This window comes from Streptomyces sp. NPDC004031 (assembly GCF_053604375.1).
Genome location: NZ_JBSGHL010000008.1, coordinates 30,883 through 87,990, shown reverse-complemented (window position 1 = coordinate 87,990; position 57,108 = coordinate 30,883). Strand labels below are relative to the sequence as shown.

The following is a 57,108-nucleotide window of genomic DNA, read 5'->3' as shown; positions in this document are numbered from 1 at the left end:
ACGCGCAGGTTGCCAGGACGCACCCCGGCTTCGTCGCCCACGCGGGCGCCCACCTCGAGGAGGCCGGACTCGGGAGGCTCCGCTGCCCGGACATCATGGTCTTCCCCGAAGTGGCCCTTGAGGAAACGGGATCGGCTCTGCACCCCCGCGAGGTGATGCTGGTCGTCGAGATCGTCTCGCGCTCGAACCCGCTGAACGACTACCGCGACAAGGTCGCCGACTACGCCGCCATGGGAATCCCGCACTATGTGCTCGTCGATCCTCGGGACGGCACGGGCATCGTCCACTCCCTGCCCGGCTATCCGCAGCGCACCCCGTTCGTCTTCGGGGACACCGTCGCGGTCGGCCCGTGGAAGCTCGATACGAAGGTGCTGCTTCCCTACGGCTCCGGTGTGGTCATCGACGAGGAAGAGGCGGACACGCCCGGCGCGGCGAGCGCCTAGTTCTCCGCGAAAACCGCTCGCCCGGGGGTGGGGCGGGCTGGTTGGGTGCGGGGATGGGAAAAGGTGAGCTTCCGGGCGGGTACGAGATATCCGCCGACCCCGCGCGGATCGATGTCGCGCGGGTGCACGCGTGGCTGTCGCAGGACGCGTACTGGGCGCGCGGGCGGGCCCGCGAGAAGCAGGACGCGGCCATCGCGGGGTCGTTGAACTTCGGGGTGTACGACAGCGCGTCCGGCGAGCAGTGCGCGTACGCGCGGGTCATCACGGACATGGTCACCTTCGCGTGGCTCTGCGACGTCTACGTGGACCCCGCCGCCCGCGGCAAGGGCCTCGGCACCGCCCTGGTCGCCGCGATCCGCGACCACCTCGCCCCGCACGGCCTGCGCCGCATCCTGCTGGCCACGGCGGACGCGCAGGGCGTCTACGCGCAGGTCGGCTTCACGCCGATCGAGAACCCGGAGCAGTGGATGGTGCTGGGCCTCCAGATGTAGCGGCCCGCCGTCACTCCTCCTCGGTGGCCCAGCTCAGCAGTTGCTGGGTGTCCAGCTCGAAGCCGACGGGCTCGGGGAGGGGAACCGTCTTGCCGAAGGGGACGGTCAACCGCAGTGCGTACGCGCCCTGTTCGGGCCGGCTGTGGACGGTGACCTCGCGCGTGTCGCGGTCGACGAGCAGGTACACGGGGATCCCGGACTCCGCGTACGCGCGCGGTTTCTCGACGCGGTCGCGCTGCGTGGTGTCGCGGTCGAAGGACGTGACCTCGACGACCATCAGCACGCCGTCCGGATCCGCCCACTCCCCGGACCGGACGAAGTGGCCGATCGGGGCGAGGGTGCCGTCGGGCCGTGCCCGGCCGCTGCGGTAGTTCTCGACCGCGAGGCCCCGGTCCCCGTAGAGGCCCATCCCGGGTCGCGACTGCATGCAGATCTGCTGGAGCCACAGGATGATCTCGCTGTGCAGTCCGTCCGGCACGGCTTTGACCACCGCCTTTCCGCCGAGGAATTCCATGCGGAGGCCCTCGGACCGGTGCGCCGCGTCGGACGCCAGGTTCTCGAACTCCTCCGTCGCCATCTGCGCGTGATCCCGTGTCTGCGGCCGGTCGTCCACAGCTGTCACCCTGTACCTCCCTGTGCCCGGTACTTCACGCTTCGCGCTCACTCTAGTGGATCAATGAGGCGGAACGTGACCGGATGATCACACTCGGCGGTTGTCTGGTCCCTGCGTCTCAGGAACGAGCGTAGCCGCGGGGCCCGGCAGCCGCCGGGAAGCGGCGGGCGGCCTCAGCGGGCGGCCTCAGCGCGCGGCCCGCGCGGTTTCGTGGGACCAGGTTGCGAGCAGGCGCAGGGCTGTCGCGGAGGGGGAGTCGGGTTCGACCGTGTGGATGACGAGGGCCTGGTCGGGGGTGTCGGGGAGGCGGAAGGTCTCGAAGGCGAGGTCGAGGGGGCCGACCACGGGGTGGTGGTAGCGGTAGCCGCCGTGGGTCTTGTCGCGGAGGCGGTGTTCGGACCAGACCTCGCGGAAGAGGGGGCTGGACGCGTCGAGTTCGGCGAGGAGGGCGGCGAGGGCGGGGTCGTCGGGGTGGCGGGCCGCGTCGAGGCGGAGGTAGGCGGCGACGTCCTGGGCCTTCGCGCGCCGGTCGGCGTACAGGCTGCGCGTCGCCTCGTCGAGGAAGACCAGGCGGGCCATGTTGCGTTCGCGGGGCGGCAGCGCGCCGAAGTCGGTGAGCAGGGCGGCGGCGAGCGTGTTCCAGGCCAGGACGTGGGTGCCGCGGCCGATGACGTACGCGGGGACGTCGGCGGCGGAGTCGAGCAGGCGGCGCAGCCCGGGGCGTACGCCGTCGGGGTACGGGTGCGGGTGCGGGTTCGGGCCGCCGGGCGCGGTGGGGCGGGCCAGCCGGTAGAGGTGCTCGCGTTCGACCGCGTCGAGCCGCAGCGCGCGGGCGACCGCGTCGAGGACGGCCTCCGAGAAGTGCAGAGTGCGGCCCTGCTCCAGCCGGACGTAGTGGTCGACGCTCACCCCGGCGAGCTGGGCCAGCTCCTCCCGGCGCAGGCCGGGGACGCGGCGCAGGCCGCCGTGCCGGGGCAGTCCCAGGTCTTCGGGGCGCAGCCGGGCGCGGCGCGAGCGCAGGAAGTCGCCCAGTTCGGTCCGTCGGTCCATCGCCATGCCCCAAGTATCGCGGGAGAGGGGGACGGTGGGCGCGCGGTGCCTGGTCACGCCGTGCCCAGGCACGGGAGGGCCGTGGCTGCGCGGCGCGAACCCGGCGAGAGTGGGAGGACCGGAAGCGTTCCGGGGCCCGGCGCCGACCGGGCCGCGTACACGGGGAGTTCACCGTCATGAGCAGCATGGACACCGTCCCGCTCGGCCGCAGCGGCCTGCACATCTCCCGCCTGGGCTTCGGTTCCTGGGCGGTCTCCGGCTCCAACTGGTCCTACGGGTGGGGTGACACGGACGACACCGAGTCGATCGAGGCGATACGGCACGCGGTGCGCTCGGGCGTCAACTGGATCGACACCGCCGCGGTGTACGGCCACGGCCACTCCGAGGAGCTGGTCGGCAAGGCGGTCGCGGGGCTCGCCCCGGCCGAACGCCCCTACCTCTTCACGAAGGTGGGCCTGGTGTGGGACCCGGCGGACCCCTCGGCCGCGCCCCTGCGGACGATGCGGCCGGACAGCGTACGGCGCGAGGTCGAGGACTCGCTGCGGCGGCTCGGCGCCGAGCACATCGACCTCTACCAGGTGCACTGGCCCGACACGGGTGAGGTGCTGGGCGAGGGCGGCTCCCTCGCGCCCGTGGACCCGACACCGCTGGAGGTCTACTGGCAGGTCATGGCCGACCTCAAGGCCGAGGGCAAGGTCCGTGCGATCGGCCTGTCCAACCACGCGCCCGCGCTGCTGGACGCGGCCGAGCGCATCGCGCACGTGGACGTCGTCCAGCCGCCCTTCTCCGCGATCAACCGCTCCGCGGCGGACGAGATCGCCTGGGCGCACGCCCACGGCACGGGCGTGATCGCCTACTCGCCCCTCCAGTCCGGCCTGCTGACCGGCACGTTCTCCGCCGAGCGGGTCGCGGGTCTGCCCGCGGACGACTGGCGCCGCGGCCACCCGGACTTCACCACCGCCCTCCCCGCCAACCTCGCCCTCGCCGACGCGCTGCGCCCGATCGCCGCCCGCCACGCGGTGAGCGTCACCGAGGTCGCCCTCGCCTGGGCCCTGGCGTGGCCCGGTCTGACCGGCGCGATCGTCGGTGCCCGCACCCCGGCCCAGGTGGACGGCTGGCGTGACGCCGCGTCCCTGCGGCTGACCCCGGAGGACATCGAGGAGGTGGCCGCCGCGATCACCGCGACGGGAGCGGGTACGGGCCCGGCCCGGCCGTGAGAGCGCGCCGGGGCGCCGCGTAGCCTTGGCCGGCGGCACCAACGCCGTCCATGACGACCCATCGGGGAGAGGAGCACCGCCGTGCCGCTGGTTTCCGTGGTGATGCCCGTGCACAACTCCGCGGCCACGCTCGGCGCATCGGTGCGCTCGGTGCTCGCGCAGACCCACGCGGACGTGGAACTCCTCGTCACCGATGACGCGTCCACCGACGACTCGATGGATCTGCTGCGGGAGCTGGCCCGCCAGGACGAGCGCGTGCTCCCGCGGGCCGCGCCCGAGCAGGGCGGTGCGGCCAGGGCCCGCAACCTCGCCATGGAGCGGGCCCGCGGGGCGTACGTGGGATTCCTGGACAGCGACGACATGTGGCTCCCGGAGAAGCTGGAGCGGCAACTCGCCTTCGCCGCCGCGGGCGACGCCCCGCTGACGTTCACCTCCTACTACAAGGTCGACGGCGACCACACGGGCGAGGCCTGCGACTTCACGCCCAACGGCCGCGTGGTCGCGGCACGCGAGCGCGTGACCTACCGGGACATGCTGGTGCAGGACCACATCGGCGCCCTGACCGCCATGTACGACCGCGACGCGCTGGGCACGAGGCTCATGCCGGACATGCCGAAGCGCCAGGACTACGCCCTGTGGCTGTCGATCATGCGCGACGGGCACCCCGCCCGCGGCCTCCAGGAGCCGCTCGCCGTCTACCGCGCGGGCCGCGCCGGATCGCTGTCCTCGAACAAGCTGGCCCTGGTGGAGCACAACTGGCGCCTCTACCGCGAGCACGAGCACCTCTCGGTGCCGCGGTCCACGCTGGCGCTGTCCGGGGCGGTGTGGCACTCGCTGCGCAAGTCCCGTATCTAGTCCCGTGACCGGAACGGTCGACCGTGATCGGAAGGTGACTCGCGGGACGAGCGCACACGAATCGGCTGGTATTACTGGGGCATGCAGGAAGAGACCGCACGCTCCGCGATCGACACGTTCATCTCCGCTTTCAACGCCTCGGACGACAGCTATGTGACCGCCTTGCTCTCCCAGGCCCTGACCTCGGACGTGGTCTTCTGGGGGCCGCTGGGCCGCAGCGAGGGAATCCTGGCGGTCGAGCGGTTCGTGCTGGACATCCGCCGCCACCCGGCGGGGACCGGCACGATGGTGCGCTGCTCGGCGGTGGACATGCCCGACGAATGGGCCCGGTACCAGTGGGTCTTCACCACGCCGGACGGCGGCCCCCGCCTCGCGGGAACGGACGTCGTCCACCTGCGGCGCAGCCTCATCGACCAGATCATCGTCTTCGCGGGCGAGATCGAGCCGACCGCCCCCTGAGCCGGTCCGCCGCCGCCCCCACGGGCCTCATCGGCCTGGGGCTTGGTCAACGTCGTGGACGGCGTCCAACGTGACGCTGCCGATGTCCCCGTTGTCGACGATCACTTGAAGCCCGGCGCCGCCGTCGGCAGCCCCACTGCCTCTGCGACCTCCAGCATGCGTTTGTCGTAGCTGACGAGTACGTCGAGTGTGTCGCCGAGGGCCTGCGCGCTGGCGACGTGGATCGCGTCCAGCGTGCGGATACGACCGGGCATCGCCGCCGCGGCGCGTCGTACCTCGTCGGTGAGGAGCATCTCGGACAGGAGGTCGTCCAGGTCGCGCATGAGGTGGGGGAAGTCGCCGTACTGGTCCAGGGTCCGGACGGCCTCGATGAAGCCGATGCTGCTGGTCGCCATGGGGACGTTCTGTCTGCCCTTCAGGTACGCGCGCAGGTCGCGACCGTAAGGGCGGTCGGCGAACAACGTGACGACTGCGGACGCATCCATGTAGATCAACGCGGGTCGTCCTCCCGGTCGGCCAGCAGGATGTCGAGGGGGGAGCGGGCGTTGTCGGATCCGTGGACCGGCAGACGGTCGAGGTCGGCGGTTGTCGCCGCCTTGAGGCGGATCTGCCCCTGGGCCACGAGGTGCGCGTAGCGCTCGAAGTGCGGCGCGCCAGGCAGCACCGTCGCGATGACCCTGCCGTGCCGCGTCACCTCGACGGCCTCTCCGCCCTCCACCCGGGCGAACATCGCGCTGGGGTTGTACGAGAACTCTCTGATCGAGACGGTACTCATGGCGCCTCCCACAGTTGTACCTACTTTCTGTTGATTGTACCTACCTTTCGGCTCGGCGGGGGGAGTACCACGGCCCGTGGACATGCCGCGGCCACCGGTGCCAGCATCGGGACGGTGACTGTCGAGGAGAAGAGCCTGTTCAGGCACCGGGACTTCGCGCTGCTGTGGGCCGGGCAGACCGTCAGTGAGGTCGGGTCGCAGATCTCCGTGCTCGCGCTGCCGCTCGTGGCCGTCGTCGTGCTGGGGGCGAGCGCGTGGCAGGTGGGGCTGCTGTCGGCGGCCGGGACGTGCGCGTATCTGCTGGTCGCGCTGCCCGCGGGGGCGATCGTGGACCGGGTGCGCAAGCGGCCGCTCATGCTGGGGTGCAACCTCGGGCTGCTGGTCGTCATGGGGTCCGTGCCGGTCGCGCACGCGTGCGGGGTGCTCACGCTCGGGCAGCTCTACGGGGTCGAGTTCGCGGACGGTGTGCTGTCCGTCTTCTTCGTCGTCGCCTACCAGGGCCTGGTGCCGTACCTGCTGCGCGACGAGCAGCTCATGGACGGCAACGGCAAGCTCGCCGCGACCCAGTCGGGCGCGCAGATCGCCGGGCCGGGGCTCGGGGCCGGGCTCGTCTCGGCCTTCGGGGCCGCGACCGCCGTCGTCGCGGACGCCGCCTCGTTCGCGGTCTCCGCCGTCACGCTCGCCGGGATCCGCACGCGCGAACCGAAGCCGGAGAAGGCGGCGGGCGGGCCGTCACTGCGGGCCCAGATCGCCGAGGGCCTGCGGCACGTGCTGCGCGACCCGATCCTGCGCAACTCCGTCGCCTTCAACGGCACCGCGAACTTCTTCGTCATCATGGTCGAGACGCTCGGCCCGGTCTTCCTCATCCGCACCCGGCACGTCGATCCGGGCCTGGTCGGGCTGCTGCTCGCGCTCGGCGCGGTCGGCGGGGTCGCGGGCGGGGCGGCGGCGAAGTCGCTCGCCCGGCAGGTCGGCTCCGCGCGCATCAGCTGGATCGCCATGACCGTGCTCGCGCTGCCCGGACTGCTCATCCCGCTCTCGGGCAGCGGGCCGCGCGCGGTGCTCTACGGGGTCGGGTGGAGCGCCTGGACCTTCTCCTCCGTCGTCACCGGCATCTCGCTGGTCAGCTACTGGCAGGCGACCTGCCCGCCGGGCATGATCGGCCGGGTCAGCGCGGCCGCGCGCTGGATCACCTGGGGGACCCTGCCGCTCGGCGGGCTCGCCGGGGGCGCGCTGGCCAGCGTCCTGGGCGTACGGGCCACGCTGTGGATCGCCGTCGTCGGGGGCTGCTCCTCGGGGCTGTGGCTCTTCTTCTCGCCGCTGCGGCGCATGCGGGACATTCCGCTGGGCGGGGCGGTGGCGGCTGCCGCCGTCTGACCCGGCAGTGGCCAAGGGCCCTGACACCGCACCGGTGTTCGTGGTTGGCTGGGCCGGTCACTCACTCGCCCGAACCGAAGGCAGAGCATGTACGAGTACAAGGTCGTCACCTTCCGTGAGTCGCTGATAGGCGACGCGCTCGACAGCGACAAGCTGGAGAAGACGCTGAACAAGCACGCGGAGGACGGGTGGGTGCTGAAGGACATCACGTCCGGTGATGTGAAGGGGCGGGTCGGGCCCGGGGCCGTGGAGGGGCTGCTGCTCACGTTCGAGCGGCCTCGCCAGCGCTGAGGGCTGCGCCCCCGGCGCCGCGGGGTGCCACTGCGGTGGCCCGGGGTGTCGGACCCCGCGGATACGCTCGGCTCATGTCGAACTCCGGGCGCCGGCGGGCGCGAGCGTACGATCCCGACCGCACTTGGGGGGCGCTGCTCGCGCAGAGCGGGAACGTGCGGGACGCCGTACGGGGGCTGGACGCCGAGCAGTACGCGAGGCCTTCCGGGCTGCCGGGGTGGGACGTGCGGCTGCTGGTCGCGCACATCGTGCGGCAGATCGACGTGCTCGGGGTGCTGCTGGGGGAGCCGGAGCCGGTGGGCGGAGGGCGGCTGACCGGGCTGGACGCCTGGACGCAGGCGACGGAGCCGATCGCGGCGCAGCTGGACGCCGGGACGAAGGAGACGGCCGGGGCGATGGGGGATCCGGTCGCCGCGATCGAGGCGGCGGTGGAGCAGCTGCCGTCGCTGCGGGCGGAGGCGTTGCGGCCGGGGCGGCTGCTGCCGGAGCCGTTCGGGGGGATGCGGGCGCTGGACTTCACGGTGACGCGGCTGGTGGAGCTGGTCGTGCACACCGACGACCTGTCGCGGGCGACGGGCGCCGAGCCCGTGTTCGACCGGCAGGCGCTCGCCGCGACCGTGCGGGTGCTCGCGGACGGCCTCGCGGCGAAGGCGCCGGGGAACGCGGTGGAGGTGCGGGTGCCGCCGTTCGTGGCGGTGCAGTGCGTCGAGGGGCCCCGGCACACCCGGGGTACGCCGCCGAACGTCGTCGAGACGGACCCGCTGACGTGGGTGCGGCTGGCGACCGGCCGGACGCAGTGGGCCGCGGCCGTCGAGGACGCGGCGGTCTCCGCGAGCGGTGAGCGCGCGGACCTGGCGGCGTATCTCCCGGTGATGCGCTGAGGCACGTCCACCCGGACGGCGTACGCCCGGCGGACGACACGGCCCGTGACCGTCAGCCGCTGACAGCCCGGTCAGTCCATGGCGCGTCCGTCATGCACTGCCGTGTCCGTATCGTCCCGGAACGCACCCCGCCCGGGGTGGCGTAATTACGCCGGTAGACCCGTGTTCCCTAGGTGCGGCACGGCCCGCGCTCCTACTATCGACAACGGCGATGCCGACTGCTGAACCCGAACCTTCCGGTCGGGATCGCCCGGAAGACACGCCCGCCGGAACCCCCGTACCGGCGGGCGTTTCCGTGCGCGCACACCCGCGGCGCCGCCCGCAAGATCGTTCCCGGCCGCCGCACCGGCCACTTCCGGCCACCGGCGGGCGGCCCCTTCACACGCTCTGCGCAATGCCGCCCCGGCGTGAACACCTGAGCCCTATGATGCGGGCGAAGTCTCGCCGGTCGGACAGGACCCCATGAGTGACCGGCGGCCCCGCCTTGGGGGGTACGTCACACCCCCGTGCCCCCCAAGGCGCTACGCGCATAGAAGTCCTGTTCGGCGGCACTCCGTGACCGTCCCCCGTTCGGACGACGCGCGATCCTGCCCTAGACTCGACAACGTGCCACGTGGTGACGGACGACTCAGCCACGACCTGCTCCCCGGCGAGAAGGGCCCCCAGGACGCGTGTGGCGTCTTCGGTGTCTGGGCCCCCGGCGAAGAGGTCGCCAAGCTCACCTATTTCGGGCTGTACGCCCTGCAGCACCGCGGACAGGAGTCCGCGGGCATCGCAGTGAGCAACGGCTCGCAGATCCTGGTCTTCAAGGACATGGGACTGGTGTCCCAGGTCTTCGACGAGACCTCTCTCGGCTCGCTGACCGGCCATATCGCCGTCGGCCACGCCCGCTACTCGACCACCGGCGCCTCGGTGTGGGAGAACGCGCAGCCGACCTTCCGGGCCACCAGCAACGGTTCGATCGCGCTCGGCCACAACGGCAACCTGGTCAACACCGCCGAGCTGGCCGAGATGGTCGCCGAGCTGCCGCAGACCCCGGGCCGGGCCACCAAGGTCGCCGCGACCAACGACACCGACCTGGTCACGGCCCTGCTGGCCGGGCAGAGCGACGCCGAGGGCAACCCGCTGTCCCTGGAGGACGCCGCCCCGCAGGTGCTGCCGAAGATCAAGGGCGCCTTCAGCCTGGTCTACATGGACGAGCACACCCTCTATGCCGCCCGTGACCCGCAGGGCATCCGCCCGCTGGTGCTGGGCCGGCTGGAGCGCGGTTGGGTCGTCGCCTCGGAGACGGCGGCGCTGGACATCTGCGGTGCGAGCTTCGTCCGGGAGATCGAGCCCGGCGAGCTGGTCGCGATCGACGAGCAGGGCGTGCGCACCTCGCGCTTCGCGCCCGCCCGCCCCAAGGGCTGCGTGTTCGAATACGTCTACCTCGCGCGCCCCGACACCGAGATCGCCGGCCGCAGCGTCTACCTCTCGCGGGTCGAGATGGGCCGCAGGCTCGCCGCCGAGTCGCCCGTCGAGGCCGACCTGGTGATAGCCACGCCGGAGTCCGGTACGCCCGCCGCGATCGGTTACGCCGAGGCCAGCGGGATCCCGTACGGCTCCGGCCTGGTGAAGAACTCCTACGTCGGCCGGACGTTCATCCAGCCCTCGCAGACCATCCGGCAGCTCGGCATCCGGCTCAAGCTCAACCCGCTCAAGGAAGTCGTCCGCGGCAAGCGGCTCGTCGTGGTGGACGACTCGATCGTCCGCGGCAACACCCAGCGGGCCCTGGTGCGGATGCTGCGCGAGGCGGGCGCCGCCGAGGTGCACGTGCGGATCTCGTCGCCGCCGGTGAAGTGGCCCTGCTTCTTCGGCATCGACTTCGCCACCCGCGCCGAGCTGATCGCCAACGGCATGAGCGTCGACGAGATCGGCGCGTCGCTGGGCGCGGACTCGCTCGCGTACATCTCGCTCGACGCGATGGTCGAGGCGACCACGATCGCCAAGCCCAACCTGTGCCGCGCGTGCTTCGACGGCGAATACCCCATGGAGCTGCCCGACCCCGAGCTGCTGGGCAAGCAGCTGCTGGAGGTCGAGCTGGCGGGCGGCGCGGACGCCGCCGACGCCCTGCGCAGGCCGTGAGCCCGGCCGCTTCCGCGATCCCCCGACACGAAAGTGCCTGCAATGCCTGAGACAAACGGTGCGAGCTACGCCGCCGCCGGCGTCGACATCGAGGCCGGCGACCGGGCCGTCACGCTCATGAAGGAATGGGTCCGCAAGGCGTCCCGCCCCGAGGTCGTCGGCGGCATCGGCGGCTTCGCGGGGCTCTTCGACGCCTCCGCCCTCAAGCGCTACGAACGCCCGCTGCTGGCCTCCGCGACGGACGGCGTCGGCACCAAGGTCGACATCGCGCGCCGGATGGGCGTCTACGACACCATCGGCCACGACCTGGTCGGCATGGTCGTCGACGACCTGGTGGTGTGCGGGGCCGAGCCGCTGTTCATGACCGACTACATCTGCGTCGGCAAGGTCCACCCCGAGCGGGTCGCCGCCATCGTCAAGGGCATCGCCGAGGGCTGTGTGCTGGCCGGCTGCGCGCTGGTCGGCGGCGAGACCGCCGAGCACCCCGGGCTGCTCGGCCCGGACGACTTCGACGTCGCGGGCGCCGGCACCGGCGTGGTCGAGGCGGACGCGATGCTCGGCGCGGACCGGATCCGTTCGGGTGACGCGGTGATCGCGATCGAGTCCTCCGGGCTTCACTCGAACGGGTACAGCCTGGTCCGCCATGTGCTGAGCGAGGCCAACGGCTGGGCGCTGGACCGCGAGGTCGCCGAGCTGGGCCGCACCCTCGGCGAGGAGCTGCTGGAGCCCACCAAGATCTACGCGCTGGACTGCCTGGCGCTCACCCGGACCACCGAGGTGCACGCCTTCGCGCACATCACCGGCGGCGGGCTCGCCAACAACCTGGCCCGGGTCGTCCCCGACGGGCTGAACGCCACCGTCGACCGCTCCACCTGGGTGCCCTCGCCGATCTTCAACCTGGTCGGGGTCGAGGGCCGGGTCGAGCGGTCGGAGCTGGAGCGCACCCTCAACATGGGCGTCGGCATGATCGCGGTGCTGCCGCAGAGCGGTGTCGAGGTCGCGCTCAGCGTGCTGGCCGACCGCGGGGTGGACGCCTGGGTGGCCGGCGAGGTCGGTGCGCGGGAGGACGGCGACGGGGCCGTACGGATGATCGGCGACTACGCGGGGTGACCCCGGGCACGACGAAACCCGGTCGGAGGCTGACCGCCCCCGACCGGGTCACCGCAGATGGTGCCGTTGCGGGTGTCGTTTACCGCGTCAAGCGCGACGGCGTTGCGACGACGCGGACGACGAACCCGAGGACTCGTCGCCCTCGTCCTCGTCGTCATCGTTGTACAGATCCGCGTACTGAGCGTACGGGTCGTCGTCGTCCAGCTCGTCGTCGTCATCGTCGTCGACGGACTCCGGATTGACCGGCATCGACGACGATGCGCCCAGCTCGTCAGCCAGACGGGCAAGATCCGTGCCGCCAGTGTTGTACTTCAACTGGCGGGCGACCTTCGTCTGCTTGGCCTTGGCCCGGCCGCGCCCCATGGCTCGACCCCCTTAACGGCGGGGCTCATGGCCCCGAGTCTTGACACGCGTTCATGATGCGGAAGGCCTCCTGCGCGGAGGACCTGCCCGTAGGGCCTCAACGGTACCTGCTTCCGACGCCGCACGGTACGTCGCCCGCACGACGCGCGTCGGAACAGGGGCTGTTCAAGGCCCTGTCCTGCCTGGTCAGGCCCGATTTTACCTTCTTCTAGCACCAACTTGCTATCGGGCCGTGCGTTCGGTCACGTGCGTCACTCCGGACTACTCGCGCATACTCGCGAGTACCCCCGGCTCGTTCACGGACGCAACCATTCCTCCGACGGTGTCCGCTCGGCCATCCGCTGCTCGGCGAGCCGGTCGGCGGCGACCGCGGGCGGCACCCCGTCGGCGCTCGCGCGCTCGAAAATCGCCAGCGTCGTGTCGTAGATCCGCGTCGCCTTGGCCTTGGCCCGGTCGAAATCGAAACCGTGCAGTTCGTCCGCGACCTGGATGACACCGCCCGCGTTCACCACGTAGTCGGGCGCGTACAGGATGCCGCGGTCGGCCAGGTCCTTCTCGACGCCGGGGTGGGCGAGCTGGTTGTTGGCCGCGCCGCACACCACCGTCGCCGTCAGGGCGGCCACCGTCTTGTCGTCGAGCGCGCCGCCGAGCGCGCACGGCGCGTACACGTCCAGCGGGGTGCGGACCAGCACCTCCGCGTCGCTGACCACCGAGACCTCGGGGTGCCGGGCGGCGACCGCGTCGACCGCGGCGGAGCGCACATCGGTCAGCACGACCTCGGCGCCGTCCTCCAGCAGGTGGTCCACGAGGTGCTTGCCGACCTTGCCGACCCCGGCGATGCCGACCCGGCGGCCGTGCAGCGAGGCCGTGCCCCACTGCACCCGGGCGGCGGCGCGCATGCCCTGGAAGACGCCCCACGCGGTGAGCACCGAGGAGTCGCCGGCCCCGCCGTTCTCCGGGGAGCGGCCGGTCGTCCAGCGGTTCTCGCGCGCGACCACGTCCATGTCGGCCACATAGGTGCCGACGTCGCACGCCGTCACGTACCGGCCGCCGAGCGAGGCGACCGCGCGGCCGTAGGCCAGCAGCAGGGCCTCGGTCTTGTCGGTGTCCGGGTCGCCGATGATCACGGCCTTGCCGCCGCCGTGGTCGAGCCCGGCCAGCGCGTTCTTGTACGACATGCCGCGGGCGAGGTTCAGCGCGTCGGCGACGGCCTCCTCGTCGGAGGCGTAGGGGAAGAAGCGGGTGCCGCCGAGGCCGGGGCCCAGGGCGGTGGAGTGGAGTGCGATGACGGCCCGGAGGCCGGACGCGCGGTCCTGGCAGAGAACGACCTGCTCGTGTCCGCCCTGCTCCGATCGGAACAGCTTGGCGATGACACTTCCGGTGTCGGTTACGTCGGTCACGGTGGTGACTCCCATAGTCCGGTGGCCCAGTGGTGCGGATGGCTCGCGCCCCCGTGCGGGTGGCGGAGGGCGTGATGCTGGGCTCAGCGTAGGCCCTCCCGGGGACGACGGCGTGGCACGCGGCCCCCACACCACCCCCTACGGATCGCGCGGGCCGCGGGGGTCGCCCGTGGGCGTGGCCAGTGGCCGGGATCACGTCCCGGGGGTGCGGGCGCGTGGGACGATCGACGGTGACGCCGTGGACGGTCGACGGGGACTCCGCGGCGGCACGGCGGCGCGAGGGAGCGGGTGTGAGCGGTTCACCGGTAGTGGTCCCGTACGCGGCCTATTTGCGCGTCTACGAGCCGCTGGCGGCCTTTCCCGAGCCCGAACGCACCCATTGGTACCGCTACGCCGCGGCCGGTACCTGCCGGACCGCGCAGGACGAGCTGCGGCAGTCGCTGGCGGGCCTGGTGCCCGTGCCGCCGATCGCCGTCCCCGTGCACGAGAGCGCCGACGCCTTCGTCGCCGAGATCGGCGGGGTCACCCACGTCTGCCCCTGGCGCACCCGGCTGCGCGGGTGGCTCGCGCTGGAGACCTTCGGGCAGCAGCTGCCGCAGCCGGTGCTGGACGCGATGCTGCCGCCGGTCGTGCGCCGGCAGGTCGCCGCCGACCACGACTCCTGGCGCGAGCGCAACCCCGACGCCCGGCCCTGGATCCGCACCGCGACCTGGCACGTGCCCGTGCGCTGGTTCGTCCTCGTCGGGGACGACGAGCGGGAGTACGAGCCGGCGGGCGAGGGGGAGCGCAAGGAGCCGCTGCTGCGCTACCGCACCCCGATGGTGCAGGCCCGCCGCCGGGTGGCGCGGGGCCTGCGGGTGCTCAAGGACGCGCTGGACGACGGCGGCCCGCTCATCGACGGGCTCGTCGACGTCGGCCGCTGGCTGGAGGAATTCCACCCGCGCTCGCTCGTCGAGCTGGACTACGGGGGCCTCGTCCACATCATGGGCCCCGAGCGGCTGGCCGAGGACCGCTCGGCCGCGGACGTCGCCGAGGGCCTGGCCTCGCTGCGCGAGGGCGACTCGGCGGCGGCGAGCGTCGCGTACGAGCGGCTGACCGAGCGCTGGCGGGCGGTGCGGGAGCTGCAGTTCTCGAACTGATCTTCCGGTCCGGACACGGGGCAACCTCCTTGCGGGCGGAGGACGTTTCGGGCGTCCGGCCGGGGGGCGATTCGGATTTTCGGGTCAAGCGTGATGGAGAGCACGTACCTGGAGTCTTGCCTGGATCACCATCTGTCATGCCAAAATGGGACAACGGGTCCGCCTCGGGCTCGATTCGAAGGTGGGGATGTTGCAGTTGATCGTCCTGTGACTGATCGTCACGCTCGCGTGACTGTCCGTTATGACACGGTCCATCGGCTTCCGCCGAGCTTGAACACCTGAGAGGGCAAATCCATCGGTTTGGCCGACGCGGCTGGACGGATGGTGTAGTTGTAGTGCCGAGGACAAGCCGTTCGTCCTATTACCGACTCGGCCCGCGCCTGCCATTTCGGGCAACGCGGGTCAAGGTGCAGAATTCAGAGGAAAGAACCGCGCTGGTTCGGTTCTCTCAAGGAGGCCGCTCATGACCGCTCGCACCCCTGATGCCGAGCCGTTGCTCACCCCTGCCGAGGTCGCGACCATGTTCCGCGTCGACCCCAAGACGGTCACGCGCTGGGCCAAGGCAGGCAAGCTCACGTCCATCCGCACGCTGGGCGGCCACCGCCGCTACCGCGAGGCGGAGGTACGTGCGCTGCTCGCGGGCATTCCGCAGCAGCGCAGCGAGGCCTGACCGGCACTTTTGGACGCCGTCCCCCTTTGCGGCGCCCGGTCCCGGCGGATCGCCTGCCCCCATCAGGCATCCCACGGGACCCAGCTCCACCGGCTCCATCAGCAGTGCTTCGGCAGTTGCTTCGTATGACGCGGATCCCGCCGGATCCGCACCAGCAGCACAGCAGGACCACAGCAGCACCACAGCTTCACCGTGATCGCATCGGACTCCGCCGGGTCCGGTGCGATCCGTTTTTGTGCCGTGTTCGTGCCCTCTTTCGTGCCTTGGCACCACGTCCCGGACGTGGTGCCATTGCACATATTAAATCGACGCCCTTCCGGAGGGCGTCGGGTTCCGTGATTCCGGAACGACTTCACGTGACTCCCGTCACATGCCGCGGGCTTGTGGATCTTGCGTACGGTGCGGTAGTGAACTCCCGCGCCGGAAGGGGGTGTCGGGAGGGCGAAGGCATACAAAAAGACCCGGCTCCTCGCGGAACCGGGTCTCCGGGTCGAACGTGTGCGGTAACTCTTGCGGTCCTGACGGGATTTGAACCCGCGGCCTCCACCTTGACAGGGTGGCGAGCACTCCAAACTGCTCCACAGGACCTCGCTGCGGAACAGACTCTACAGCAGGTCAGGGGGTGCGGTCGAACTCGATCACGAGAGGGGCCGCGGTCAGGCCCAGGCGGCGTCCAGGGCCTTGAAGACGCGCTTGTCGGAGACCGGGAAGGCCGTGCCCAGGGCGTGGGCGAAGTAGCTCACGCGCAGCTCCTCGATCATCCAGCGGATGTCGCGGACCGACGCCGGGACGGGACGGCCGGCGGGCTGCGCGGCCAGCAGTTCGGCGTACTCCGACTGGATCTCGCGGACCTTCTCCATCCGGGTGGCGTCGCGCTGGGCGCCCGTCGGCATCTGCTGGAGGCGGCGGTCGGCGGCCACCAGGTAGCGCATGACGTCCGGGAGGCGCTTGAGGCCCGCCTCGGTCACGAAACCGGGGCGTACGAGGGCCGCCAGCTGCTCGCGGACGTCGGCGGTGTTGGCGAGCAGCGCGGGGCTCGTGGTGTCCTTCAGCCGGCGCTCGCAGGAGTGCCAGGCGGCCAGCACCTGCTGGACCTGGCGGACCGTGCGGACGGTCAGCTCGACCAGGTCCGCGCGCACCGCGTCGTAGAGCTTGCGATAGCCCTCCTCGTCCCACGCCGGGCCGCCGTGGTCGGCGATCAGGCGGTCCGCGGCGGCGGTGGCGCAGTCCTCGAAGAGGGCCTGGACGCTGCCGTGCGGATTGCGGGACAGATTCAGCTTCTGCTGGTTGGAGAGCTGGTCGGCGACGAACTTCGCCGGGTTGACCGGGACGTTCAGCAGGATCAGCCGGCGCGTGCCGCGCCACATCGCCGCGGCCTGCTCCGGCTCGGTGTCGAAGAGCTTGACCGCGACCGTGGCGCCCTCGTCGACGAGCGCCGGATACGCCTTGACCGGCTGCCCCGCGCGCCGGGTCTCGAAGGTGCGCGGGAGCGCGCCGACCGTCCAGTCCTTCAGGCCCGTGCGCTGCTCCACGGAGGCCAGCGCGGGGTCCGAGGCACGCTCGAAGGCCTTGGTGATGGCCGCGCGCGTCTTCGGCTTCAGACGCAGCTTGAGCGCCTCCAGGTCCTTGTCCTCGGCGACGGTACGGCGCCGCTCGTCGACGACCCGGAAGGTGACCTTCAGGTGATCCGGCACCTTCGCCAGATCGAAGTCCTCGGCGGCCACCGGCACACCGACCATCCGCTGCAACTCCCGCGCCAGCACGGACGGCAGGGGGTCGGGCCCGGCGACCGCCCGCTCCAGGAACGCCTTCGCGTAGTTCGGCGCGGGCACGTAGTGCCGGCGGATCGGCTTGGGCAGCGAGCGGATCAGCTCGGTCACGACCTGCTCGCGCAGGCCCGGGATCTGCCAGTCGAAGCCGTCCGGCACCGCCTGGTTGAGCACCTGGAGCGGGACGTGCACGGTCACGCCGTCGGCGTCCGCGCCCGGCTCGAACTGGTAGGTGACACGGAACTTGAGCGAGCCCTGCCGCCACGAGTCCGGGTAGTCGGCCTTGGTGACCGCCTCCGCGTTCTCGTTGATCAGCATCGAGTGCTCGAAGGTCAGCAACTCCGGCTCTTCGCGCCGCCGGTGCTTCCACCAGGAGTCGAAGTGCGCGCCGGACACCACGTGTTCGGGGATCCGGGCGTCGTAGAAGTCGTACAGCGTCTCGTCGTCCACCAGGATGTCGCGGCGCCGGGCCCGGTGTTCCAGCTCCTCGACCTCGCCGAGCAGCTTGCGGTTGTCCTGGAAGAACTGGTGGTGGGTGCGCCAGTCGCCCTCGACCAGGGCGTTGCGGATGAACAGCTCGCGGGAGATCTCGGGGTCGATACGCCCGTAGTTGACCTTGCGCTGCGCCACCAGCGGCACGCCGTACAGCGTCACCTTCTCGTACGCCATCACCGCCGCCTGGTCCTTCTCCCAGTGCGGCTCGCTGTAGCTGCGCTTGACCAGGTGCTGGGCGAGCGGCTCGACCCACTCCGGCTCGATCTTCGCGTTGACCCGCGCCCACAGCCGGGAGGTCTCCACCAGCTCTGCGGACATGATCCACCGCGGCGGCTTCTTGAACAGCGCCGAACCCGGGAAGACCGCGAACTTCGCACTGCGGGCGCCCAGATACTCGTTCTTCGCCTCGGGATCCTTCAGCCCGATGTGCGACAGCAGACCCGCCAGCAGCGACTGGTGCACCCGCACCGGATCGGCCGAGTCGTCGTCCGACGCGGGCTCGGTCACAGTGATGCCCATGGACTTCGCGACCTGCTTGAGCTGGCTGTAGATGTCCTGCCACTCGCGGATCCGCAGGTAGTTCAGGAACTCCCCGCGGCACATCCGGCGGAAGGCCGACGACGACAACTCCCGCTGCCGGCCCCGCACGTACGTCCACAGGTGCAGGAAGGACAGGAAGTCGCTGCCCTCGTCGCGGAATCGGGCATGGCTCTGGTCGGACTGCTGCTGCTTGTCCGCGGGCCGCTCGCGCGGATCCTGGATCGACAGCGCCGCCGCGATCACCATCACCTCGCGCACGCAGCCGTTGCGCTCCGCCTCCAGCACCATACGGGCCAGCCGCGGGTCCACGGGCAGCTGCGCGAGCTTGCGGCCGGTCTGCGTGAGCCGCTTGCGCGGATCCTTCTGGGCCGCGTCCAGCGCGCCCAGCTCCTCCAGCAGCTGCACACCGTCCTTGATGTTGCGGCTGTCCGGCGGGTCGATGAACGGGAAGCGCGCGATGTCGCCGAGCCCGGCCGCGGTCATCTGCAAGATGACCGAGGCCAGGTTCGTCCGCAGGATCTCCGCGTCCGTGAACTCCGGGCGGGAGAGGAAGTCGTCCTCGTCGTACAGCCGGATGCAGATGCCGTCCGACGTACGGCCGCAGCGCCCCTTGCGCTGGTTGGCGCTCGCCTGGCTGATCGGCTCGATCGGCAGCCGCTGCACCTTCGTACGGTGGCTGTAGCGCGAGATACGGGCCGTTCCCGGGTCGATCACGTACCGGATGCCGGGGACGGTCAGCGACGTCTCCGCGACGTTCGTCGCCAGCACCACCCGGCGCCCCGCGTGCTGCTGGAAGACCCGGTGCTGCTCGGCCGACGACAGCCGCGCGTACAGCGGCAGCACCTCGGTGTGCCGCAGGTTCCTCTTGCCCAGCGCGTCCGCCGTGTCGCGGATCTCCCGCTCGCCCGACAGGAAGACCAGGATGTCGCCCGGCCCCTCCGCCTGCAGCTCGTCCACCGCGTCGCAGATCGCCGTGATCTGGTCCCGGTCCGCGTCCTCGCCGCCCTCTTCGAGCAGCGGGCGGTACCGCACCTCCACCGGATACGTCCGGCCGCTCACCTCGACGATCGGGGCGTCCCCGAAATGCCGCGAGAAACGCTCCGGGTCGATCGTCGCCGACGTGATGACGACCTTCAGGTCCGGGCGGCGCGGCAGCAGCTGGGCCAGATAGCCCAGGATGAAGTCGATGTTCAGGCTGCGCTCGTGCGCCTCGTCGATGATGATCGTGTCGTACGCGCGCAGCTCGCGGTCCGTCTGGATCTCCGCGAGCATGATGCCGTCCGTCATCAGCTTGACCAGGGTCTGCTCGCCGACCTGGTCGGTGAAGCGGACCTTCCAGCCGACCGCCTCGCCCAGCGGCGACCGCAGCTCCTCCGCCACCCGCTCGGCGACCGTACGGGCCGCGATCCGGCGGGGCTGCGTGTGCCCGATCAGGCCGCGCACCCCGCGGCCCAGCTCCAGGCAGATCTTCGGGATCTGCGTCGTCTTGCCCGAACCCGTCTCACCCGCGACGATCACCACCTGGTGGTCGCGGATCGCCGCGAGGATCTCGTCCCGCTTCTGGCTCACCGGGAGCGCGGCGGGGTAGGTGATCTCCGGCACATTCGCCCTGCGGGCGGCTATACGCTGCTCCCCGCGGTCGATCTCCCGGTCGATCTCGGCGAGCACGGCGTCGCGCGCCTCGGCCTTCCTGATCCGCCGGACGCCCTCCAGCCGCCGCCCGAGCCGCTGCTCGTCGCGCAGCGAAAGCGCCGGGAGGCGGCGGGCCAGGTCGTTGGTTGCGTAAGTAGACATACGGTCCTCATGCTCGCACCTGCGGTGGGCCTGGAGCGAACCCATTTCGCCGCCGGGCACCTTTCCGCCGGGTGGCGGGGGTGAGCTCGCGGCTGCGCCGCGGGGCGAGCGTTTTTAGGGGCGCGGGGAACTGCGCGGCCCGCCCCCACCGGCCGGTGGTCCGGATCGGACCGAAGAGACCCTTCGGGTCGGTATCCGACCCGCGCCCCGGTGGGGGCTTGTCGCGCAGTTCCCCGCGCCCCTAAAAAACGCGTGCCCGGCGCGGCGGCGAAAAGCGCTCGCCCCCGCGGCGGCGGAAACGGGGCCCGGCGCGGGAGTGGGGGATGTCGCCCGGCGGGCGTAACTGCGGGGGCGCGGGGGGCGGGGGATGGTTAGCGTGGCGGGTATGAGGGCGAGGGCGGCGGCGGGGTGGAAGGGGCTCCGCAGCTCACCCTTCTGGCCCGCCTGCGTGCTGGTCGTCCTGATCGCCGCCGCCGCGGGCCTGTTCGCCGGCTCGTACACGTACGCCATGGCGAATCCGACGCCGCGGTTCATCCCGACGGCCGTCACCGGCATCCCGACCTCGCAGGTCAAGCGCGCGGAGTTCGTCGCGGGGATGGAGAAGGCGCTGGGGGCGTCGCTCAAGCTGCACCACTACGACACGTTCGCGCAGGCGAAGGACGCGGTGGAGGAACAGCGGGTCTTCGCGATCCTGCGCGAGCCGGGCCGGGCGGAGGTGGGGGAGGCGATGGACGCGCCGCGGCTGTACGTGTCGTCGGCGTCCGGTGCGAGCGTCGCCGAGCTGCTCGCGCAGACCGCGCCCGCGGTGGGCGGCTCGATCGGCGTGCCGGTGACCGTCAGTGACATCAACCCGCTGCAGAAGGGCGACCCGCGGGGGCTGGCGATCTTCTACATCTCGCTGGCCGCGGTGATCCTCGGCTTCGTCGGTGCGATCCAGCTCAGCGTGCACGCGCGTGCCCTCAATCCCGCGGAGCGCATCGCGTTCATCGTGGCGTACGCGATGCTCGGCGGTTTCTCGATCGCCGCGGTCGTGGACTGGGGGCTGGGGGCGCTGCGGCTGCCGTTCGCGGAGTCGTGGGCGATCCTGGCGTTCACGATGTTCACGTCGGGCATGGTCTTCACGATGTTCAACACGCTGGTCGGGCGGTGGGCGATGCTGCCGACGTGGGGCCTGATGGTGCTGCTCGGCAATCCGTCGTCGGGCGGGGCGGTGTCGTGGCCGCTGCTGCCGTCGCTGCTGGGGCGGATCGGGCGCTGGCTGCCGCCGGGCGGGTCGGTGAACGCGCAGCACACCGCCGTCTACTTCGGGGGGCACCAGCACGCCTTCCCGTTCCTGGTGCTCGCAGGGTGGGCGGCGGTGTCGACCGCGGTCTTCGTGGGGTGGCGGCACCGGCATCCGGGCGGGCGCTGACCCGTACCGCCGGAAAACGGTGAAGGCCCCGCTCCACCAGGGAACGGGGCCTCCATCGTGCGGTGGCTGGGGCCGGGGTCGAACCGGCGACCTACCGCTTTTCAGGCGGTCGCTCGTACCAACTGAGCTACCCAGCCGCAGCGGTCCTGACGGGATTTGAACCCGCGGCCTCCACCTTGACAGGGTGGCGAGCACTCCAAACTGCTCCACAGGACCTTGCTGTACTGCTCTGCACTGCTTGTGTGCGGGACAAGTCTGACACACCAGGTGCCATGCTCTCGCACGGGTTTTGCGACCCTCCGGAGGACCTTGCCCTCCGTGACCGGCCGGGCACCGCCCGCAGGCCGTTGTCGCTGGATCAGCGTATCAGACCTGCGAGGGCGTCCCGAAACGCATGATCAGCCGGTGGCGGCGGCGCCGCCGTAGTACGCCTCGATGGGGGCGCGGGCCTCGTCGAAGAGGGCGGGGCCGCCCAGCGGGACGGTCGGCCAGGCGCCGGACTCCGGGTGGAGGGCGACGAGCTGGCCGGTGGACAGGGCGTACACGACGCGGCCGAGGCCGGAGCGCATGATCGCGCCCGCGCACATCGAGCAGGGCTGGCAGCTGGTGTACATGGTCGTGCGGCCGGCCTCCTCCGCGTCCAGCTCACGGGCGGCCCAGCGGGCGAGCTTCAGCTCGGGGTGGGCGGTGATGTCGCTGTCGCGCCGCACGGTGTTGTGGTCCTCGGCGAGCACGGTGCCGTCCGGTCCGGCCAGCAGGGAGCCGAAGGGCGCGTCGCCGGTCTCGACGGCGCGGGCGGCGAGCGCGATGGCCCGCCGCAGCAGCGCCTCGTCGGCGGGGGTCAGGACGGTGCCGGTGCCCGGGTCGGAGCCGGTGCCGGGGTCCTGGGCGGACGACGGCTCGGGGGTGGGCTCGGGTGTGGCTTCCGGGGCGGGCGAGGGGTCGGTCATGGGGCGGTCCTCCGGTGGGCGGCGAGGGCGGCGAGGGCCTGCCAGGCCGGTTCGGGCGTACGGGTCTGCTCCGGGTCCCCGTGGTACGGGTCGAGGACGACGGCGGTGGCGCCGAGGCGTTCCAGTTCGGCGAGGTCGCCGGCTATCTGGTCGAGGGTGCCGACCCCGGCGGGACGGTCGGGGCCGGTGGCGGGGGCGTCGGTCACGTCGAAGGCGATCCGGGGCGCGAGCGCGGGCAGGTCGGGGTGCTCGGCGAGGATGGCGCGCAGCCGGGGCAGGGCGAGGCGCAGCGGGTGCCAGGCGTCGCCGTGCCGGACGGCCCGCCGGATCGCCGCCCGGCTGCTGCCGCCGACCCACAGCGGTACGGGTGTCGCGCCGCCGGGCCGCGCCTCGTGCAGCGCGGCCAGGTGCGCGTCGGTGAGGCGGCCGCGGTCGGCGAAGGGCACGCCGAGGGCGGCGAACTCCTGCGGGGACCAGCCCGCTCCGACGCCGAGCACGAACCGTTCGCCGCTGAGCTGCTGCAGGCCCTCCGCCATGCGGGCGACCAGCAGCGGGTGGCGGTAGGGCAGCACGGTCACGGTGGTGCCGAGCCGTACGGCGCGGGTGAGGCCGGCCAGCCACGCGAGGGTCGTGAAGGGGTCGTAGAACGGTTCGGGGTAGCGCTCGGCGACGTCCGGGGTGACGGTCACGTGGTCGGACATCATGAGCAGGTCGTAGCCCAGCTCCTCGATCCGGCTCGCCCACTCGCGCAGCACGCCCGGGTCGGTGCCCGGCCCGAAGTTCGGGACGTTGACGCCTAGTTGCATGGCGTCGAGGCTATCCCGGCGGATGCGCCGGACTGAAGGGACTTCTCGTGGTGACGGGAGCCTGTTGCGGTGAATCTCCCGGTAGTATCGGCGTATGGCCGGGAATCCCGATGAACTGGACGACGTGGACTGGGCGATCGTCGGACAGCTCCAGCACGAGGCGCGGCTCTCGTTCAGCGAGCTGGGGCGGCGGGTCGGGCTGAGCGCGTCGGCCACCACCGAGCGGGTGCGGCAGCTGGAATCCCTCGGCGTCGTCACCGGCTACCACGCGGCCGTGGACCTCACGAAGGTCGGCTACCCCGTGCTCGCCGTCGTCCGCCTGAAGTACCCCGGCAACCGCCACCAGCCGCTGCACCGGCTGCTCACCGACCGCCGGGAGATCCTGGAGTGCCTGCGCACGACCGGTGACGACTGCTACACGCTCAAGGTCGCGGCCACCTCGATGGAGCACCTGGAGACGCTCGTGGACGAACTCGCCGGATTCGGCAGCACGACCACGAGCGTCGTCTACCGGCAGACGCTGCCCTTCCGCGGCCCGGCGCGGCCCTGAGCGCGGTCAGCGGCGGGCCGTCACCGTCATGTCGGCGTGCCCGACGACATGGCCCGCCATCGTGAACGTCGTGACGGTCGCGGGCGTCTCGGCGGGCAGCTCCAGGGACGGCACGTCCAGCGCGTAGACCGTGATCCGGTAGTGGTGCGTGACGTCCCCGGCGGGCGGGCACGGGCCCAGATAGCCCTTCGCCCCGGCGTCGTTGGTGCCCACCACGCTGCCCGCGGGCGGGGTCGCGCCCAGGGCGCGCGCGGACGCCGGGATGTCCCACGTCTCCCAGTGCCAGAAACCCGCGCCCGAGGGCGCGTCCGGGTCGTACATCGTCACCGCGTAGCTGCGGGTGCCCGCGGGCGCGCCGTGCCAGGACAGCCGCACCTGCCGGTTGCCGCCCGCGCAGCCGAAGGCGTTCGCCCAGGTGTCGGCGGGGAAGGTGCCGTGGTCGCGCACGTCGGGGCTGGTCACGGTGAAGCGCGCGGCACCCTGCGGGACGCCCGAGCGGATCTGCTGGTGGCCGTACGCGGGCTGCCGGGGCGAACTGCTGTGCGCGGTGACGGCGCCGGCCGCGGCGACGGCGACGGTGGCGGCCGCGACGGCGGTGGCGGTACGGGCGCTGCTCCTCATGGTGTCCTCCGGTGTGCTCGTGATCGGTGGGGCTCCACGATCGGGCGGTGCGGGGAGGGCGGGGAAGGCCGCGCGGAACCTGGCATCCGCAGTGCCAGGCTCCCGGGCGTATCCCGGTGGACGGTGGGGCGCGGCGGCGCCGATCATGGGCCGCATGAACGGCACGGCGGAGCGCGGGCAGGGGCGGGGCGGCGGGCCGCGGCGCCCCGAACTGGCGGAGTTCCTGCGGGCTATGCGCGCCCGGCTCGTCCCGCGGGACGTGGGCCTGCCGGACGCCGGACGGCGCCGCACCCCCGGACTGCGGCGGCAGGAGGTCGCGCAGCTCGCCGCCGTCAGCATCGACTGGTACATCCGGCTGGAGCAGGGCCGGGTGGGCGTCCCCGGCACCGCCGTGCTGGACGCCGTGGCCGGGGCCCTGCGGCTGACACCGAGCGAGCGCCAGCACCTGCACCTGGTCGCGCGGGGCGAGGCGCCGCCGATCGCGTACGCGCCCGTGCCCGTCGCCGACTCGCTGCGGATCCTGCTGGACGGCATGCCGCTGTGGCCCGCGTACGTCGTCGACTTCCGGATGGACGTCCTGGCGTGGAACGCCGCCGCCTCCGCCCTCTTCGGCGAGGACTTCGGCACGGGCGCCGCTGCCAACACCGCCTGGCTGCTCTTCGCCCCGGGCTCGCGGCTGCGCGCCGCCCAGCTCGACTGGCAGCGCGTGGCCCGCGAGACGGTCGGCAACCTGCGGGCCCAGTCCGCCCGCCACCCCGACGACCCGCGCCTGCGCGCGCTGGTGGCCGAACTGCACTCCGTGAGCCCGGAGTTCGCCGCCTGGTGGGACGACCACACGGTCCGCACCCGCAGCCACGGCACAAAGCGCCTGCGGCACGCGGTGGTGGGCGAACTGTCCGTCCGCTACGACGTGCTGGCCACGTGCGACGGCTCCGAGCACTACCTGGTGGCCGTCACCCCGGCGGACCCCGCCACCGAACGCGGCCTGCGCCGCCTGCTGTCGGACCGCGGCGGACTGCGCGGGGCCGACAACGTACGGGCGATCGGGGCGTAGGGCCCGCGCGGGCTAGCCCTCCCGGGCCGCCAGCAGCGCCGCCAGCTGGCGCAGCGGTTCGGGGCCGAAGACGCGGACGACGACGGTGTCCGCGCCGGCGTCCGCCAACTCCACCACGCGCGCCGCGGCTTGCGCGGCCGTACCGGAGACGGAGAACAGCTCGTCCGGGGTGCGGCCCAGCCAGGAGGCGTGGTCCTCCAGGAAGACGCGCAGCGCGGCCGCCGCGCGGTCCGGGTCGTCGCCCACCGCGCCCGCCGCGTACACGGTGACGCCGAAGCCGTCCCCGGCGCCGCCCTTGCGGGCCAGCTCCAGGGCCGTACGGACGTCGTCCGGGCCGTGGCCCTCGGCGAGCAGCGTGCCGTCCGCGACCCTCCCGGCCAGCTCCAGCGAGCGCGGCCGCACCACCCCGGCGACGACCGGCGGCGCCACCTCCGGCGGATGCACCAGCCGCACCCCGTCGAGCCGCACCTCGCGCCCGTCCAGCTCGACCTTCTCGCCGCGCAGCAGTGCCCGCACCGCCGTGATCGTCTCGTCCAGCATCGCCAGCGGCGACCGCGGGGCGGCACCGACCTGCGTCATCCAGCCCGGCACACCGTGCCCGACCCCGGCGACCAGCCGACCCGGGAACGCCCGTTCCAGCGTGGCCAGTTCCATCGCCAGCAGGGCGGGGCTGCGCAGCGGCGCGGGCGCGATCCCGATCCCGACCCGGATCCGTGTCGTCGCCCCGAGCGCGATCGCGGCGGCGGACACACCGCCGTTCCACCCCAGGTCCTCCACGACCCACAGGTCGTCGAGCCCGGTCTCCTCCGCCTGCCGCGCGAAGCCGGCGAGCCCGGCCGGATCCCACTCGCGGTCGTACATCACGCCGACACGTACGTTCGTCATGCAGGGAACCTACGTCCGTCTCCACCGGCGATCAACGCCCCCACCGGTCCCGACCTCAAGGGCCGCGCCCCGGCTCACCCCGCCGCGGGCGTGACGTCCCCCGCGGGCACGTACAGCTGCACGTCCCGCTCCGTGGTGAGCGGCATGACCCGCCCCATCCCGACCTCCCGGAAGTGCTCCGACGCGCGGTGCGCCGCGAACGCGGCCTCGTCCGCGTACCGTTCGATGCTCACGAACCGGCCGGGCGTCTCCTCGGACCGCAGCACCTCGAACGACAGGCACCCGTCCTCCTCCCGGCACGCCGCCCCGAACTCGCCCAGGATCCGTGCGAATCCGTCGGCGTCCTCCGGCTCGCAGACCATCGTGGCAACGACAAGCACATGCGCGTCCATCCCCTCACCCTAGCCAGAGAATGCCGGCGACCGCTTCGAGGCGGGTCACGCCGCGGGGGACCGGCGCACCGTCCCGGCGTGGGGCGGGGCGGTGCGCCGGCCGGTCAGGGGTGGTCGCGGAGGACGGCCGAGCGGCCCGGGGGGAGGGTGAGTCCGGCGGCGGGGATGGTGCGGGCGGTGAGGAGGTCGTGGCCCGTGGCGGGGACGGTGACGGGGGCGGCCGTGTGGTTGATCAGGAAGAGCCAGCTGCGGTCGCCGGAGGGGGCGTGGCGGCGGATCGCCTCGACTCCCGGCGGGACGGGGATCTCGGGGCGGACACCGGACTCGGTGAGCAGGCGGGCGATCAGGGCCGTGTAGGACGGGTCGTCGAGGCGGGTGGAGGCGTACCAGGCGGCGCCGGAGCCGTAGGCGTGGCGGGCCAGGGCGGGTGCGCCCGCGAGCGCGCCCTCGGTGTAGGAGGCGACGGCCTCGGCCGGGTCGGTGAGGCGCAGCAGCTCGCTCCACTCGGTGGCGTGCGAGCCGTCGGACAGGGCGGCCACCGTGTCGGCGGCGAGCGGGCGGTGCTCCTCGACCCGTACGCCGAGCGCGACGCGCAGCGGCTCCGCGGGGTAGCCGCCGAGCCGGGCGTGGTGGCGTTCGTCGACGACGCCCGCGAAGTGCTGGACGAGGAGCGTGCCGCCGCCGTGGACGTACGCCCGCAGGCGTTCGGCGTCGGCGTCGGAGAGCAGGAACAGGGCGGGGGCGATCAGGAGTTCGTAGCGGCCGAGGTCGGGGTCGGCGGGGTGGGCGAGGTCCGCGGTGATCCCGGCGTCCCACAACGCGCGGTGGGCGCGGCGCAGTTCGCGGTGGTAGTCCAGCGACGCGGAGGGCAGGCCCTGCCCGTCGAGCGCCCACCAGCAGTCGGAGTCGTGCAGCACGGCGGCCCGCGGCCGTACGACCGAGCCGGCCAGTTCGCCGAGCCGGGCGACCACCGCGCCCGTGTCGGTGACCTCGCGGAAGACCCGGGAGTCGGGCCCGGCGTGCGGGACCATCGCGGAGTGCCAGATCTCGGCCCCGGCGCGGGACTGGCGCCACTGGAAGAAGAGCGTGCCCTCCGAGCCGCGGGCGATGTGCGCGAGGGAGTGCCGCAGCAGCTCGCCCGGTTCCTTCGGCAGCGTGCGGTCGGCGGTGTAGACGGTGTTGGCGCCCTGCTCGATCAGCAGCCACGGCTTGCCGCCGCCGAAGGAGCGGGCGCGGTCGGCGCCGAAGGCGGTGTCGGCGGCGGCGTCGAGGCCGGGCGCGGCGGGGTAGTGGTCGATGCCGACGACGTCCACCTCGCGGCCGAACGCCCACAGGTCCAGCACCTGGTAGCCGGGCAGCATCAGGTTGGTGGTGACGGGACGGTCGGGCGTGGTGTGCGCGCGGATCGCGTCGCGCTGCTCGCGGTAGGCGTCGAGCGCGAGGTCGGACCAGAACCGGCGGTAGTCCAGGGCGAGTCCGGGGTTGCGGTGCCACTGGGTGGCGCGCGGCGGCAGGATCTGCTCCCAGGAGCCGTAGCGCTGGCTCCAGAAGGCCGTTCCCCAGGCGTCGTTGACCGCGTCGAGGGTGCCGTGCCGGGCGCGCAGCCAGACCCGGAAGGCCGCGGCGGCGTGGTCGCAGTGGCACAACGTCGCGTACTCGTTGTGGACGTGCCACATCGCGACGGCCGGATGGTCGCCGTAGCGCCGCGCGAGCGCGTCCGCGATTCGCACGCAGGCCTGCCGGTAGGCGGGCGCGGCCAGGCAGTAGGTGTCCCGGCTGCCGTGTGTGAGGCGTACGCCCTCGGCGGTGACGGGCATCGCGTCGGGGTGCGCGAGGGTGAACCACGGCGGGGGCGAGGCGGTGGGCGTGGCGAGGTCCACGGCGACGCCGCCCGCGTGCAGGCGGTCCAGGTGCGCGTCGAGCCATGCGAAGTCGTAGCGGCGCTCCTCGGGTTCGAGCAGCGCCCAGGAGAAGACGCCGACCGTGACGAGGTTGACGTGCGCCCAGCGCATCAGGAGGTCGTCCTCCTTCCACACGGCCTCGTCCCACTGCTCGGGGTTGTAGTCCCCGCCGAAGGCGAGCCGTCCGCCGAGCCGCCGCACGACACCGTCGGTGGCCCCGCTCATGACGCCGACTGCCTTGCCTCAGAGGCGGGTTGCGCACGGAAAGCGGGCATGGCGAAGCCTTTCGGGGACGGTGGAGGGCGAGCGGGAAGGGTTCAGCGCACCGGCGCGGGGCCCGTGCTCTCGCGCGGGGTGAGCACCGGGGTGAGCAGGCTGACCTCGGCGGTGGGCCGGTCGTCCAGCCGGTTCATCACCAACTGCACGGCCCGCCGTCCGAGTTCGTGGGCGGGTCCGGTCACCGCGGTGAGCCGCGGCGAATACTGCTCGGCCAGCGGCTCGGGGCACAGCGCCACCACCGACGCGTCCTCGGGCACGACCCGGCCGCTGGTGCGCAGCAGGCTCAGCAGCGGGCCGATCGCGCCCTCGTTCTGCACCACGAAGCCCGTGGTGGCGGGGCGGTCGGCGAGGATCCGGGACAGCGCGCCCGCCGTGGACTCGTAACTGCCCTCGCACGGGCGGTGCAGCACCCGCAGTCCGCGTTCGGCGGCGCGCGCGCGGAAGCCGCTGAGGGTGCGCTCGGCGTAACCGGCGTGCCGCTGGTAGACGGCGGGGGCGTAGCCGATGAAGGCGATGTCCTGGTGGCCGAGGTCGGCGAGGTGCTCGGCGCACAGCGCGCCCGCGTCCGCGAAGTCGTGGTCCACGCAGGCCAGTCCGGTGGTGTCGGCGGGAAGTCCGATGAGCGCGGCGTGCGTTCCGGTCTCGCGCAGCACGGGGATGCGGGCGTCGTCGAGTTCGACGTCCATCAGGATCACCCCGTCGGCGAGCCCGCTCGCGGCCACCCGGCGCAGCCCCTCCGGGCCCTCGTCGTTGGTGATCAGCAGCACGTCGTAGCCGAAGCTGCGGGCCGCGACGGTCACGGAGATCGCTATCTCCATCATGACCGGCACGTAGACGTCGGTGCGCAGCGGCACGACGAGCGCGATGATGTGCGAGCGTTTCCCGGCCAGCGCGCGGGCGCCCGCGTTGGGGTGGTACCCCAGGTCGCTGATCGCCTTCTCCACGCGCTCCCTGGTCGGGGTCGAGATGGAGCGCTTGCCGCTGAGGACATAGCTGACGGTGCTCGCGGAGACGCCCGCGTGCTTGGCCACCTCGGCCAAAGTCACCATGCTGGTGAACCCTTCGTGTCGTGCCGCTGGTTGTCCATGGTGTCGCCCGGGGGCCGGTCCCGTCACGCAGCGGGGGATGGGCGTGCGGGACCGGCCCTGTCTGGGGTGGGGCGGCGTCAGCCCTTGATCGCGCCGGTGAGCATGCCCTTCGCGAAGTGCTTCTGCATGAACGGGAAGACGATGGTGATGGGGAGCAGGGTGAGGACGACGACGGCCATCTGGAGGGACAGCGGGGCCGTCTGCGAGTGGCCGGCGACGCCGAAGCCGCTGTTCACCTGACCCGGCATGTTCATACCCCGGTTGACGTATTCGTACAGCACCATCTGCAGCGGCCACTTCTGGTTGTCGGCCGGCATGTAGAGCATGGCGTTGAAGAAGGTGTTCCAGTAACCGACCGCGTAGAAAAGGGAGATGACGGCCGTCACCGCGCGGGAGGTGGGCAGCACGACCGACCACAGGATGCGCCACTCGTTGGCGCCGTCCATGCGGGCCGCGTCGATGAGTTCGCCCGCGGTGTTGGAGTAGAAGCTGCGCAGCACCAGGATGTTGAAGACGCTCACCGCGCTGGGCAGGATCAGCGCCCAGTACTGCCCGAGTCCGCCGAGTCCGTTGATGACCAGGAAGGTCGGGATCAGGCCGCCGTTGACGAACATCGTGACGACGAGCAGGAGCAGCAGGAAGCGGTGGCCGAGGGAGCGCGCGCGGGACAGCCCGTACGCGCACAGGATCGACACGGCCATCGAGATCGCGGTGCCGACGACCGTGATGCCCAGCGTGACGAACAGCGAGCGGCGCACCGTGCCGTCGCTGAGCATCGTGGTGTACGCGTCCAGCGTGAGCCCGTCGGGGACGATGACCAGGCCGCCGGCCCGGTTGATCGCGCCGGGCGTGGAGAAGCTGGTGAGGATCACGCAGTACAGCGGCAGCAGGATGAGCAGCACCACGGCGCCGAGCGTGAGCCCCTTGGCGCCCTGGCCGGCGGCGGACGGCGGCTCCTCCCACGCGGGGCGGTTCGGGTTGCGCCGACGGGCGGGCACCCGCGCGGGGGGTGCGGTCAGAGTCGTCATTTCCGGTACAGTCCGTCCTCGCCGAAGCGGTGGGCCAGCTTGTTGGCACCCCAGATCAGCAGCAGCGAGATGACGCTCTTGAAGATGCCCGCGGCAGCGCCGTAGCTGTAGTTCTGGGTCCCGATGCCGTAGTAGAAGGAGAAGGTGTCGAGGACGTCGGCGGCGTCGTGGCCCACGGCGAAGCGCTGGACGAGTAGCTGCTCGAAGCCGACCGAGAGCGTGTTGCCGAGCCGCAGCACGAGCATCAGCACGATGACGCTGCGCATGCCGGGCAGCGTGATGTGCCACATCCGCCGCCAGCGGCCCGCGCCGTCGGACGCGGCCGCCTCGTACAGGTTCTGGTCGATGGCCGACAGGGCGGCGAGGAAGACGATGATGCCCCAGCCCGCGTCCTTCCACACCACCTGCGAGGTCACCAGCAGGGAGAAGGTGTGCGGGTTGGTCATCACGTCCCAGGTGCCCAGGTCGTGCTGGCGCAGGAAGTGGTTGAGCAGGCCCGCGCCGCCCAGCATCTGCTGGAAGAGCGTGACGACGAGCACCCACGAGTAGAAGTGCGGCAGGAAGGTGATGGCCTGGATGACCGACCGCAGGCGGGAGTTGAGGACGGAGTTGAGCAGCAGCGCCAGCAGGATCGGGATCGGGAAGAACAGCAGGAGCTGCACGGCGCTGATGTAGAGGGTGTTCTCCAGCGCGTGCCAGAACAGCGGGTCGCCGAAGAGCTGGCGGAACTGGTACAGCCCGACCCACTCGCTGTTCCTGATGCCGTCCAGCGGGTCGTAGTACTGGAAGGCGGTCACGGTGCCGAAGAGCGGCAGGTAGTTGAAGACGAGCAGCAGCGCGATGGCCGGCAGCGTCATCAGGATCAGCGACTTGTCGCGGCGCAGCCGGATCCGCCAGGTGAGCCGGTTCTGGTCGGGCAGGGCCGCGAGGGCCTGCCGGGCCTGCCGCCGGGCGGCGCGCCGGGAGGGCTTCCCGGCTGCGCCGCCCTCGGGACCGTCGCCCGGGTGCTGCTGTTCGTCCTCGCCCTGGTCGGCGACGGTCGAGGCCATGGTCCGATTCCCCTTACTGGCCCGTGCCGAGCTTGTCGAGGACGTTCGCCTGGTACCAGGCGACCATCGCGTCGCCGCCGCCGCTGCCCTTCCAGGTGCTGACCGCGTCCTGGAAGGCCGAGACCGGCTTGATGCCGTGGTAGACGTCCTTGATGGTGTCCTCGACGGCCTGCCCGGCGTCGGCGGTGGCGTAGCGCTGCGGCACGGTGATGTTCATGTTCCAGAACACCGGCTTGTAGGCGTACTTGGCCGCCTCCGCGTTCCAGGCGCAGCGGTCCTTGGTGACCTGCGGGAAGTCCGGGTTGTTGATGACGTTGACCCCCGTCGCGAGGAAGGGGTACGTCTGCGCCTGGACGTCGGCCAGGCCCGACTTGGTGGGCGTCGGGCCGTTGGAGCCCATCGTGAAGTCGGTGCCCTCGACGCCGAAGTTGACCAGCTGGTACTCGACCGTGCCGTACGGCGCCGCCAGGTAGTCGGCGATCCGCAGGCACTCCTCGATCTGCGCGGGCTTGAGCTTGGCGTTGAGGTAGCTGAACTCGCCCGCCGAGGCGCTGAGGAACAGCCGCGGCGCCTTGCTGCCGTCCGCCGAGAAGGGCTTGAACGAGCCCCGCCGGAAGTTCTTGTCGGCCGCGACACCGGCCTGCGCGTCGGCCCCGTTCCAGGCGCCCGTGCCGTCACCGTTGATGAGGGCCTTGCCCGCGTAGAAGCGGGTCTTGGCGTCGTTGTTGTTGCCCGCCAGCGCGTCGGGGTGCATGTAGCCCGACTTGGCGAGCTTGTAGCACCAGTTGAGCGCCTCCAGCAGCTCGGGCTGCTCGTACTTGTGCACCAGCTTGCCGTCGGTGACGGTGAACTTCTGCGAGAAGTCGAAGATCTGGAACATGTAGGCCCACACGTCGTCGAAGGCCCACACGTTGCCCTTGGCGTCGGTGAGTTCCTTGCCGAGGCTCATGAAGTCGTCGGCGGACTTCACGTCGTCGGGGTTGATGCCCTTGGCCTCGAAGACGTCGGCCCGGTAGTAGAACTGGCCGGGCAGGCCGAAACCGGTGGAGAAGCTCGGTATGCCGTACAGCTTGTCCTGCCACATGCCGGCCGTCCACGCGCCGGTCGGCAGCGCCGCCAGGTTCGGGTACTTCTTGACCTTGTCGCCCGCGAGGTAGGGCGTGAGGTCCGCCAGCTGGGTGCCGCACAACTCGCCGACCTTGAAGGTGGAATTCCACCAGCCCGGCATCTGCACCCAGTCGGGCAGCTTGTTCGCGGCCGTGAGCGTGGTGATCGTCGTGTCGTACGTGACGCCGTTGGCGGGCTTCATCGTGAGCGTGGCGCCCAGCGCCTCGTTCATGGCCTTGTAGAAGGAGTTGCCCGCCGACGGGATGGTGCCCCACAGCGGGGTCAGCGTGGTGTACGTGCCGCCCGCGCCGGGCTTGTTGGCGACCGACTTCGCCGGGCTGGACGGGTACTTGAGGAAGCCGGGGTCGGTGACCGCCCCGGCGGCGCCGGTCACCGAGGGGATGTCGGCCTGCACGGCGGTGCTCGGCACGTACGCCGGAAGGGCCGCGGCGGCGCCCTTCTTGGTGTTCGTACCGCCCTTGCGCTTGGTCTCGCTGTTCTTGCCACCGCCGCCGCACGCGGCGAGCAGCGGGGACAGCGCGGCGGTTCCGGCGACGGCGACCGCGCCGTTCACAAAGGATCTGCGGTTCAACTCGATGCTCATGATGGGGCGGCCCTTCGCCTGAGAGGTTCCGTGACGAGCGTCGTGCAAGGCAGGTGGGAGAAATCCTGGGCGTCGCAAGCGAGAGGGGATGCCGTCCGCATCAATCGAAGCGCTTCGACGTTGCGGTGAGAGTAACGACGGCCTACACGTTCGACAAGTAGTTGCGCACAAACTTTTCGGCGTTCGCCTCTTCGCCCACGTCAGGACGATCTGAGCTGGTCAGAGCCGGTGAACCGGGCACAGTAACGGGTTTCCTGGCGCTTGGTGATCATTCCTCGTGACATGGTTGACACGGCACCGGCCCGCATGTCAGCGTCGAAGCGTTTCACCTCGGGTGTGTGTCCGCGAGCCGCCGGGCGCGTTCGCGACGCCCGGCGGCCCGCCCGTCCCGGAGCCGCCCAGGACGCACGCTCCCCGCTGCCGCTGTCCCTTTGACGTCCCGGTGCCGTCCGCACCCGCACGCCCCCGTACGGCCTGCCCTGTCCTCCTCCAGTCGCGGCCCAACGCCGCACTTCGCAAGGGGTTTTCCGCTGTGAGTACCGTCTCCGTGCCCGCCGAGCTGCCCGCCGAGCCGCCCGCGGACCCGCCCGTGGACCCCGCCGTGCGGCAACTGCCCTTCCGCGACCCGGCGTTGCCGCTCGCCGAGCGGGTCGAGGACCTGCTCGGCCGGCTCACGGCCGCCGAACGCATCGCGATGCTGCACCAGTACGCCCCCGGCGTCCCGCGGCTGGGCGTCGGCGCCTTCCGCACCGGCACCGAGGCACTGCACGGCGTCGCCTGGCTCGGCACCGCGACCGTCTTCCCGCAGGCCGTCGGCCTCGGCGCCACCTGGGACGACGACCTGCTGCACGAGATCGCCACCGCCACCGCGACCGAGGTGCGCGCCTACCACCACCACCGCGCCCCCGCCCTCGGCGAGGGCCGCATCAGCCTCCAGACCTGGGCGCCCGTCGTGAACCTGCTGCGCGACCCGCGCTGGGGCCGCAACGAGGAGGGCTACTCCGAGGACCCGCTGCTGTCCGCGCGGCTCGGCCACGCCTTTTGCCGCGGCCTGGCCGGCGACGACCCGCAGCGGCTGCGCACCGCCCCCGTCCTCAAGCACTTCCTCGCCTACAACAACGAGGACGACCGCACCACCACCTCCTCCGGCGTGCGCCCGCGGGTGCTGCACGAGTACGACCTCGCGGCCTTCCGGCAGGCCGTCGCCGAAGGCTCCGCGACCGGCGTCATGGCCGCGTACAACCTCGTCAACGGCCGCCCCTGCCACGTCACCCCGCTGCTGGAGAGCGAGCTGCGGCGGTGGGCGGAGCCGACCGGGCGGGAGCTGTACGTCGTCAGCGACGCCGAGGCGCCGTCCAACCTCGTCGAGGACGAGCACTACTTCGACGACCACGCCGTCTCGCACGCGGCCGCGCTGCGCGCCGGCATCGACAGCTTCACCGACCACGCCGACGACTCCTCCGTGACCGTCGCCCGCGTCACCGACGCCGTGGAGCGCGGACTGCTCACCGCCGCCGACATCGACCGGGCGGTACGCCGCCAGCTGTCGATCCGCTTCCGCCTCGGCGAGTTCGACCCGGACGGCGGCCCGTACGCGGACACCCCCTGGTCCGTCGTCGACTCCGCCGAGCACCGCGCGCTCGCGCTGCGGGCCGCGACGGAGGCGGTCGTGCTGCTCAAGAACGAGGCGGTGGGCGGCGGTTCGGGCCCGCTGCTGCCGCTCGCCGCGGACGGCAGGCGCGTCGCCGTCCTCGGGCCGCTCGCGGACAGCCTCTTCGAGGACTGGTACGCCGGCACGATGCCGTACCGCGTGACCGCCGCGGACGGGCTGCGCGAGGCCGTCGAGGCGGTCGGCGGCAGCACCGAGACGATCGAGGGCGTCGACCGTGTGGTGCTGCGGGCCGCCTCGACGGGCGGGCTGCTCGGCGCCTACGGGGACGACGCGCGGCTGTCGGCGGCATCCGCCGGAAACGATGACGACGGGGCTCGTCCGGAGGGCGCCCTCTTCGACCTCTTCGACTGGGACCTCGGCGTGCTCACCCTGCGCAACGTGCGCACCGGACGCTACGCCGGGCTCGTCGACGCGGACGCCTCGCTCGCCGCCGACCGTGTGCAGCCCGCCGGGTGGGACGTGCACGAGACCTTCCGGCTCGAACCCGTCGGTGACGGCGGCGCGTTGGCGCTCCGCGCGGTCCTCGGCGGGCGGTACGCGGTCGTGGACGCCGCCACCGGGGCGGTCGCCATGACCGCAGAACGGGTCGAGGACGCCGAGCAGTTCACCCTCACCGTCGTCCGGGACGGCGTCGCACAGGCCGTCGAGGCGGCCGCGCGGGCGGACGTCGCCGTCGTCGTCCTCGGCAACGACCCCATCATCAACGGCCGCGAGACCGTAGACCGCGCCGGGATCACCCTCCCGCCCACGCAGGAACGGCTGCTGGCCGCCGTCGCCGCCGTCCGCCCCGAGACCGTGCTCGTCGTCATGAGCAGCTACCCGTACGCCGTGGACCGCGCCGAGGACAGCGTCCCCGCCGCGCTGTGGACCTCGCACGCCGGGCAGGAGACCGGGCACGCGCTCGCCGCCGTCCTCCTCGGCGACGCCGACCCCGCCGGCCGCCTCCCGCAGACCTGGTACCGCGCCGACGACCCGCTGCCCGGACGGCTGGACTACGACATCATCAAGGCGGGCTGGACCTACCAGTACCACCGGGCCGCGCCGCTCCACCCCTTCGGACACGGCCTGTCCTACACCGACTTCACCCTCTCCGACCTCAGCGTCCCGGCGGACGCCGTCGCCCAGGACGGCACCTTCACCGCGAGCGTCACCGTCACCAACACCGGTACGCGCGACGGCGTCGAGACCGTGCAGCTGTACGTACGGGCGACCGCCGCCGAGACCTACCAGGCGCCGCTGCTCACACTCGCCGCGTACCGCAAGGCGCGGCTGGCCCCCGGCGAATCCGCGAGGCTGGACTTCCCGCTGGCCGCGGCGGAGGTGCTCGCGCACTGGTCCGTGCGGGAAGGCGGCTTCGCCGTCGAACCCGGCACGTACGAGGTCCTCGCGGGGCGGTCGGCGGGGGTGCTCCCGCTGACCGCGCCGCTCACCGTCGGCGGGCCCGCGCCCGCACCCCGTACCGTCGTCGGGCGCCGCGTCGCCGCGGTGGACTACGACGACCACGAGGGGGCGCGGCTCGTCGACGCGAGCCGCTCCGCGGGGGACGCGGTGGCGTCGGCGGGGGAGGCCGAACTCCTCTACCGCGCCGCGGACCTGGGCGGGGCCCGGCGCTTCAGCGCGGAGGTCGCGCTTGCCTCCGGCGAGGCCGCGCTGGACGTCCGGGCGTCCGGCTCGCTCCTCGGGAGCGTGCCGATCCCGGTGACCGGATCCCGGTACGACTGGACCTCCGTCTCCCTCGACCTGCCCGAGACGTCGGGCGTCCACGACCTCACCCTCACGGTGCGCGGCCCGGCCTGCGTGAGGTCCTTCACGTTCGAGGGCTAGCCCCTCGGACCCTGCGCGCTACCGCGCGGGGGACCCGTTTTGGGCTGCGCGTGCCGCGCGGGGACCCGTTTTCGGGCTGCGCGTGCCGCGCCGGGCGAGCGTTTTTAGGGGCGCGGGGAACTGCGCGACAAGCCCCCACCGGGGCGCGGGTCGTCACCGTCCGAAAGGGGCAGTTCGGTCCGCTCCGGACCACCGGCCGGTGGTGGGTTGCTCGCGCAGTTCCCCGCGCCCCTGGGGGGTGCCCGGCGGCGCAGCCGCAGCGTCGCTCACCCGGGGTGGGGGGAAAACGACGGCGCCTGGTTAGGACGTGTTCACGTCATGGCCAGGGAGTGCCATGATGCTGGCGCACGGAGATTACCCGCCGGTAGGCGGGATGGGTGAGGACGGATCCCCGACCGCGTCAGGAGAGTTCGGCATGGCCTCTTACAGCAGGCGCACGTTCCTCGGTGGTGCCGCGGCGGTCGCCGCGGGGCTGAGCCTCGCGGACAGCCCGTACGCGTCCGCCGCCGCGTACGACCGCGCGCTGGCGACGACCGCCGCGCGGGCCGTGCGGGTGGCGGGGACCACGCTGGAGCAGGTCGCGACGCCCGCGGGCACGGGCCCGTACGTGCGGCTGGGGGCCGGCCCCGGCTGGCCGCTCGTGGTGCGGACGGAGCTGGCCGCGGGCGCCGCGGGCCGCGACGACCGCCGTACCGGCCTCGCCTCCTTCGTGCAGTTCACCGACCTGCACCTGGCGGACACCGAGTCCCCGGTGCGGTTCGAGTACCTCGCGCCCTTCATCGACTCGGCGCACCGCCCGCACGAGACCCTGACCGTACGCGGCGCGTCCTCGCTCGTGGACCGGGTGAACGCGCTGGCCGGCGGCCCGTACACGGGGCAGCCCTTCTCGCTGGTGATGGCGACGGGCGACAACACCGACAACCACGAGCTCGTCGAGCTCGACTGGTACCTGTCGGTGATGAGCGGCGGCACGATCACCCCGTCCACCGGTGACACCGGCCGCTACGAGGGCGTGCAGAACTCCGGGTCGTCGAACTACTGGAACCCGGAGTCGTCCTTCCGGGACGACTACAAGACGAAGGGCTTCCCGCAGGTCCCCGGCTTCCTGAGCGCGGCGGGCCGCCCGTTCACCGCGACGGGCCTGCGCGCGCCCTGGTACACGACGGTCGGCAACCACGACGACAGCATCGAGGGCACCCTGCCGGACCTCGGGCTGCTGGGCTCCCTCTACACGGGCGGCAACAAGATCGAGGGCCTGGACTCCGCGACCGCCGCCAAGCTCGCGGACGCCATCCAGCACGACCCGGCGGCCGCCGTGACGCTGCTGGCCACGCTGCTCGCGACCGGCCCGGTCCGCAAGGTCACCCCGGACGCGCGCCGGGCGCCCTTCACGCCCAAGCAGTTCGCGGCCGCGCACCTCAACTCGGCCTACACCGGCTCGGGTCCGTACGGGCACGGCTTCACGCAGTCCGCGGCCGACAGCGGCAAGCTCTACTACACCTTCCCCGTCGCCCCCGGTGTGCTCGGCGTCAGCCTGGACACCACCAACCGGGCGGGCTGGGCGGACGGTTCGATCGGCACCGCGCAGCTGAAGTGGCTGGAGTCGGTGCTCCAGGCCACCAGCACGCACTGGTACGACAGCGACGGCAACGTGGTGCGGCGCGGCTCGCAGGACCAGTACGTGCTGGTCTTCAGCCACCACACGAGCACGACGATGGGCAACACGCTGCCCGACCCGTACAACCTCTTCGAAGCCCGGCACAGCGGTGCGGAGTTGGTGGCGCTGCTCCAGCGCTACCCCAACGTCCTGGCGTGGGTGAACGGGCACACGCACGCGAACCAGATCACCCCGCACGCGCACGCCGTGGCCGAGCGGTCCTTCTGGGAGATCAACACCGCCTCGCACGTGGACTTCCCGCAGCACGCCCGGGTCATCGAGGTGGCCGACAACGGCGACGGGACGCTGTCGCTCTTCACCACCCTCATCGAATCCGCCGCGCCCTACGCGACCGACTTCGGCGACACCTCCGAGCGCGGCCTCGCGGCGCTCTACCGCGAGCTGTCCTACAACGACCCCTACGCCACGCCCGCCGACAAGATCGGCGCCGCCGGCGACCACAACACCGAACTGCTGCTGGCCCGTCCGGGCGCCTGAGCAGCGCACCGACGTGATCCCGGCGGGGGTTCCGCCATGGCCCCCGCCGGGATCACGGGGGTAGGCTCGCCTGCGGCTGGGGAGCTGACGTGATCAGGGGTTTGCCGTGTACGTGACGCCGGAGCCGTCCTCGCCGGTCTGGTACGACCGCCCCGCCGCACGCTGGGTCGACGGGCTGCCCGTCGGCAACGGGCGGCTGGGCGCGATGATCTGGGGCCCGCCGCACGAGCAGCGGCTCTCCCTCAACGAGGACACCTTCTGGTCCGGCCCGCCGCCCGCCGGGCACCCCGCCGTGCCCGCGGGACTCGTCGAGGACGTCCGCGCCGACCTGCGCGCCGGGCGCCACACCGCCGCGGGCGAGCGGCTGAAGGCGGCGCAGGGCCGCGGCGCGGAGGCGTACCAGCCCGTCGGCGACCTGGTGCTGCGCGTCACGGGGCCGGGCGGCGCACCCTTCCCGTTCCGCTTCCGCGAGCTGGACCTCGACACGGGCGTGGCCCGGCACGTCACGGACGGCGTCGAGCAGACCGTCTTCGCCGACACCGCGACCGGGCTGCTGGTCATCGACCTGCGGGCCGCCGCAGGGCGCCTGTCCGCCGAGCTGAGCTGGCGCACCCCCCAACTCCGCCATGCCGTACGGGCCGTGGACGGCGACGGGCTCGCGCTGCTGCTGCACGCCCCCTCGCACGTCGGCGACGACGCCGAGCGCCGCCCGGTCGTCGAGCACGGCGACACCGGCATGGCGGCGGCCGCGTTGGCCCGCGCGTCCTGCGAGCCGGGCGAGGGCGCCGGTACGGTCGAGGTCGCCGACGGGACCCTGCGGGTGCGGGACGCCGTGCGGTGCACGATCCTCGTCGACGTCCGTACCGGCTTCACCGCCTGGAACCGGGCCCCGCGCACCGACCCCGGGGAATGCCTCGCACGCGCCGCCGAGGCCGTCGCCCTGGCCCGGGGCCGTACCGATCTGCTGCCCGTGCACGCCGCCGAGCACTCCGCCGCCATGGGCCGGGTACGGCTGCGGCTCGGCACCCGACCCGCGGACGCGGCCCCGCTCGACGTACGGCTACGGGCCTCCGACGCCGGACCGCGCGACGAGCAACTCGCCGCCGTTCTCTTCGACTTCGGCCGCTACCTGCTGCTCGCCTGTTCCCGCCCCGGCACGCAGGCCGCGCACCTCCAGGGGCTGTGGAACGACTCCGTCACCCCGCCCTGGCACTGCGACTACACCGTCAACATCAACACACAGATGAACTACTGGCCTGCGGAATCCACCGCCCTGCCCGAATGCCACGAGCCGCTGCTCGACCTGGTCGCCGACCTCGCCGACGCCGGGCGCGAGGTCGCCCGCGAGCTGTACGGGGCGCAGGGCTGGACCGTCCACCACAACACCGATCTGTGGCGCGCGACATGGCCGGTCGGCGACGGCAACGACGACCCGATGTGGTCCAGTTGGCCGCTCGGCGGAGCGTGGCTCAGCCTCCACCTCGCCGAGCACTGGCGCTACGGCCGCGACCGCCGCTTCCTGCGCGAGCGCGCCTGGCCCGTCGCCGCCGAGGCCGCCCGCTTCCTGCTCGGACTGCTGCACGAGGACCCCGACGACCCCGCCGGGCACCTCGTCACCGCCCCCGCCACCTCGCCGGAGAACCGCTTCGCGACCCCCGACGGCCCCGCGTCCGTGGACCGCTCCACCGCCATGGACCTCACCCTCGCCCGCGAGCTGTTCGGCTTCCTCACCGAATCCGCCGCCGAAGCGGGTCCCGCCGCCGACCCCGGCCTGGTCGCCGCGCTCACCGCCGCCCTGCCGCGGCTGCGGCCGCTCGGCATCGGCAGCCGCGGTGAGCTGCTCGAATGGCACACCGAGCGCCCCGAGACCGAGCCGCACCACCGGCACGTCTCGCACCTGATCGGGCTCCACCCCGGCCGCACCCTCACCGACCCGCGGCTGCGCGCCGCCGCCCGGCGCAGCCAGGAGCTGCGCGGCGACGAGGGCACCGGCTGGTCCACCGCGTGGAAGACCGCGCTGTGGGCGCGGCTCGGCGACGGGGCCGCCGCGCACCGCCTGCTCGGCGTGATGCTGCGGCCCGTCGAGAGCGACGCCGACGGGGGCGGTGTCTACCCCTCGCTGCTGTGCGCGCACCCGCCCTTCCAGATCGACGGCAACTTCGGGGCCACGGCCGCGATCGCCGAGATGCTGGTGCAGTCGCGCGGCCCCGACCTGCTGCTGCTCCCCGCGCTGCCGCCCGCCTGGCCGGACGGCGCGGTCAGCGGGCTGCGCGCCCACGGAGCCGTCACCGTCGAGCGCCTGACCTGGGCGGACGGCGCCCTGACGGCGGCGACGCTGCGGGCCGCCCGCGACACCACCCTCACCGTCCGCTGGCCCACCGCCCACCGCACGATCAGCCTGCGCGCGGGCACCCCGTACGACGTCACGCCGTGAAAGCGGCGGCAGTGTGCCCGGCTCGCCCTTCCTGTGACGTCAACTCGCCTACGCTGACCGCTATATGACGGATCGGCAGTGACGACGGCGCCGCTGCTCAGCGCGCCCCTCCCCGGGACGGCCGGGGAGGGGCGGGCGGTGCCCCGCAGCGAAGGGATGCACGCATGTCCGAGGACCTGGCCCGGCTCGACGTCGAGGACGCGGACGGGCGACCGCCGCTGATCGACACCAGCGTCGCGCACTCCGCGCGCGTCTACGACTTCATCCTGGGCGGCAAGGACAACTACCAGGTCGACCGCGAGGCCGCCGAGCAGATGCTCGCCGGCTGGCCGAACCTGCGCACCTCGATGCGGGAGAACCGCAAGTTCATGCACCGCTCCGTGCGGTACGCCGCCGAGCAGGGCATCGACCAGTTCCTCGACATCGGCACCGGCATCCCGACCTCGCCGAACCTGCACGAGGTCGCGCAGGCGGTGAACCCCGCCGCCCGGGTCGTCTACATCGACAAGGACCCGATCGTCTTCGTGCACGCGGCCGCCCGGCTCACCGGCACGCCCGAGGGCCACATCGCCTACCTGCGGGCCGACATGCACGACCTGGACGCGATCTTCGCCTCCCCCGAGGTCACCGGCACGCTCGACCTCGACCGCCCGGTGTCGCTGTCCCTCATCGCCGTCCTCCAGTTCGTCCTGGACAAGGAGGAGGCGTACGCGCTCGTCCGCCGCTACCTCGACCGGCTCGCCCCCGGCAGCATGCTCACCATCACCACGGTGACCACCAACACCGACCCGGACGACGCGACCACCGTCACCGCCGAGTACACCAAGCGCGGCCTGCCGGTCCGCGACAGCACCCGCGCGGACGTCGAACCCTTCTTCGCCGGGCTGGAGTTGACCGACCCCGGCGTCACCCTCATCCACCGCTGGCTCCCCGAGCCCGGCACGGAGGACGCCGTCCGGGACGACGAGGTCGCGATGTACGCGGGCGTGGCCCGCAAGCCGTAACCCACCCTCGCCGTCGCACTGTTCGCCCCGCGTCCGATGCGCGGGGCGTCCGCGTCCCTACGGCTGCGGGAAGAGCTCGGCGCTCACGATGCGGCCGCCGCACGGGGCCTCGGTCACACCCCAGTGCGCGCACAGCGCGTCCACGAGCAGCAGCCCGCGCCCGTCCACGTCCCCCGGTCCGGGCTCGCGCCGCTCCGGCCGGTCCGGCGTCCCGCCGTGGTCCTCGACCTCCAGCCGCACCCGCACCCCGTCGAAGTGCACCCGGCACTCGAAGACCGGACTCGCGGTGTGCCGCACGGCGTTGGTCGTCAGCTCACTCACCAGCAGGGCCGCGGTCTCCACGGTGTCCCCGTCGCACCCCGCCCCACCCAGGTACGCCCGCACCCGCCGCCGCGCCACGGCAATGGCCTCCCCGCGCGCGGGAAGCGTGAACCCCAGCCCCGCCGTCATCCCGCCCCCGGGGCGGAAAGCGGACGCCGTCGCCGTACCGGACGATCCGATACCGGACCGCCGCGGGATGTCGTTGCTCGGTAAGGCCACGGTGTGCGTTCCTCTCAACGGGAGGCGTACGTGCCAGGCGTTCGGGCGGCGCGCGGTGACGCCACGTCACTATATGCCCATGGGCAACGCAAGTTGGCAAGGAACACTGTGTAATTTGCAGATCCGGAAGTCCAGGATGTGTCCCGGCGGACCGTTGTGCGGGTGTTTCCGGTAGGGGTGGGCGGAATGCGGCCGGACGGCCCGGGGCGCGGTGCGCCCGAGGCCGCCCGGCCGGGGGGTCTTACAGGACGATGCACTTGTCCGGTCGCATCACCAGGGATATGTCCGCCGCGCCCCGGGCCACGGTTACCGTCGGCAAGGAGCCGGACACGGCAGCTTGACTTGCCTCTGGCATATGCGGAATGCTGGCGGACGTCGAAGGAGCGAGCTGCGACGGTGCCGCGGAGGCGGTCTGTCCGGCGGCCATCCATGCGAGGCAGCAGACGGCGGACGCGACGGCGACTCTGGTGCAAGTGGCTTTCACTATGTTCCTGTCGAACGAATTTCGGATGGTGGCCGCACTGTTGCACCGGCTCGGCGCGTGCGTGCGCGGGGTGCCGGGTGCATTTCGGGTGCGTGGCATGCTGAACAGCCGTTCCCGATCCGCCTATTGGTGCGGTTCAGGGAACGTATTGGATCATGCCAGATGCCGCCTTAGCTCCGTCAATCGCTGGCCAATGTTTGCCGTTTCGCGATGCCCTTGTGCTCGCGCGGTGTCGAACGCCTGTTGTAAAAGCGTGTAGGCCTCGCGCGGTAGGCCGGACCTCCGGTGAACCGTGGCCAGGAGAATTCCGCTCTCGACGGTTTCGTCGAGATCCTGCGTTCTGACCGCCATGGTCAGTGCGGCGCGCAGGTGCTGGGCTGCGGCATCGAGCCGTCCCGCCTCGAAGTCGACGTGGCCCAGCCCGCGCAGGGCCTGGATCTCCTGGTGCGCCGCGCCGATGCTCCGGGCGAGACGCAGGGCCGCCGAGTAGCACGACGCGGCCTGGGCGTGGTCGGCCTGTATGCGCATCGCGCCCCCCATGCTGATGAGGGTGTCGGCCTCGCCCTTGCTGTCGGCCATGGACTTGTAGACCGGAAGGGCCTCCTGGCACAGCGCCAATGCCGCGGACGTCTCCCCCAGTTCCGTGAGGAGATCGGCGAGGCTGCCGCGCACCGTGGCCTGCGCGTGTCGGTTGCCGATACGGTCCAGCAGGGCGATCGATTCCTCGAACGCGTCCCGGGCGAGATTCAGCTCGCCCTTTCTGTGCAGCAGGTCGCCGATGTTGTTCATGACCACCGCGGCGAATTTGTCGTCCCCGAGTTCGTCGAAACCGTTCCGGGCCCGCTGGAAATGCACCAGGGCGCGGTCGTTGTCCCCCAGGTAGAGCCGCGCCACGCCGAGGTTGTTGTGCAGGCGAATGACCAGTTGTGCGTTTCCGGAATGCGTCGCGGAGACAAGAGCCCGCTGGTAGTGCCTGAGGGCGTCCAGGTGTTCCCCGCGATGCCAGTGCATCGAACCCACCGCCCGGAGGGCCTCCGCCTGGGCCGCCGTGTCCGCCAGTTCCACCGCCAGGTCGAGGGCGCGGCGGGCGGCGTCGGCGGCGCGGTCGTACCGGCCCGTGCTGGCCAGGGCGTCGGAGAGGCGGAGGAGGGCGCGGCAGAGGTGTGCGGTGGGGGCGTCCGGGGGCCACCGGGTCACCGCGCGGGTGAGAAGGTCCACCGCGGTGGGCCAGTAGCACTCCGCGTTGAGGTATCCCGTGAGGGAGAAGGCGAGTCGGGCGGCGAGTCCGGCGTGGCCGCGCGCCACCGCCATACGTTCCACCGCGAGGGCGTTCTCCCGTTCCGCCGCCAGCCAGGCAATTGCCGAGGGGGCGTCGGCGAAGATCGCCGGGGATGCCGCACCGTCCTCCGATTCGGCGGCCTCGCGTCGGTACGCGACGCGATCCGCCTGGTCCGCCACCTGGACGTAATAGTTGATCAGCCGTAAGGCGATGTGCTCGCGCAGCGGCTCGTCGTCCTCGCACGTCACCAATTGCACGGCGTATTCGTGCAGAAGATCATGAAACGTACACCGTTCGGCGACCGGTTCGCGCAGCATGTGCGCGGAGAGCAGTCCCTCGATGAGTCTTTCCGCGTCGCCCGGGGCGATGTTGAGGATCGCGGCGGCCACCGGGACGGTGATGTCCGGGCCCGGGTGGAGGCTGAGGCGGCGGAAGGCCTGGCGTTGGGGGAGGGGGAGGCCCAGGTAGGAGAGCTGGAAGGCGGGGCGCAGGGCGGCGCCGTCCGCGTCGTGGATCTGGTCGAGGCGGTCGGGGCCGGTGAGGCGGTCGTGGAGGGTGGCGAGGGTCCAGGCGGGGCGGCCCTGGAAGCGGTTGGCGACGAGTTCGATGGCCAGCGGCAGCAGGCCCGCGCGGTGGACGATGCGGTCGACCGCCTCATCGTCGGACGTGCGGTCGTCGCCGGCGAAGCGGCGGAAGAGGGCGGCGGCGTCGGCGGGCGGGAGGACGTCGAGGTGGAGGGCGCGCGCGGCCGGGAGTCCGGTGAGGTGGCGGCGGCTGGTGAGGATGATGAGGGAGGGTGTGCCGTGCGGCAGCAGCGGGCGGACCTGGTCGGCGTCGGCGACGTCGTCGAGGACGACGACGGCCCGCCGCCGCGCCAGCGTCGTACGCCACAACTCGGCCAGTTCGCCTACGTTGAGGGGCAGTTCGGCGGACGGGGTGCCGAACTCCCGCAGTAGCCGGGTGAGGGCGTCGGCGGCGGTCATGGGTTCCTGGACGGCGGAGTGGCCGCGCAGGTCGAGGCACACGCAGCCGTCGGGGTAGCGCGGGGCGAGGGCCAGCGCGCTCTGCACCGCGACGGCGGTCTTGCCGATGCCGCCCATGCCGCTGACCGACTCCAGGGCCACCACGGCGCCCGCCGTGCCGACGGTGGCGGTGAACGCCGAGGTGAGCAGGCGCAGTTCGTCCTGGCGTCCGATGAGCGGCGGCTGGTTCGGCAGGCTGCGCGGGACGTGCCGGGCGGCGGTTTCCGCGGGCGGTCCGGGGGGCCCGGGGGGTGCCGCGGCCGGGACCGTGGGGCGGGGGGCGACGGCCTCGTGGACCAGGTCCGTGACGGGGACCTGGCGCAGCACGCCGACGTGGATGCGTTTGAGGGCGTCCCCGGGGTGCGTCCCGTACTGCTCCATGAGCAGGTGCCGGGCCCGGTCGTAGACGCGCAGGGCGTCGGTGTAGCGCTCGCTGCCGTAGTAGGCGAGGGTGAGCAGGCCGAGGAGGGTCTCGTCGTCGGGGTGCTCGGCGACGAGCTGGTCGAGGTCCGGGACGAGGGCGCGGTAGTGGCCCAGGCGCAGGTCCAGGGAGATGCGGGAGACCGCCGCGGCCAGCCGCCGTTCGCCGAGCGAGCGCCGTACGGTCTCGGGCCACAGGCCGGTCAGGCCCGTGAGGGCCTCGCCCTGCCAGAGGTCGTCGGCCTCGCGGTAGAGGCGCAGCGCGATGGTGTCGTCGGCCTGGGCGGCGCGGCGCAGCAGGTGCTGGAAGCGGTGCCAGTCGACGGTCGCGGGGTCGGCTTCGAGGACGTAGGTGTGGTCCCGGGTCGCGATGCGCGGGGCGTCGGGGGTGCGGGCGGCCTTGTTCAGCCTGCCGCGCAGCCGGGAGACGTAGGAGTGGGTGTTCTCCCGTGCGCGGAGCGGGACGGCGCCGTCCCAGAGGCGGCCGATGAGGGTGTCGATGGGGACGGCGCGGCCGACGTCGAGGGCGAGTGCGGCGAGGACGGTGCGCTCCTTGGGCGAGCCGAGCGCGAGGGGTTGTCCGCCGGTGTGCACCGCCACCGGTCCGAGCAGTCGGAAATCCACCAGCGCCCGCCTTCCCCCGGCTGGCCGTCCTTCGTTCCCCGCTGGTTCTCCTTGATGATGAGCATGACACGAACGTGCGAATGGTCACCAGAGACCGCGGACGGGCTGGCCGAATCGCTGCTGCGGGCCGTGCGGGCGGGCGTCTCCTGTGCGCCGTGCGGGCGTTTGGCATATGTGCTACGCACATGCTCCATGTGGGCCGGACCGCCGGCGGGCCGACAACGGGGCGCAGACGGACCGTTCGCCGTACCCGACCCACCGCAGCCGCATCGCGGGAGATGCCCAGCTCGGAGGGCCCGCGATACAGGCCAGGGACGTCCCCGGCGGAGTGCGTGCGCACGCACCGGCGCCGCGCGCGGTGCCGCGGCAGTCACCGCCTGTTCCCGGCCATTTCGTGAACCGCCGGGCCGAACTCGCCGACCCCGCCGAGCAGACGTCGGAGTGGCGCACCCGCCGCGCGGGCCCGCGCGTCGCGGTGCTGCTCGACAACGCCTTCACCGCCACGCAGATCCGCCCGCTGCTGCCGGTGGGGCCGGGCAGCGTCGCCGTCGGCACCAGCCGCAGCCGGCTCACCGGACTCGGCCTGGACGGTGCCGCCCTTCCACCGCCCGCTCGGCGTCGGCCGCTGCCACCGGGAGGAGGCGGGCCCTCCCGGGCAGGCCGTGCCGTACCTGGAGGAGGCCATCTCCCGGTGGCAGCAGTGCGGTTACCTGCGCGGGACGGACCTGGCCCGTACCGTCCTCGGCGATCGCCCCCGCGGAAGGGGACGCCGCGCGCGCCGCGGAGCGCTTCGCGCGGGCCCGCGCCGTGCACACGTCGGCCGGCGACACGCACGACGCCGCACGCGACCAGGCCCTGCCGGGGAGGGCCCGCGCGGGGCGGCGGACACGGACGGCACGCCCGCCGTCTTCACCGCGTCCGGGGCGGCGCACCGGCAGGCGCGCACCCTGGAGACGCTCGGCGACAGCGCCCACGTGTGGGGCGACCACCTGGCGGCGGCCGCCCCGCACACGCGGGCGCCGGCCCGCTACGAGCTCACCAGCCCCGCGGACGCCGGCCGGCTGCGGGACGCCCTTCCCGCGCGGCCCCGGCCCGCGGCACCGGCAGCAGCGGACCCGGCCACGGATGCGTCCGCGCCCGCACGGGCGGCCGCGCCGCCTGAAGCGGGTCCGGGGGCGGGGCCTGGTGCGGATCCGGATCCGGCTGTGACGTCGGGCGGTCCGCCGGGCGGTCCGCCGGATACGCGGGCGGACACGGCGCCGTACAGCCCGCCGGACAGCCCGCCCCGCACGCCTCCGGGTACGGCCCCCGGCAGTCCGTGACGGTCATCGCCGCCGCGGCCAGGCCGCGCAGCGTCGCGCCCGGCACGAGGACGAGGCAGGCGTGCAGGCACGACGGCAGCAGCGGGTGCTGCCCCGGGCCCCGGGCCGGGCCTGGGCCCGGCGGCCCCAGGACGAGCGGGCCCGGGTGCGCCGCCCCGGCCACCGCCCAGCCGCCCTCGGCGAGCGGGACGGCGGCGAGCGCGGCGCCGGGGTGCCGGGCCAGCGCCGTGGCGAGCCACGCGCGGGCCTCGGCCGCCGTGCGGAGGCGGCTGCCGGTGAGCACGTCGGCGTACACGGCCGCGGGACTGCCCGGCCGGCTGTCGGTGTCGAGGACGAAGTGCTCGTCGAGCGCGGTCGGGCGCCGGCGGGGCCCGGCGGGGTGCGCGCCCGCCGCCCCCAGCGGGCCCGCCGCCCCCGGCGTGGCGGTGAGCGTCACCCGCCGCACCCCCCACCGCAGGGTCACCGTCAGCCCGCCCGTGGCCGGGGCGGCGGCCGTGCCCGGCGGGTGGCGGCGTACCGTCACGAGGCCGGTCATGCCGACCTCCGGTCGGGGCCGCCCACCAGTGTCTGCCAGGGCGGGGGCACCGGCAGCGGTTCGGTCACCGCCGCGTAGGCGGGTTCGCCCAGGCCCAGTTGCCGGTAGAGCAGGGTCCGCATGTTGCGGACGAAGCGGCCCGGCTCGGAGGTGATCCGGGCCGCGACGGCGGCCCGTTCGGTGTCCCGCCGCTCGGCGGCGGCGTAGGCGAGCTGGTCGACGAGCGGGTGGCTCGGCGACAGCGTGGGGACGGTCCGGGCGAGCGCGGCGGCGGGCGAGGCCGGGTTGGTCTCCTCCGCGGTGGGACCGGCGAGCAGCAGCGCGGCTTTCGTCAGGGTTCCGTACAGTGTGACCGATCCGTGGTCGCCGATGATGCAGTCGGCGGCGACGAGCACGCTGCGCCAGTCCGCGTCGGGCGGCACGAGGGCGATGCCCGCCCGCCGGCAGCTCGCCATCCATGAACGTACCTGGTAGGCGCCGTGCCCCGAGTACACGTTGGGGTGCACGAGGATCGCCACCCGGTGCGACTCGCGCGGCAGTTCGCCGAGCAGCCGGGGCAGCAGCGCCTCGAAGCGGCTGAAGGACGACCACGGCCCCCACGTGGACGCGGCCACCACGAGCTTGCGGCCCCCGGTGAGACCGAGCGCGCGGCGGAAGCGCCGGCGCAGCGGCAGGCTCGCGACGATCCGGTCGTGCACCGGGTCGCCGACGACCCGTGCCAGCGGCAGCGCCTCCGGGCACTGCCGCCGCAGGTCGCGCAGGTCGGCGCGGTGCGGAAGGACGACGGCCGCGGGCAGTTTCCCCGCGGCCGTCAGATCCACCCGGCGCAGCCCCGCCACCCCGGGATCGCTCGTCCCGAGCACGCGTTTGAGGTAGGCGGCGCCGTGCGGCATGGTCACCAGCGGTGCCCGGATGCCCTCGACGCCGATCCGCCCCGCGGCCAGCGCGAGGTCGAAGTCCATCTGCAGGGCCTCTTCCCACGGGATGACCGCGCATCCCATGCGGGCGAGGAAGGCCGGTACCTCGTCCCCGAACACGTGCGGCGGCGCGGTGAAGACCGCCTGCACCCTGAAGTCCCCGTCGATCAGGGACAGGACGTCCATGAGACGTTTGGCGTAGGTGACGGTCTGGGTCACCACCAGGATCCTCTTGCACCCGACAACCGTCAGATACTGGCGCGCTCCGGCGCCCGGTATCCTCCCGACCGGTCGTAACGCTGACACGAAATCCCCCAGGATTTGTCTGTCTGCCGCGGGCGGCGGTCCGCCGCCCGCACCTGGTGACGGGATGCCCGAGCGGGTGGACGGAATCCTGCCGGGACCCTTGCAGGAAGCTTGCAGAGGCGTGGATGTGCGGCCGGAGCCTCCCGTTCCGTGAGTACGCGACGCGCCGACGGCCGGATTCGCACGTCAGAACGGCCTGATACCTCGTTCGTGAGTTTCCGCCGCAGGCCGTGACGTCGCGGGCCGAGGCTCGTGACAGCGGCATCTGGCATGTGCCGCACGGAAGTTGCGAGCCCACGGGGGTTGCGATGGCGGAACGGTCGGCAATGCGGGCGGGGTTGGACGGACAGGCGGTGCTGGTGGCCGCCGGGATCGCCGATGTGGCGCTCGGGGCACTGGGCGCGGCCGTCGGGGCGCTGCGGGATCTGCTGGGGCGGGCGGACGGGCCCGAACTGGCCGAGCAGGCGGGGCAGGACCTCGCCGCGCGCGGCCGGCTGGCGCTCGACCGGCACGTGTACGTACCGCCCGCGCATCTGGAGGTGCTGGCCCGCAACTCGCGGGCGGCGGCGCGGGAGGAGGCGGCCGCACACGGGCCGGGCGTACGGGAGGCGGCCGCGCGGGAGACGGCGGTGCGGGACGGCGGTGGCGGCGGTGCCTGAACGCTGGGAGCCCGCGGCGTTCAAGGCCCGGGTGGACGACGTGCTGCACGACTTCGTGGGGGCCGAGGCGGGCCAGCTCGCCGCCATTGACCCGCAGTTGCGGCCGGTCGCCGAACAGGTCGCGGCCGCCGCCGTGGACGGCAAACGGCTGCGGGCCGCCTTCTGCTACTGGGGCTGGCGGGGCGCCGGGCAGCCGGAGAGCGACGCGCTGCTGCGCGCCGCCGCGTCCATGGAACTGGTGCACGCCGCCGCCGTCGTGCACGACGACCTCATCGACGACAGCCCGCTGCGGCACGGCCGGCCCACCGCGCACATCGCGCTGCGCCCCGCCGTCCGCGGCCGCCCCGGCGCCCCCGCGGCCGCGCGCTCGCTCGCGATGCTGGTCGGCGACCTGCTCATGGCGCTCGCCGGGCAGATGTTCGCCACCAGCGGGCTGCCCGCCGCCTACCTCGCGCGGGCCCGCCCGCTGTGGGCGGTGATGGCGCGCGAGCTGATCGCCGGGGAGTGCCTGGAGATCCTGCGCACCGGCGCCGCCGCCGACACCGAGGCCTCGCTGAAGGTCGTGCGCTACAAGACCGCCAAGTACACGGTGGAGCACCCGCTGCTGATCGGCGGCACGCTGGCCGGTGCGGGCGGGCGGCTGCGCGCGGGCTACTCGGCGTACGCGCTGCCGCTCGGCGAGGCCTTCCAGCTGCGCGACGACCTGCTCGGGATCTTCGGTGACCCGGACCGAACCGGCAAGAACGGCGCCGACGACGTACGCGGCCGCCGCCCCACCGCGCTGCTCGCGCAGACCTGGCAGCTCGCCGGCACCGCCGACCGGGCGAGGCTGCGCGCCGCGCTCGGCCGCCGCGGGCGGGACGCGGGCGCGGCCGCGCTGGACGCCGTCCGCGAGGTCATGCGGCGGCTGCGGGCGCCCGAACGGGTCGAGGAGATGATCAGCGCGCGGGTGGCCGCGTCGCTGGAGGCGCTGCGCGGCCTGGACGTCCCGGCGTACGCGTCGGGCGCGCTGACCGCGCTGGCCCGCTCGGCGACGGAACGCACGGCCTGACCGGCCCACCCGGCTCCCTTCCTGCCCGCCCCACGACGACCCCGCCCCACGACGACCCCGCCCCACGACGACCCCGCCTCACGACGACCCCGCCGCCCACGACCCCGCGCGTGCGATCCGCGCGCCCAGCCGAGGAGGCCGCCATGACCGCCACCGACGACGACACCTCCATGGACGCCCTGCTGCACGCAGGCGACGAACTCGCCGACGCCACCGTGGCCGCGCTCTTCGAACGCGGTGAGGTCGGCACCTTCAACACCCTCATGCGGTACGTCTCCACCGCCGGATCACCGTTGCCCGACGGGCTCCCGGACGTCGCGCGCGACTACCTGGAGGCCACCCGCGTGCCGCCGCCGTGGGTGGACTGGAGCGTGATGGAGCGGGCGCGGCTGTTCTTCATCGACAACAACGTCCACATCTCCACCGCGCTGTCCTTCGCCTCCATGCCCGCCTGTTACGTCGTGCCGCGCGTCGCCCGGCTGCTCTCGACGACCCACGGGCTCAGCTACCCGTCCAAACGCATGGCGGAGACCGGGCAGTTCACCGTCCACCTGATGCAGCCGGACGCCTTCGAGGCGGGCGGCAGGTTCGTCCCCGCCGCGCAGAAGGTACGGCTCCTGCACGCGTCGATCCGGCACCACCTGCGGCGCGACGGCCACTGGGACACCGCCGAACTCGGCACGCCCATCTGCCAGCAGGACATGATCGGCGGGCAGATGTTCTTCTCGCTGCTGGTGCTCGACAGCCTGCACCGGCTCGGGATCCACATGACGCAGGAGGGCGCGGAGGCCTACTACTACGCGTGGCGGGTCGTCGGCGCGATGCTCGGCGTCGACCAGGACGCGGTGCCCCGCACGCTCGACGACGCACGGGACTTCCTCGACCGCTACATGGTCGCGAACATGGGCCCGTCCGAGGAGGGCGCCCACCTGACCCGCCAACTCATCGACCTGTATGAGGAGGTGGTGCCGGGCACCCTCCTCGACCCGCTCGTCTCCGCCCTCATCCGCTACCTCGTCGGCGACACCTGCGGCGACTGGCTGTGCGTCCCGCGCACCCCCTGGGACGCCGTCGTCCGCGCCGTCCCGCACCTGCTGAACGTCCTGGAGACGATCGAGGACCGCTCGCCGCTCGGCGCCTGGGCGCTGGACCGGCTCGGCCACCTCACCACGGCCCTGGAGCTGTCCTCCCTCACCCGCGGCCGCGTCATGCACTACGCCATCCCCGAGGAGCTCCGGAAGGACTACGGCGTGTCCGACGCCGTCCCGCGCACCCGCCGCTGGACACCCCCGCCCGCCTCCGTCGGCTGAACCGGCGCCGCGCCCCGCGCGGTTCGCACCCGCAGTGCGTGGCCGGGCATCTAGAGTGAGGACGAGGATCTTGAGGGCGTGCCCCGCGCTGCCGGGGCGGCCGCGGACGGCGGGAGCGGAGTCGCGATGACAGTGGAACTGCCCGCCGCACCCCGCCCGTTCGTCGACCGCGACGAGGAACGCGCCCGCGCCGAACGGGCCGCCCTGGAGGGCGCGGGCAGCGGCCGGGCCGTCGCCCTGTCGCTGAGCGGGCCGCCCGGCGTCGGCAAGAGCGCGCTCGCCTACCGCATCGGCCGCGCCCTGCACGACAGCGGCGGCTACACGCATGTGCTGGCCGTCGATCTCGACGACTACCGCGGCCCGGACGGCTGGCTCGACACCGGCGACGTGCTGACGCAGCTGCTGGAGTCGCTGGACGTCGAACCGCAGTCCGTGAAGACCGCGTTCGCCGCCCGCCGCCGCCAGTACCGGGCCGTGACCGCGCGCTGCCGCGTCGTCCTGGTGCTGGACAACGCGCGGTACGGGTCCGAGGTCGCCGACCTGCTGCCCGCCTCCGACGGGGTGCTCATCACCACCGGCCACCGCCCGCTGCACGACCTCGACGGCGGCGCGGGCCTCGACCTGCCGGTCGGGCCGCTCGACGACACCGCCGCCCGCGAACTGCTGGAGGGCATCGTCACCGACGGCCGCCTCGCCGCCGAACCGGACGCGGTGGAGGCCCTGGTGCGGCTGTGCGAGGGCTCGCCCTCCGCGCTGCGCATCGCCGCGTGCACCCTGCGCCGCCACGGACTGCGCCCGCTGACCCGGCTGCTCGGCGAGGTGCGCGGCGTCCTGGACGAGGAGGTCGCGCCCGTCGTCGACCGCGTCCTGGACGTCGGCTACGGCGAACTGTCGCCCGAGGCTGCGGAGTTGTACCGGCTGCTGCCCTTCCACCCCGGCCCCTCCTTCACCCGCGCGTCCGCCGCGGCGCTGCTCGGCCGCGGCGCGGACACGTCCGACAGCGCGCTGGAGGAGCTGCACGCACAGGGCCTGGCGGACGTCCGCGAGGCCTTCCGCGACCCCGCGGCGCGGCTGCGCCTGTCCTACGCCCGCCGCGCGCACGCCCGCCGCACCGCCGACTCGGTCCTCACCGCGACCGGCCCGCAGGACCGCGCCGCCGCGCTGCGCCGCTTCCTGCGCTGGCAGAACCGCCAGTGGCAGCAGGCCGACCTGCTCCTCGCGGGCCCCCGGCTGCGCGTCCAGCCCCTCGCCCCGCAGGAACCCGGCGCCCCGGACGTCCTCTTCGCCGTCCAGGCCCCGGGCGAGGGACCGGGGGCGGCGCGCGTGACCGGCGTCGTACCCGCGCCCGTGCCCGGCGAGCGGTCCGACGGCGTACGGGCACCGTCGCGGTGGATGTACGAGGACCGGCACGTCCTCTTCGCCGCCGTCCGCCTCGCCCACGCCGTGGGGGAGGACGCGCTGTGCGTGGCCCTGTGCGAGAGCGCGTGGACGTACGCGCAGGACCACCCGCCGAAGGCGGACCTGCTGGACGTCTTCCGGCTCGGCCGCGACAGCGCGCTGCGCGCCGGCGACCTGCACGGCGCGATCCGTATGCGGTGCCAACTCGCCCGCTGGCTCTGGCCGTCCGACCCGGACGCCGCAGAACCGGAGATGGCCGCCGCGCTCGCCGCCGCCGAACTCCTGCCCGGCGACCCGGAATCGGTCAAGCTCCGCGCCTCCGCGCTGGAATTCCGCGGCATGCTCGACGCCCGCGAGGGCGACCTCGCCTCCGCCGCCGGGCGCTACGCCGAGTCGCGCACCCTCCAGGCGTCCATCGGCAACACCTACGGTGTGCTGCTCCAGGACTACCGCCTCGGCCAGACCCTCGCCGAACTGGGCGACGTCGCCCAGGCCGAGGAACTGCTGACCCGGGCGCACGCCGCGGCCCTCGCGGACGGGCGGCGCGACCGCATCGCCGCCCGCACCGGCTTCGCCCTGGCCCATCTGCTCGCCGCCCACGGGGAGCCGGACCGGGCCCGCGCGCTCTACCAGGAGTCGCTGGCCGGTGCCCGCCGCCGCGGCTCGGACTTCGACCGGGCCCGCGTCCTCGACGCCCTCGCCGCCCTGGAGGAGCGCTCCGGCCGCCCCGCCGAAGCCGCCGCCCACCGCACCGAGGCCGCCGCGATCCGGCAGCGCAACGGGCTGGAGTAACCTCCGCCGGGCGGCATACGCGGGCCGCTACAGGACGTAGGCGGCCTGCTCCGGCAGTGCGGGGGCCAGCGTGAGGCGGAAGGCGCGCCCTCCGATCAGGCAGTCGTACGTGCCCGGGTGCAGCGCGGCGGCCGGTGACGCGGGGGCCGCGTGGACGGCGGACAGGGCCGCCGCCGGGTCCGGGTGGACGACGCGGCCCGCGTGCGCCGCGGGGGCGGCGCGCAGCGCCCACACGGCGGGGTCGTCGCGGCGGCGCAGCACGCACGTGCCGTCCGGGAGGATCGCCGCCGCCGTGCGGCAGCCCGTGTAGTCGTCGAGCACGGCCCCGGTCCAGCCCTCCGCCGTCCAGCTCTCCCGGTACGGGCCGGGCGCGGGCGCCGCAGCCCGGCGGTAGAGCAGGCCCGCGGTCCGCGCGAAGTGCTCGCCCGCGCTGCCATGTTCGACGGCGAGATGGTGCCCGGCGGGCCCGAGCCCGGCGGGGACGCGCTCGACCCGCAGCCCGTCGGGCCCGCGGTGGACGTGCACGTCGAAGGCGGCCGGGAGGCGGGACGGCGGCGCGGGCGGCGGCAGTGGCCGGGCCCGTACGGTGCCCGTGGGCGGGTCGAGGCCGAGCAGCGTGTACAGCTCCGTGCGCAGCCGGGGAAGGGAGCTGCCGAGCCGGTCCGCCGCGAAGGCGGAGCCGGCCGCCCGCCCGGCCGCCCCCGGCTCGTACGCGGCGAGCGCGGCGGGCAGGTCCGCGGCCCGCGCCAGCCGCGGGACCCCCGCGAGCAGGACGTCGATCGGACTGCCGGGTATCACCTCGCCCCCGCCGTCGCACGCGGCGAGCACCGGGCGTTCCGGGCCGCCCGCCGCGAAGTAGAGGGCGACGGAACCGTGGTCGGTCACCAGGACGTCGGCGGCGACGAGGACCGCCGCCCACTCCTCGTACCCGGCGCTGACCGCCAACCCGGCCGCCCGCGCGGGGGCGAGGCGCTCGGCCAGCTCGAAGTCACCCAGCGCGGCACGCTCGTTGGGGTGGACGACGAGGGCGAGCTGGTACGCGTCCACCGGCAGCGCGGCCGCCAACCGCGCGGGCAGGTCGGGGCGTCGGCGCAGCAGCGAGTGCGGGCCCCACGTGGAGGCGAGCACCACGAGCCGCCGCCCGCCCGTGCCGAGCGCCCGGCGGTACCCGTCCCGCAGCGAGCGCGAGGCCAGGATCCGGTCCAGCGTCGGGTCACCGACGACGGTCGCCCGCGGGGCGGCATGCGGTGCGGAGGCGGCGAGTTGGGCGATCTGGTCGGGGTGCGCGAGGGCGTGCAGCACCAAGTGCTCGTCGTACGGCGGCAGATACGCCGGGTCCAGCCCGGACGCGGTCATGGCCGAGCCCTCCGCGGGCACGGCCTTCCCGAACCCCGCCCCGTGCGGCAGCAACACCCGCTTGCCCGACAGCAGTTGGAGGGCGCCCTTGGGACTCGCGGTGAGGATCAGGTCGTACGGCCGCCCGCACGCCTCTTCCCACGGCACCGTCCGCCCACCGGCCGCGCCGACCGCGGCGAGCGCGTCCGTACCGAAGGCGGAACCGGGCACGAGCGTGAAACGGCGCGTGATCCGGGCGTCACCCTCGAAGACCGGCAGCACGTCGAGCAGGCGGTACATGGCGACGTCCGACCGCGCGGCCAGCAGCACCGTCCTCATGCCCCGTCGCCCGTCGCCCGTCGCCCGTCGCCCGTCGCCCGTCGCCCGTCGCCCGTCGCCCGTCGCCCGTCGCCCGTCGCCCGTCGCCCGTCGCCCGTCGCCCGT

45 protein-coding genes and 3 tRNA genes (1 of these 48 only partly in view) are annotated in these 57,108 nt (G+C 73.1%); 23 read left to right on the top strand and 25 right to left on the bottom strand.

The genetic code is table 11. The annotated features are described in order from the left end of the window. Nucleotides 1-443, top strand: partial view of a Uma2 family endonuclease gene (locus ACWERV_RS07155; protein ID WP_452929831.1) — the 3' portion only. 226 nt of this gene lie to the left of the window's left edge; 443 of the gene's 669 nt are visible here — the last part of the coding sequence; its start codon lies beyond the left edge, outside the window; it ends in the stop codon at nt 441-443. 53 nt (nt 444-496) lie between these two features. Continuing rightward, the gene (locus ACWERV_RS07150; RefSeq protein ID WP_452929828.1) at nt 497-934 is read left to right on the top strand and encodes a GNAT family N-acetyltransferase; all 438 of its coding nucleotides are present in this window, start codon (nt 497-499) and stop codon (nt 932-934) included. Between the two features lie 10 nt (nt 935-944). Here ACWERV_RS07150 and ACWERV_RS07145 read toward each other — a convergent pair whose 3' ends face one another. Together ACWERV_RS07145 and ACWERV_RS07140 are read right to left on the bottom strand one after the other, a co-directional pair. Continuing rightward, nucleotides 945-1,511, bottom strand: a complete 567-nt coding sequence (locus ACWERV_RS07145) for a Uma2 family endonuclease (RefSeq protein WP_452930028.1) — start codon at nt 1,509-1,511, stop codon at nt 945-947. 222 nt (nt 1,512-1,733) lie between these two features. Next, on the bottom strand, nt 1,734-2,603 hold the full coding sequence (locus ACWERV_RS07140; RefSeq protein ID WP_452929825.1) for a helix-turn-helix transcriptional regulator: 870 nt from the start codon (nt 2,601-2,603) through the stop codon (nt 1,734-1,736). A gap of 170 nt (nt 2,604-2,773) precedes the next feature. On the opposite strand from ACWERV_RS07140, the gene ACWERV_RS07135 reads away from it, so the two are divergent. The 3 genes from ACWERV_RS07135 to ACWERV_RS07125 all read left to right on the top strand — a co-directional run bounded on the left by ACWERV_RS07135 (nt 2,774) and on the right by ACWERV_RS07125 (nt 5,128). After that, the gene (locus ACWERV_RS07135; protein ID WP_452929822.1) at nt 2,774-3,814 is read left to right on the top strand and encodes an aldo/keto reductase; all 1,041 of its coding nucleotides are present in this window, start codon (nt 2,774-2,776) and stop codon (nt 3,812-3,814) included. An 81-nt stretch (nt 3,815-3,895) separates the two neighbouring features. Continuing rightward, nucleotides 3,896-4,669 (top strand): glycosyltransferase family 2 protein, encoded by a 774-nt coding sequence (locus tag ACWERV_RS07130; protein WP_452929819.1) that lies wholly within the window; start codon nt 3,896-3,898, stop codon nt 4,667-4,669. An 81-nt stretch (nt 4,670-4,750) separates the two neighbouring features. Then, nucleotides 4,751-5,128, top strand: coding sequence for a nuclear transport factor 2 family protein (locus tag ACWERV_RS07125; protein WP_452929817.1), 378 nt, complete (start codon nt 4,751-4,753; stop codon nt 5,126-5,128). 101 nt (nt 5,129-5,229) lie between these two features. Here the strand turns inward: ACWERV_RS07125 and ACWERV_RS07120 are convergent, their stop codons facing one another. Together ACWERV_RS07120 and ACWERV_RS07115 are read right to left on the bottom strand one after the other, a co-directional pair. Then, nucleotides 5,230-5,613: a type II toxin-antitoxin system VapC family toxin gene (locus ACWERV_RS07120; RefSeq protein WP_452929815.1), complete on the bottom strand. Its 384-nt coding sequence runs from the start codon at nt 5,611-5,613 to the stop codon at nt 5,230-5,232. A 5-nt stretch (nt 5,614-5,618) separates the two neighbouring features. Continuing rightward, nucleotides 5,619-5,903 (bottom strand): type II toxin-antitoxin system Phd/YefM family antitoxin, encoded by a 285-nt coding sequence (locus tag ACWERV_RS07115; RefSeq protein ID WP_452929812.1) that lies wholly within the window; start codon nt 5,901-5,903, stop codon nt 5,619-5,621. A gap of 114 nt (nt 5,904-6,017) precedes the next feature. On the opposite strand from ACWERV_RS07115, the gene ACWERV_RS07110 reads away from it, so the two are divergent. The 5 genes from ACWERV_RS07110 (at nt 6,018) to purM (ending at nt 11,686) form a co-directional block, all read left to right on the top strand. Continuing rightward, a complete protein-coding gene (locus ACWERV_RS07110) occupies nt 6,018-7,280 on the top strand; it encodes an MFS transporter (protein WP_452929810.1) in 1,263 nt (420 codons plus the stop codon). Between the two features lie 87 nt (nt 7,281-7,367). Then, complete coding sequence (locus ACWERV_RS07105; protein WP_398175900.1) at nt 7,368-7,571, top strand: DUF4177 domain-containing protein; 204 nt, start codon at nt 7,368-7,370, stop codon at nt 7,569-7,571. Nucleotides 7,572-7,645: 74 nt separating this feature from the next. Next, nucleotides 7,646-8,452, top strand: coding sequence for a sterol carrier family protein (locus ACWERV_RS07100; RefSeq protein ID WP_452929806.1), 807 nt, complete (start codon nt 7,646-7,648; stop codon nt 8,450-8,452). A 606-nt stretch (nt 8,453-9,058) separates the two neighbouring features. Then, nucleotides 9,059-10,576 carry an amidophosphoribosyltransferase gene (gene purF / locus ACWERV_RS07095; protein WP_398175904.1) on the top strand — a complete coding sequence of 506 codons (1,518 nt, stop codon included), beginning with the start codon at nt 9,059-9,061 and terminating at the stop codon, nt 10,574-10,576. 42 nt (nt 10,577-10,618) lie between these two features. Beyond that, complete coding sequence (gene purM, locus ACWERV_RS07090) at nt 10,619-11,686, top strand: phosphoribosylformylglycinamidine cyclo-ligase (RefSeq protein WP_398175906.1); 1,068 nt, start codon at nt 10,619-10,621, stop codon at nt 11,684-11,686. Nucleotides 11,687-11,773: 87 nt separating this feature from the next. Here purM and ACWERV_RS07085 read toward each other — a convergent pair whose 3' ends face one another. Both ACWERV_RS07085 and ACWERV_RS07080 read right to left on the bottom strand, forming a co-directional pair. Then, a complete protein-coding gene (locus tag ACWERV_RS07085; protein WP_398175908.1) occupies nt 11,774-12,049 on the bottom strand; it encodes a DUF3073 domain-containing protein in 276 nt (91 codons plus the stop codon). A 296-nt stretch (nt 12,050-12,345) separates the two neighbouring features. Continuing rightward, nucleotides 12,346-13,464, bottom strand: a complete 1,119-nt coding sequence (locus tag ACWERV_RS07080; protein ID WP_398175910.1) for a Leu/Phe/Val dehydrogenase — start codon at nt 13,462-13,464, stop codon at nt 12,346-12,348. Nucleotides 13,465-13,739: 275 nt separating this feature from the next. Here ACWERV_RS07080 and ACWERV_RS07075 point away from each other — a divergent pair, with 275 nt between their 5' ends. Next, a complete protein-coding gene (locus tag ACWERV_RS07075; RefSeq protein WP_452929801.1) occupies nt 13,740-14,588 on the top strand; it encodes a hypothetical protein in 849 nt (282 codons plus the stop codon). Between the two features lie 463 nt (nt 14,589-15,051). Next, on the top strand, nt 15,052-15,258 hold the full coding sequence (gene bldC / locus ACWERV_RS07070; RefSeq protein ID WP_003949541.1) for a developmental transcriptional regulator BldC: 207 nt from the start codon (nt 15,052-15,054) through the stop codon (nt 15,256-15,258). 513 nt (nt 15,259-15,771) lie between these two features. On the opposite strand, the gene ACWERV_RS07065 is transcribed toward bldC, so the two are convergent. Both ACWERV_RS07065 and hrpA read right to left on the bottom strand, forming a co-directional pair. After that, nucleotides 15,772-15,846: transfer RNA gene (locus ACWERV_RS07065), tRNA-Asp, on the bottom strand. 68 nt (nt 15,847-15,914) lie between these two features. Beyond that, on the bottom strand, nt 15,915-19,856 hold the full coding sequence (gene hrpA / locus ACWERV_RS07060; RefSeq protein WP_452929798.1) for an ATP-dependent RNA helicase HrpA: 3,942 nt from the start codon (nt 19,854-19,856) through the stop codon (nt 15,915-15,917). A 367-nt stretch (nt 19,857-20,223) separates the two neighbouring features. Between hrpA and ACWERV_RS07055 the strand changes: the two genes are divergently transcribed. After that, entirely contained in the window at nt 20,224-21,267 is a 1,044-nt protein-coding gene (locus ACWERV_RS07055; protein ID WP_452929795.1) for an ABC transporter permease, read from the top strand. Between the two features lie 63 nt (nt 21,268-21,330). On the opposite strand, the gene ACWERV_RS07050 is transcribed toward ACWERV_RS07055, so the two are convergent. The 4 genes from ACWERV_RS07050 to ACWERV_RS07035 form a co-directional block, all read right to left on the bottom strand. After that, a tRNA-Phe gene (locus tag ACWERV_RS07050) sits at nt 21,331-21,404 on the bottom strand. A gap of 4 nt (nt 21,405-21,408) precedes the next feature. After that, nucleotides 21,409-21,483, bottom strand: a tRNA-Asp gene (locus ACWERV_RS07045). A gap of 182 nt (nt 21,484-21,665) precedes the next feature. Further along, entirely contained in the window at nt 21,666-22,217 is a 552-nt protein-coding gene (locus ACWERV_RS07040) for a deaminase (protein ID WP_452929793.1), read from the bottom strand. Further along, nucleotides 22,214-23,023: an LLM class flavin-dependent oxidoreductase gene (locus ACWERV_RS07035; RefSeq protein ID WP_452929790.1), complete on the bottom strand. Its 810-nt coding sequence runs from the start codon at nt 23,021-23,023 to the stop codon at nt 22,214-22,216. Before ACWERV_RS07035 ends, ACWERV_RS07040 begins: the two co-directional genes overlap by 4 nt. A gap of 94 nt (nt 23,024-23,117) precedes the next feature. Here ACWERV_RS07035 and ACWERV_RS07030 point away from each other — a divergent pair, with 94 nt between their 5' ends. After that, on the top strand, nt 23,118-23,573 hold the full coding sequence (locus tag ACWERV_RS07030; RefSeq protein ID WP_398175922.1) for an Lrp/AsnC family transcriptional regulator: 456 nt from the start codon (nt 23,118-23,120) through the stop codon (nt 23,571-23,573). A 6-nt stretch (nt 23,574-23,579) separates the two neighbouring features. Here the strand turns inward: ACWERV_RS07030 and ACWERV_RS07025 are convergent, their stop codons facing one another. Continuing rightward, nucleotides 23,580-24,194: a YbhB/YbcL family Raf kinase inhibitor-like protein gene (locus ACWERV_RS07025; protein WP_452929786.1), complete on the bottom strand. Its 615-nt coding sequence runs from the start codon at nt 24,192-24,194 to the stop codon at nt 23,580-23,582. A gap of 154 nt (nt 24,195-24,348) precedes the next feature. Here ACWERV_RS07025 and ACWERV_RS07020 point away from each other — a divergent pair, with 154 nt between their 5' ends. After that, nucleotides 24,349-25,248 carry a helix-turn-helix transcriptional regulator gene (locus ACWERV_RS07020; RefSeq protein ID WP_452929785.1) on the top strand — a complete coding sequence of 300 codons (900 nt, stop codon included), beginning with the start codon at nt 24,349-24,351 and terminating at the stop codon, nt 25,246-25,248. A gap of 12 nt (nt 25,249-25,260) precedes the next feature. Here the strand turns inward: ACWERV_RS07020 and ACWERV_RS07015 are convergent, their stop codons facing one another. From ACWERV_RS07015 to ACWERV_RS06985, 7 genes are all read right to left on the bottom strand, one after another. Further along, nucleotides 25,261-26,133, bottom strand: coding sequence for an LLM class flavin-dependent oxidoreductase (locus tag ACWERV_RS07015; protein WP_452929782.1), 873 nt, complete (start codon nt 26,131-26,133; stop codon nt 25,261-25,263). A gap of 74 nt (nt 26,134-26,207) precedes the next feature. Beyond that, nucleotides 26,208-26,525 carry a putative quinol monooxygenase gene (locus ACWERV_RS07010; protein ID WP_452929779.1) on the bottom strand — a complete coding sequence of 106 codons (318 nt, stop codon included), beginning with the start codon at nt 26,523-26,525 and terminating at the stop codon, nt 26,208-26,210. Between the two features lie 104 nt (nt 26,526-26,629). Further along, nucleotides 26,630-28,651, bottom strand: coding sequence for a beta-galactosidase (locus ACWERV_RS07005; RefSeq protein WP_452929775.1), 2,022 nt, complete (start codon nt 28,649-28,651; stop codon nt 26,630-26,632). Nucleotides 28,652-28,743: 92 nt separating this feature from the next. After that, nucleotides 28,744-29,754 carry a LacI family DNA-binding transcriptional regulator gene (locus tag ACWERV_RS07000; protein ID WP_452929772.1) on the bottom strand — a complete coding sequence of 337 codons (1,011 nt, stop codon included), beginning with the start codon at nt 29,752-29,754 and terminating at the stop codon, nt 28,744-28,746. 116 nt (nt 29,755-29,870) lie between these two features. Then, nucleotides 29,871-30,821 (bottom strand): carbohydrate ABC transporter permease, encoded by a 951-nt coding sequence (locus ACWERV_RS06995; protein ID WP_452929769.1) that lies wholly within the window; start codon nt 30,819-30,821, stop codon nt 29,871-29,873. Further along, nucleotides 30,818-31,870 carry an ABC transporter permease gene (locus ACWERV_RS06990; protein WP_452929767.1) on the bottom strand — a complete coding sequence of 351 codons (1,053 nt, stop codon included), beginning with the start codon at nt 31,868-31,870 and terminating at the stop codon, nt 30,818-30,820. Before ACWERV_RS06990 ends, ACWERV_RS06995 begins: the two co-directional genes overlap by 4 nt. A gap of 13 nt (nt 31,871-31,883) precedes the next feature. Continuing rightward, the gene (locus tag ACWERV_RS06985) at nt 31,884-33,581 is read right to left on the bottom strand and encodes an ABC transporter substrate-binding protein (protein ID WP_452929765.1); all 1,698 of its coding nucleotides are present in this window, start codon (nt 33,579-33,581) and stop codon (nt 31,884-31,886) included. A gap of 532 nt (nt 33,582-34,113) precedes the next feature. On the opposite strand from ACWERV_RS06985, the gene ACWERV_RS06980 reads away from it, so the two are divergent. The 4 genes from ACWERV_RS06980 (at nt 34,114) to ACWERV_RS06965 (ending at nt 42,670) form a co-directional block, all read left to right on the top strand. Continuing rightward, on the top strand, nt 34,114-37,077 hold the full coding sequence (locus ACWERV_RS06980; RefSeq protein WP_452929762.1) for a glycoside hydrolase family 3 C-terminal domain-containing protein: 2,964 nt from the start codon (nt 34,114-34,116) through the stop codon (nt 37,075-37,077). A 415-nt stretch (nt 37,078-37,492) separates the two neighbouring features. Then, nucleotides 37,493-39,232 (top strand): TIGR03767 family metallophosphoesterase, encoded by a 1,740-nt coding sequence (locus ACWERV_RS06975; protein WP_452929759.1) that lies wholly within the window; start codon nt 37,493-37,495, stop codon nt 39,230-39,232. A gap of 106 nt (nt 39,233-39,338) precedes the next feature. Beyond that, nucleotides 39,339-41,666 carry a glycoside hydrolase family 95 protein gene (locus tag ACWERV_RS06970; protein WP_452929756.1) on the top strand — a complete coding sequence of 776 codons (2,328 nt, stop codon included), beginning with the start codon at nt 39,339-39,341 and terminating at the stop codon, nt 41,664-41,666. Between the two features lie 164 nt (nt 41,667-41,830). After that, nucleotides 41,831-42,670 (top strand): SAM-dependent methyltransferase, encoded by an 840-nt coding sequence (locus ACWERV_RS06965; protein WP_452929753.1) that lies wholly within the window; start codon nt 41,831-41,833, stop codon nt 42,668-42,670. 57 nt (nt 42,671-42,727) lie between these two features. On the opposite strand, the gene ACWERV_RS06960 is transcribed toward ACWERV_RS06965, so the two are convergent. The 4 genes from ACWERV_RS06960 to ACWERV_RS06945 form a co-directional block, all read right to left on the bottom strand. Next, nucleotides 42,728-43,210, bottom strand: a complete 483-nt coding sequence (locus ACWERV_RS06960; RefSeq protein WP_398175949.1) for an ATP-binding protein — start codon at nt 43,208-43,210, stop codon at nt 42,728-42,730. Nucleotides 43,211-43,847: 637 nt separating this feature from the next. Next, the gene (locus ACWERV_RS06955; protein ID WP_452929749.1) at nt 43,848-47,039 is read right to left on the bottom strand and encodes an AfsR/SARP family transcriptional regulator; all 3,192 of its coding nucleotides are present in this window, start codon (nt 47,037-47,039) and stop codon (nt 43,848-43,850) included. Nucleotides 47,040-48,074: 1,035 nt separating this feature from the next. Next, nucleotides 48,075-48,896 carry a hypothetical protein gene (locus ACWERV_RS06950; protein ID WP_452929746.1) on the bottom strand — a complete coding sequence of 274 codons (822 nt, stop codon included), beginning with the start codon at nt 48,894-48,896 and terminating at the stop codon, nt 48,075-48,077. Beyond that, nucleotides 48,893-50,032 (bottom strand): hypothetical protein, encoded by a 1,140-nt coding sequence (locus ACWERV_RS06945; RefSeq protein ID WP_452929744.1) that lies wholly within the window; start codon nt 50,030-50,032, stop codon nt 48,893-48,895. Before ACWERV_RS06945 ends, ACWERV_RS06950 begins: the two co-directional genes overlap by 4 nt. 425 nt (nt 50,033-50,457) lie before the next feature. On the opposite strand from ACWERV_RS06945, the gene ACWERV_RS06940 reads away from it, so the two are divergent. From ACWERV_RS06940 to ACWERV_RS06925, 4 genes are all read left to right on the top strand, one after another. Further along, complete coding sequence (locus ACWERV_RS06940) at nt 50,458-50,778, top strand: polyprenyl synthetase (protein ID WP_452929741.1); 321 nt, start codon at nt 50,458-50,460, stop codon at nt 50,776-50,778. After that, entirely contained in the window at nt 50,771-51,829 is a 1,059-nt protein-coding gene (locus ACWERV_RS06935) for a polyprenyl synthetase family protein (protein ID WP_452929738.1), read from the top strand. Before ACWERV_RS06940 ends, ACWERV_RS06935 begins: the two co-directional genes overlap by 8 nt. Nucleotides 51,830-51,972: 143 nt before the next feature. Further along, the gene (locus ACWERV_RS06930; protein WP_452929736.1) at nt 51,973-53,139 is read left to right on the top strand and encodes an oxygenase MpaB family protein; all 1,167 of its coding nucleotides are present in this window, start codon (nt 51,973-51,975) and stop codon (nt 53,137-53,139) included. A gap of 126 nt (nt 53,140-53,265) precedes the next feature. Next, nucleotides 53,266-55,329 carry a hypothetical protein gene (locus tag ACWERV_RS06925; protein ID WP_452929734.1) on the top strand — a complete coding sequence of 688 codons (2,064 nt, stop codon included), beginning with the start codon at nt 53,266-53,268 and terminating at the stop codon, nt 55,327-55,329. A gap of 27 nt (nt 55,330-55,356) precedes the next feature. Here the strand turns inward: ACWERV_RS06925 and ACWERV_RS06920 are convergent, their stop codons facing one another. Then, nucleotides 55,357-57,003 (bottom strand): translation initiation factor 2, encoded by a 1,647-nt coding sequence (locus tag ACWERV_RS06920; RefSeq protein ID WP_452929731.1) that lies wholly within the window; start codon nt 57,001-57,003, stop codon nt 55,357-55,359. Nucleotides 57,004-57,108 lie beyond the last annotated feature (105 nt).

Bases quoted from the DNA above. Each gene is read 5' to 3' on its own strand.
- ACWERV_RS07150 (WP_452929828.1), top strand. From the start codon at position 497: ATGGGAAAAGGTGAGCTTCCGGGCGGGTACGAGATATCCGCCGACCCC.
- ACWERV_RS07145 (WP_452930028.1), bottom strand. From the start codon at position 1,511: ATGGCGACGGAGGAGTTCGAGAACCTGGCGTCCGACGCGGCGCACCGG.
- ACWERV_RS07140 (WP_452929825.1), bottom strand. From the start codon at position 2,603: ATGGCGATGGACCGACGGACCGAACTGGGCGACTTCCTGCGCTCGCGC.
- ACWERV_RS07135 (WP_452929822.1), top strand. From the start codon at position 2,774: ATGAGCAGCATGGACACCGTCCCGCTCGGCCGCAGCGGCCTGCACATC.
- ACWERV_RS07125 (WP_452929817.1), top strand. From the start codon at position 4,751: ATGCAGGAAGAGACCGCACGCTCCGCGATCGACACGTTCATCTCCGCT.
- ACWERV_RS07120 (WP_452929815.1), bottom strand. From the start codon at position 5,613: ATGGATGCGTCCGCAGTCGTCACGTTGTTCGCCGACCGCCCTTACGGT.
- ACWERV_RS07115 (WP_452929812.1), bottom strand. From the start codon at position 5,903: ATGAGTACCGTCTCGATCAGAGAGTTCTCGTACAACCCCAGCGCGATG.
- ACWERV_RS07105 (WP_398175900.1), top strand. From the start codon at position 7,368: ATGTACGAGTACAAGGTCGTCACCTTCCGTGAGTCGCTGATAGGCGAC.
- ACWERV_RS07100 (WP_452929806.1), top strand. From the start codon at position 7,646: ATGTCGAACTCCGGGCGCCGGCGGGCGCGAGCGTACGATCCCGACCGC.
- purM (WP_398175906.1), top strand. From the start codon at position 10,619: ATGCCTGAGACAAACGGTGCGAGCTACGCCGCCGCCGGCGTCGACATC.
- ACWERV_RS07085 (WP_398175908.1), bottom strand. From the start codon at position 12,049: ATGGGGCGCGGCCGGGCCAAGGCCAAGCAGACGAAGGTCGCCCGCCAG.
- ACWERV_RS07080 (WP_398175910.1), bottom strand. From the start codon at position 13,464: ATGGGAGTCACCACCGTGACCGACGTAACCGACACCGGAAGTGTCATC.
- bldC (WP_003949541.1), top strand. From the start codon at position 15,052: ATGACCGCTCGCACCCCTGATGCCGAGCCGTTGCTCACCCCTGCCGAG.
- hrpA (WP_452929798.1), bottom strand. From the start codon at position 19,856: ATGTCTACTTACGCAACCAACGACCTGGCCCGCCGCCTCCCGGCGCTT.
- ACWERV_RS07055 (WP_452929795.1), top strand. From the start codon at position 20,224: ATGGTTAGCGTGGCGGGTATGAGGGCGAGGGCGGCGGCGGGGTGGAAG.
- ACWERV_RS07040 (WP_452929793.1), bottom strand. From the start codon at position 22,217: ATGACCGACCCCTCGCCCGCCCCGGAAGCCACACCCGAGCCCACCCCC.
- ACWERV_RS07035 (WP_452929790.1), bottom strand. From the start codon at position 23,023: ATGCAACTAGGCGTCAACGTCCCGAACTTCGGGCCGGGCACCGACCCG.
- ACWERV_RS07030 (WP_398175922.1), top strand. From the start codon at position 23,118: ATGGCCGGGAATCCCGATGAACTGGACGACGTGGACTGGGCGATCGTC.
- ACWERV_RS07025 (WP_452929786.1), bottom strand. From the start codon at position 24,194: ATGAGGAGCAGCGCCCGTACCGCCACCGCCGTCGCGGCCGCCACCGTC.
- ACWERV_RS07020 (WP_452929785.1), top strand. From the start codon at position 24,349: ATGAACGGCACGGCGGAGCGCGGGCAGGGGCGGGGCGGCGGGCCGCGG.
- ACWERV_RS07015 (WP_452929782.1), bottom strand. From the start codon at position 26,133: ATGACGAACGTACGTGTCGGCGTGATGTACGACCGCGAGTGGGATCCG.
- ACWERV_RS07010 (WP_452929779.1), bottom strand. From the start codon at position 26,525: ATGGACGCGCATGTGCTTGTCGTTGCCACGATGGTCTGCGAGCCGGAG.
- ACWERV_RS07005 (WP_452929775.1), bottom strand. From the start codon at position 28,651: ATGAGCGGGGCCACCGACGGTGTCGTGCGGCGGCTCGGCGGACGGCTC.
- ACWERV_RS07000 (WP_452929772.1), bottom strand. From the start codon at position 29,754: ATGGTGACTTTGGCCGAGGTGGCCAAGCACGCGGGCGTCTCCGCGAGC.
- ACWERV_RS06995 (WP_452929769.1), bottom strand. From the start codon at position 30,821: ATGACGACTCTGACCGCACCCCCCGCGCGGGTGCCCGCCCGTCGGCGC.
- ACWERV_RS06990 (WP_452929767.1), bottom strand. From the start codon at position 31,870: ATGGCCTCGACCGTCGCCGACCAGGGCGAGGACGAACAGCAGCACCCG.
- ACWERV_RS06985 (WP_452929765.1), bottom strand. From the start codon at position 33,581: ATGAGCATCGAGTTGAACCGCAGATCCTTTGTGAACGGCGCGGTCGCC.
- ACWERV_RS06975 (WP_452929759.1), top strand. From the start codon at position 37,493: ATGGCCTCTTACAGCAGGCGCACGTTCCTCGGTGGTGCCGCGGCGGTC.
- ACWERV_RS06965 (WP_452929753.1), top strand. From the start codon at position 41,831: ATGTCCGAGGACCTGGCCCGGCTCGACGTCGAGGACGCGGACGGGCGA.
- ACWERV_RS06950 (WP_452929746.1), bottom strand. From the start codon at position 48,896: ATGACCGGCCTCGTGACGGTACGCCGCCACCCGCCGGGCACGGCCGCC.
- ACWERV_RS06930 (WP_452929736.1), top strand. From the start codon at position 51,973: ATGACCGCCACCGACGACGACACCTCCATGGACGCCCTGCTGCACGCA.
- ACWERV_RS06925 (WP_452929734.1), top strand. From the start codon at position 53,266: ATGACAGTGGAACTGCCCGCCGCACCCCGCCCGTTCGTCGACCGCGAC.
- ACWERV_RS06920 (WP_452929731.1), bottom strand. From the start codon at position 57,003: ATGAGGACGGTGCTGCTGGCCGCGCGGTCGGACGTCGCCATGTACCGC.